This is a genomic window from Marinospirillum insulare DSM 21763, assembly GCF_000686905.1.
GTDB classification, from domain to species: Bacteria; Pseudomonadota; Gammaproteobacteria; order Pseudomonadales; family Halomonadaceae; genus Marinospirillum; species Marinospirillum insulare.
On the sequence record NZ_JMLW01000006.1, the window covers coordinates 57,672 to 115,342 of the forward strand.

The 57,671-nt window shown below is 43.6% G+C and carries 52 protein-coding genes (2 of these 52 cut by a window edge); 16 read left to right on the forward strand and 36 right to left on the reverse strand.

Annotated elements, in window-relative coordinates; translation table 11 throughout:
• Window positions 1-80, forward strand: the end of a protein-coding gene (yfaE, locus tag BP27_RS0103415) for a class I ribonucleotide reductase maintenance protein YfaE (protein WP_036239282.1). It extends 205 nt beyond the left edge of the window; 80 of the gene's 285 nt are visible here — the last part of the coding sequence; its start codon lies beyond the left edge, outside the window; the stop codon is at window positions 78-80.
• Here yfaE and BP27_RS0103420 read toward each other — a convergent pair.
• From BP27_RS0103420 to BP27_RS16660, 8 genes are read right to left on the reverse strand one after another with little or no spacing between them, the layout of a single operon-like run.
• Window positions 77-949 (reverse strand): DUF7281 domain-containing protein, encoded by an 873-nt coding sequence (locus tag BP27_RS0103420; RefSeq protein ID WP_027850353.1) that lies wholly within the window; start codon window positions 947-949, stop codon window positions 77-79. The two genes, yfaE and BP27_RS0103420, sit on opposite strands and share 4 nt — an antisense overlap.
• Window positions 949-2,193 carry a hypothetical protein gene (locus BP27_RS0103425; RefSeq protein WP_027850354.1) on the reverse strand — a complete coding sequence of 415 codons (1,245 nt, stop codon included), beginning with the start codon at window positions 2,191-2,193 and terminating at the stop codon, window positions 949-951. The genes BP27_RS0103420 and BP27_RS0103425 overlap by 1 nt, the downstream gene beginning before the upstream one ends.
• A complete protein-coding gene (locus tag BP27_RS0103430; RefSeq protein WP_027850355.1) occupies window positions 2,193-2,813 on the reverse strand; it encodes a hypothetical protein in 621 nt (206 codons plus the stop codon). The genes BP27_RS0103425 and BP27_RS0103430 overlap by 1 nt, the downstream gene beginning before the upstream one ends.
• Window positions 2,813-6,457 (reverse strand): ATP-binding protein, encoded by a 3,645-nt coding sequence (locus tag BP27_RS0103435; RefSeq protein ID WP_027850356.1) that lies wholly within the window; start codon window positions 6,455-6,457, stop codon window positions 2,813-2,815. Before BP27_RS0103435 ends, BP27_RS0103430 begins: the two co-directional genes overlap by 1 nt.
• Window positions 6,458-6,481: 24 nt before the next feature.
• Complete coding sequence (gene nudC / locus BP27_RS0103440; RefSeq protein WP_027850357.1) at window positions 6,482-7,333, reverse strand: NAD(+) diphosphatase; 852 nt, start codon at window positions 7,331-7,333, stop codon at window positions 6,482-6,484.
• Window positions 7,311-8,081: a DNA polymerase III subunit epsilon gene (gene dnaQ / locus BP27_RS0103445; RefSeq protein WP_027850358.1), complete on the reverse strand. Its 771-nt coding sequence runs from the start codon at window positions 8,079-8,081 to the stop codon at window positions 7,311-7,313. The genes nudC and dnaQ overlap by 23 nt, the downstream gene beginning before the upstream one ends.
• Before the next feature lie 17 nt (window positions 8,082-8,098).
• The gene (rnhA, locus tag BP27_RS0103450; protein ID WP_051610232.1) at window positions 8,099-8,569 is read right to left on the reverse strand and encodes a ribonuclease HI; all 471 of its coding nucleotides are present in this window, start codon (window positions 8,567-8,569) and stop codon (window positions 8,099-8,101) included.
• Window position 8,570: 1 nt separating this feature from the next.
• On the reverse strand, window positions 8,571-9,422 hold the full coding sequence (locus BP27_RS16660) for a class I SAM-dependent methyltransferase (RefSeq protein ID WP_160169813.1): 852 nt from the start codon (window positions 9,420-9,422) through the stop codon (window positions 8,571-8,573).
• Between the two features lie 28 nt (window positions 9,423-9,450).
• On the opposite strand from BP27_RS16660, the gene gloB reads away from it, so the two are divergent.
• From gloB to BP27_RS15070, 7 genes are all read left to right on the forward strand, one after another.
• The gene (gene gloB, locus BP27_RS0103460) at window positions 9,451-10,233 is read left to right on the forward strand and encodes a hydroxyacylglutathione hydrolase (RefSeq protein WP_027850360.1); all 783 of its coding nucleotides are present in this window, start codon (window positions 9,451-9,453) and stop codon (window positions 10,231-10,233) included.
• A 105-nt stretch (window positions 10,234-10,338) separates the two neighbouring features.
• Window positions 10,339-12,024 carry a lytic transglycosylase gene (locus BP27_RS0103465; RefSeq protein ID WP_084324495.1) on the forward strand — a complete coding sequence of 562 codons (1,686 nt, stop codon included), beginning with the start codon at window positions 10,339-10,341 and terminating at the stop codon, window positions 12,022-12,024.
• A 70-nt stretch (window positions 12,025-12,094) separates the two neighbouring features.
• The gene (locus BP27_RS0103470) at window positions 12,095-13,915 is read left to right on the forward strand and encodes an extracellular solute-binding protein (RefSeq protein ID WP_027850362.1); all 1,821 of its coding nucleotides are present in this window, start codon (window positions 12,095-12,097) and stop codon (window positions 13,913-13,915) included.
• Between the two features lie 3 nt (window positions 13,916-13,918).
• Window positions 13,919-15,013: a microcin C ABC transporter permease YejB gene (locus BP27_RS0103475; RefSeq protein WP_027850363.1), complete on the forward strand. Its 1,095-nt coding sequence runs from the start codon at window positions 13,919-13,921 to the stop codon at window positions 15,011-15,013.
• Window positions 15,013-16,062: an ABC transporter permease gene (locus BP27_RS0103480; RefSeq protein WP_027850364.1), complete on the forward strand. Its 1,050-nt coding sequence runs from the start codon at window positions 15,013-15,015 to the stop codon at window positions 16,060-16,062. The genes BP27_RS0103475 and BP27_RS0103480 overlap by 1 nt, the downstream gene beginning before the upstream one ends.
• Window positions 16,055-17,671, forward strand: a complete 1,617-nt coding sequence (locus BP27_RS0103485; protein WP_027850365.1) for an ABC transporter ATP-binding protein — start codon at window positions 16,055-16,057, stop codon at window positions 17,669-17,671. The genes BP27_RS0103480 and BP27_RS0103485 overlap by 8 nt, the downstream gene beginning before the upstream one ends.
• Window positions 17,672-17,684: 13 nt before the next feature.
• Window positions 17,685-18,233, forward strand: coding sequence for a metal-dependent hydrolase (locus BP27_RS15070; RefSeq protein WP_051610235.1), 549 nt, complete (start codon window positions 17,685-17,687; stop codon window positions 18,231-18,233).
• Window positions 18,234-18,245: 12 nt separating this feature from the next.
• Here BP27_RS15070 and BP27_RS17485 read toward each other — a convergent pair whose 3' ends face one another.
• Window positions 18,246-18,365, reverse strand: a complete 120-nt coding sequence (locus tag BP27_RS17485) for a c-type cytochrome (protein ID WP_150112017.1) — start codon at window positions 18,363-18,365, stop codon at window positions 18,246-18,248.
• A 71-nt stretch (window positions 18,366-18,436) separates the two neighbouring features.
• Between BP27_RS17485 and BP27_RS0103500 the strand changes: the two genes are divergently transcribed.
• Entirely contained in the window at window positions 18,437-18,877 is a 441-nt protein-coding gene (locus tag BP27_RS0103500) for a YqaA family protein (protein ID WP_027847578.1), read from the forward strand.
• A gap of 18 nt (window positions 18,878-18,895) precedes the next feature.
• Here BP27_RS0103500 and BP27_RS0103505 read toward each other — a convergent pair whose 3' ends face one another.
• A complete protein-coding gene (locus tag BP27_RS0103505; protein WP_027850366.1) occupies window positions 18,896-20,851 on the reverse strand; it encodes a methyl-accepting chemotaxis protein in 1,956 nt (651 codons plus the stop codon).
• A gap of 35 nt (window positions 20,852-20,886) precedes the next feature.
• Window positions 20,887-22,695, reverse strand: a complete 1,809-nt coding sequence (locus tag BP27_RS15075) for a GGDEF domain-containing protein (protein WP_051610238.1) — start codon at window positions 22,693-22,695, stop codon at window positions 20,887-20,889.
• 210 nt (window positions 22,696-22,905) lie between these two features.
• Between BP27_RS15075 and ectB the strand changes: the two genes are divergently transcribed.
• The gene (gene ectB, locus BP27_RS0103515) at window positions 22,906-24,144 is read left to right on the forward strand and encodes a diaminobutyrate--2-oxoglutarate transaminase (protein ID WP_027850367.1); all 1,239 of its coding nucleotides are present in this window, start codon (window positions 22,906-22,908) and stop codon (window positions 24,142-24,144) included.
• Window positions 24,145-24,201: 57 nt separating this feature from the next.
• Complete coding sequence (gene doeA / locus BP27_RS15080; RefSeq protein ID WP_036239319.1) at window positions 24,202-25,368, forward strand: ectoine hydrolase; 1,167 nt, start codon at window positions 24,202-24,204, stop codon at window positions 25,366-25,368.
• Between the two features lie 44 nt (window positions 25,369-25,412).
• Here doeA and BP27_RS0103525 read toward each other — a convergent pair whose 3' ends face one another.
• The 6 genes from BP27_RS0103525 to galU all read right to left on the reverse strand — a co-directional run bounded on the left by BP27_RS0103525 (window position 25,413) and on the right by galU (window position 32,709).
• Window positions 25,413-26,774: an NAD-dependent succinate-semialdehyde dehydrogenase gene (locus tag BP27_RS0103525; RefSeq protein ID WP_027850368.1), complete on the reverse strand. Its 1,362-nt coding sequence runs from the start codon at window positions 26,772-26,774 to the stop codon at window positions 25,413-25,415.
• Window positions 26,775-26,820: 46 nt separating this feature from the next.
• The gene (locus BP27_RS0103530) at window positions 26,821-28,071 is read right to left on the reverse strand and encodes a metal-dependent hydrolase family protein (protein ID WP_211251274.1); all 1,251 of its coding nucleotides are present in this window, start codon (window positions 28,069-28,071) and stop codon (window positions 26,821-26,823) included.
• 86 nt (window positions 28,072-28,157) lie between these two features.
• Window positions 28,158-28,472, reverse strand: a complete 315-nt coding sequence (locus BP27_RS0103535) for a monooxygenase (protein WP_027850370.1) — start codon at window positions 28,470-28,472, stop codon at window positions 28,158-28,160.
• A 32-nt stretch (window positions 28,473-28,504) separates the two neighbouring features.
• A complete protein-coding gene (gene uvrB, locus BP27_RS0103540) occupies window positions 28,505-30,529 on the reverse strand; it encodes an excinuclease ABC subunit UvrB (protein WP_027850371.1) in 2,025 nt (674 codons plus the stop codon).
• A gap of 2 nt (window positions 30,530-30,531) precedes the next feature.
• A complete protein-coding gene (locus BP27_RS0103545) occupies window positions 30,532-31,818 on the reverse strand; it encodes a UDP-glucose dehydrogenase family protein (RefSeq protein ID WP_027850372.1) in 1,287 nt (428 codons plus the stop codon).
• A gap of 3 nt (window positions 31,819-31,821) precedes the next feature.
• Window positions 31,822-32,709: a UTP--glucose-1-phosphate uridylyltransferase GalU gene (gene galU / locus BP27_RS0103550; protein WP_027850373.1), complete on the reverse strand. Its 888-nt coding sequence runs from the start codon at window positions 32,707-32,709 to the stop codon at window positions 31,822-31,824.
• 177 nt (window positions 32,710-32,886) lie between these two features.
• Between galU and BP27_RS0103555 the strand changes: the two genes are divergently transcribed.
• The gene (locus BP27_RS0103555) at window positions 32,887-33,999 is read left to right on the forward strand and encodes a cyclic di-GMP phosphodiesterase (RefSeq protein WP_027850374.1); all 1,113 of its coding nucleotides are present in this window, start codon (window positions 32,887-32,889) and stop codon (window positions 33,997-33,999) included.
• A 4-nt stretch (window positions 34,000-34,003) separates the two neighbouring features.
• Here the strand turns inward: BP27_RS0103555 and BP27_RS0103560 are convergent, their stop codons facing one another.
• From BP27_RS0103560 to aspS, 14 genes are all read right to left on the reverse strand, one after another.
• A complete protein-coding gene (locus BP27_RS0103560) occupies window positions 34,004-34,762 on the reverse strand; it encodes a YciK family oxidoreductase (protein WP_027850375.1) in 759 nt (252 codons plus the stop codon).
• A gap of 15 nt (window positions 34,763-34,777) precedes the next feature.
• Window positions 34,778-35,548 (reverse strand): tol-pal system protein YbgF, encoded by a 771-nt coding sequence (gene ybgF / locus BP27_RS16665; protein WP_027850376.1) that lies wholly within the window; start codon window positions 35,546-35,548, stop codon window positions 34,778-34,780.
• A 21-nt stretch (window positions 35,549-35,569) separates the two neighbouring features.
• On the reverse strand, window positions 35,570-36,109 hold the full coding sequence (gene pal / locus BP27_RS0103570) for a peptidoglycan-associated lipoprotein Pal (protein ID WP_027850377.1): 540 nt from the start codon (window positions 36,107-36,109) through the stop codon (window positions 35,570-35,572).
• Window positions 36,110-36,200: 91 nt separating this feature from the next.
• Window positions 36,201-37,517 (reverse strand): Tol-Pal system beta propeller repeat protein TolB, encoded by a 1,317-nt coding sequence (gene tolB / locus BP27_RS0103575; RefSeq protein ID WP_342665786.1) that lies wholly within the window; start codon window positions 37,515-37,517, stop codon window positions 36,201-36,203.
• Window positions 37,514-38,419 (reverse strand): cell envelope integrity protein TolA, encoded by a 906-nt coding sequence (tolA, locus tag BP27_RS0103580; protein WP_150112018.1) that lies wholly within the window; start codon window positions 38,417-38,419, stop codon window positions 37,514-37,516. The genes tolB and tolA overlap by 4 nt, the downstream gene beginning before the upstream one ends.
• 9 nt (window positions 38,420-38,428) lie before the next feature.
• Window positions 38,429-38,872, reverse strand: coding sequence for a protein TolR (gene tolR, locus BP27_RS0103585; protein ID WP_027850380.1), 444 nt, complete (start codon window positions 38,870-38,872; stop codon window positions 38,429-38,431).
• A gap of 9 nt (window positions 38,873-38,881) precedes the next feature.
• The gene (gene tolQ / locus BP27_RS0103590) at window positions 38,882-39,556 is read right to left on the reverse strand and encodes a protein TolQ (protein ID WP_245597806.1); all 675 of its coding nucleotides are present in this window, start codon (window positions 39,554-39,556) and stop codon (window positions 38,882-38,884) included.
• A gap of 58 nt (window positions 39,557-39,614) precedes the next feature.
• Window positions 39,615-40,010: a tol-pal system-associated acyl-CoA thioesterase gene (gene ybgC / locus BP27_RS0103595; RefSeq protein WP_027850382.1), complete on the reverse strand. Its 396-nt coding sequence runs from the start codon at window positions 40,008-40,010 to the stop codon at window positions 39,615-39,617.
• Window positions 40,007-41,008: a Holliday junction branch migration DNA helicase RuvB gene (ruvB, locus tag BP27_RS0103600; RefSeq protein ID WP_027850383.1), complete on the reverse strand. Its 1,002-nt coding sequence runs from the start codon at window positions 41,006-41,008 to the stop codon at window positions 40,007-40,009. The genes ybgC and ruvB overlap by 4 nt, the downstream gene beginning before the upstream one ends.
• Window positions 41,005-41,619 carry a Holliday junction branch migration protein RuvA gene (gene ruvA / locus BP27_RS0103605; protein ID WP_342665787.1) on the reverse strand — a complete coding sequence of 205 codons (615 nt, stop codon included), beginning with the start codon at window positions 41,617-41,619 and terminating at the stop codon, window positions 41,005-41,007. Before ruvA ends, ruvB begins: the two co-directional genes overlap by 4 nt.
• A complete protein-coding gene (locus tag BP27_RS0103610; protein ID WP_027850385.1) occupies window positions 41,616-42,284 on the reverse strand; it encodes a trimeric intracellular cation channel family protein in 669 nt (222 codons plus the stop codon). Before BP27_RS0103610 ends, ruvA begins: the two co-directional genes overlap by 4 nt.
• Window positions 42,284-42,838, reverse strand: a complete 555-nt coding sequence (gene ruvC, locus BP27_RS0103615) for a crossover junction endodeoxyribonuclease RuvC (protein ID WP_027850386.1) — start codon at window positions 42,836-42,838, stop codon at window positions 42,284-42,286. The genes BP27_RS0103610 and ruvC overlap by 1 nt, the downstream gene beginning before the upstream one ends.
• 1 nt (window position 42,839) lies before the next feature.
• Complete coding sequence (locus tag BP27_RS0103620) at window positions 42,840-43,589, reverse strand: YebC/PmpR family DNA-binding transcriptional regulator (RefSeq protein ID WP_027850387.1); 750 nt, start codon at window positions 43,587-43,589, stop codon at window positions 42,840-42,842.
• A 54-nt stretch (window positions 43,590-43,643) separates the two neighbouring features.
• Entirely contained in the window at window positions 43,644-45,416 is a 1,773-nt protein-coding gene (gene aspS / locus BP27_RS0103625; RefSeq protein WP_027850388.1) for an aspartate--tRNA ligase, read from the reverse strand.
• A gap of 121 nt (window positions 45,417-45,537) precedes the next feature.
• On the opposite strand from aspS, the gene BP27_RS15090 reads away from it, so the two are divergent.
• Window positions 45,538-45,987, forward strand: a complete 450-nt coding sequence (locus BP27_RS15090) for an HIT family protein (RefSeq protein WP_051610240.1) — start codon at window positions 45,538-45,540, stop codon at window positions 45,985-45,987.
• 12 nt (window positions 45,988-45,999) lie between these two features.
• Here BP27_RS15090 and BP27_RS0103635 read toward each other — a convergent pair whose 3' ends face one another.
• A complete protein-coding gene (locus tag BP27_RS0103635) occupies window positions 46,000-46,929 on the reverse strand; it encodes a LysR substrate-binding domain-containing protein (protein WP_027850389.1) in 930 nt (309 codons plus the stop codon).
• A gap of 231 nt (window positions 46,930-47,160) precedes the next feature.
• Between BP27_RS0103635 and BP27_RS15095 the strand changes: the two genes are divergently transcribed.
• Both BP27_RS15095 and BP27_RS0103645 read left to right on the forward strand, forming a co-directional pair.
• Entirely contained in the window at window positions 47,161-48,468 is a 1,308-nt protein-coding gene (locus tag BP27_RS15095; protein WP_051610242.1) for a peptidoglycan DD-metalloendopeptidase family protein, read from the forward strand.
• Between the two features lie 130 nt (window positions 48,469-48,598).
• A complete protein-coding gene (locus BP27_RS0103645; protein ID WP_027850390.1) occupies window positions 48,599-50,314 on the forward strand; it encodes a proline--tRNA ligase in 1,716 nt (571 codons plus the stop codon).
• Window positions 50,315-50,337: 23 nt separating this feature from the next.
• Here the strand turns inward: BP27_RS0103645 and BP27_RS0103650 are convergent, their stop codons facing one another.
• Entirely contained in the window at window positions 50,338-50,748 is a 411-nt protein-coding gene (locus BP27_RS0103650) for a hypothetical protein (protein WP_027850391.1), read from the reverse strand.
• A 190-nt stretch (window positions 50,749-50,938) separates the two neighbouring features.
• Between BP27_RS0103650 and BP27_RS0103655 the strand changes: the two genes are divergently transcribed.
• Complete coding sequence (locus BP27_RS0103655; protein WP_051610244.1) at window positions 50,939-52,807, forward strand: diguanylate cyclase; 1,869 nt, start codon at window positions 50,939-50,941, stop codon at window positions 52,805-52,807.
• Here the strand turns inward: BP27_RS0103655 and BP27_RS15100 are convergent.
• The 3 genes in view from BP27_RS15100 to BP27_RS0103670 are tightly spaced (at most 18 nt apart) and all read right to left on the reverse strand, a layout consistent with a single transcriptional unit that may run on beyond the window.
• Window positions 52,804-54,588 (reverse strand): protein kinase domain-containing protein, encoded by a 1,785-nt coding sequence (locus BP27_RS15100; protein ID WP_051610246.1) that lies wholly within the window; start codon window positions 54,586-54,588, stop codon window positions 52,804-52,806. The genes BP27_RS0103655 and BP27_RS15100 overlap by 4 nt on opposite strands.
• A gap of 4 nt (window positions 54,589-54,592) precedes the next feature.
• Window positions 54,593-56,323: a thiamine pyrophosphate-binding protein gene (locus BP27_RS0103665; protein ID WP_027850393.1), complete on the reverse strand. Its 1,731-nt coding sequence runs from the start codon at window positions 56,321-56,323 to the stop codon at window positions 54,593-54,595.
• A gap of 18 nt (window positions 56,324-56,341) precedes the next feature.
• Window positions 56,342-57,671: the 3' portion of an FAD-binding dehydrogenase gene (locus tag BP27_RS0103670; RefSeq protein WP_027850394.1), read on the reverse strand. 278 nt of this gene lie beyond the right edge of the window; only the last 1,330 of its 1,608 coding nucleotides appear in the window; the start codon falls outside the window, past its right edge; its stop codon occupies window positions 56,342-56,344.

Sequence of the window (57,671 nt, forward strand, 5' to 3'; positions counted from 1 at the left end):
TTCTGCCCTGCTGCTGCCGACCACTAGAACCAATTGAAGTGAGTATTGGTTTAAAAGTTAAAGCTAAAAAAAGCGCCTAAGGCTTAAATATATCCACTGCCACTAAATCCATTCCCTGCATAGCTTGTTGCCTTAGCGCTTTGAGCTCGTGCAGGGTTTGGCAGTAGTTTTGAAATTCTGGCGTTAAATTGGTTTGTTTAGCTAGGTTGGGTAAATACTTAAGCTGCTCATTCGGTAGTATGGCTGCTGAAGCCATTTTTTGAAGCACATCAAGCTTAGGCAGTAACATGCTTTGGTAAGTCTTCCCTGCTAGGGCTATTTTCACTCCTGCTGGATCAAAGTCACCAAAGTAGTAAGCGGGTTTGTTAGCCGCTAACCAAGCTTTGCGCAGTGCTTTAGAGCCTTGGCTAGAAGTCTTATCACCACGGTAAACCACTAGCTGTTCTGGCGTTTCTGTAACAGCAAACTTTTCTAGTTCATAAAAACAATCTAGGTTTTCAACGACCAGCAATCTAGTAAATTTGCTTAAATCTAACTCCTCTAATCTTAAATCTAAAAACTGCGCAGAAACATTAAAACCTGTAGGTAAGGGTTGAGCTAAACGTATTAAAAGGCGGTTATGCCTAGGTGTGTGCCCTAATCTTTTTTGTTCTTGGTTGCTTAACACCGCTTGCTCTAAACGGGTTTTGTTACTTAAATCTTCTCTAAAACTGGTTTGCTCTAGCTCTTGTTGGGTTTCTGCAATACGGTTTAACAAGGGTTTATCTAGTTTAACTTCTACTAGTTGTAAGCTATTAGCAGCGATCAAATCCTGTTCTTGGCACCAGCTTAAAACTTCTTGCGCCGCTTGCTGTTTGGTTTTAATCCGCTTACTTCCCAAAGCCTTAAGGTCAGCTTCTTGCTTGCGTAACCAAGCCTGAGCGCGAGCTGAAAGCGGCTGGTTAAGCATTAGCTTAAACTCTCTAGGTGAAGGTCACTTATCAGTCTAAGCTGATTATATGCTGACACCTCTGCTTCTTTTTTAGTTAATCGTAATAGGCTTTGCACTGTTTTGGGTAAAGACTCATAGTCGGCAATAACTTGATAAAGCCAGATTTCACTATCCCAAGCTAGTTGTTTTGTCTCTAGGTAGTGGTAAGCACTCACTGGTTTGTTTTGTTCTACAACATAGAGATAAAAGTCTTCTACATCTTGCTTTAGTGCTATTTGCCGAGCGGCTACTTCTTGGTCTTCTTGCAGCTGATCATCAATAAAACTAGCTGCTTGCTGATCTTCTTGCGGCTGCCTGCTTGTTTTTGCTAACTGGTGAACCAAATAGCTAAGTTGCTGGCGATCACTGGCTTTGTCTAAGGCTATACCCGCTGCAGGAATAATAGCCGCAGCTTGGTTAAATAGCTTAGGTACTTGGGTTCGTTGGGGGTAATTAGCAGGCTTATAACCAGGGTGCTGGCGTAAATAAGCAACCATATTGTTAATTAGTAAAGACTTAGCTTGCTGCTGTCTAAACTTAGCGAGTAGAGCAACTAGGCGCTTTTGTACTTCTAGTAAGCTGCTGTGATGGGCGCTAGTTTGTTGCTGTAACTGGCTAACCAGTAGTTTTCTTAATTGGCTATTGCCCTCAGCAAGTTCAATTAACTGGCTAAAGTCGATCAATTCTAAACCATCTAGCAAGCGTCTAAGTTGTTGCTGGGCTCTTTGATTTTCACGAATTTTATCTTTTAGGCTGCTCACAAAGCCAAAGTCACCGTTTAACCTATTCCATAAGCTATCTATGGCTTCTTCAAACTGGCCGCTTAGGTCGTGCACTTGTTCTGTTAAGCGTTGCAACTGGGCTTCTGCAATTAGGTAATCGCCACGGTGCTGAGCTTCTTTATAGGCTTCTACTCGGTTATGAATTTGCTCTAGCTTTTCTGCCACATCGGCATTTACTTGGCGGCGACTTTCATCGGCTACCATGCTGGCTATTAGTTCGCTCACTAATGGCCGTAAAATAAGTGGATGTTGCTCATCGGGTCGCCATAAAATTCTTGCCGCCATTAAGCTTTTTAGGGCGTTATCCTTCACTGCTGTTTCATCAATAAAACCATCTAAATAGGCTTGCATCAGCACTTTATGGTGTTTGCCTAAAAGTGCTAGGCGTTCTGAGCCTAAAGCAAAGAGGTTAGAGGTTAGGGTTGCATTCACCTCGCTCATTAAATGAGCTCCTCTTGCGTTGGTTCATCGGTCAGGGGTAGCTGTTCTTCGTCACGAATAAACCGAATGATGTCCATCAGGTAATCTATTTTGCCAGTAATTTTGTAGTACTGACGATCACTGTGCGGCTGAAGAAGGTAGCCATGTTCTTTTAAACGGTTAAATACTAGCTTTACCTGTAGGTCTAGGGCTTCACTTTTACTGTTAAAAAAACGGTCGGTGGCTAGTTGGTTAAAGCGCTGCCTTAATCCGTGGTTATCTTCTGTTTTTAAAATAAACTCTTGAAGCTGCAGAGTGTCTCCAGCAGTTAATGCTGTATCCCTTCCTAGGGTTTCTTGAATAAGCTGCATCCACTCTAAAATGGGCAACAAAGATTGAATGGTTAAAGCAAATTGGCTGGCTAGCTGCTCTCTTGCGGGCTGGGTAAGCTCTTGATAAGCAAGGAAGTAAACACTTTGATCATCATTACTTGCTAAACGACGGTTTAAAGGACGTAAATAATGATTCAGCTTTTCTTGTAGTTGCTCATCACTTAAACGGCGGTGAGCATCGCTATCATTAACTTCGCAAATAAAGTCGCCTGCTAATAGGCGTTCAATAAGTGGACCTTGTTCTAGCATTAGCTTTCCTCCTTGCGTTTACTGGCCAGTAATTCTGCCAAGCGGTTAACGGGGGGCTGAATGCGTTTTAGCTGACTGTTTTCAATTAAATAACGGTGTTGAAAAAGCATTAAAACATCAGATTCTGCATTAGGAAAGGCGCCCATTATCACTATTCGATTTTTGCTACAGGCTTGAAAGAGCTTTTCAACATTGTGATAGGCCAGAGTACCAATTTCATCTATCGGCCAATGAAGGGTTACTTCTGCCTTACCTCTAAGCAAACGAGTAAAGGCTAGTAGGTACTTACACAAAATTAAATAGGCCATGCCATGACTCGACGATTCAAGTAGTTGGCGATCATTTTTAATGACTAGGTCAGAACCACCTTCACTTAGGTGTAGTTCTAGTCTTAACAGGGACTCTATTGAATACTGCTCATCTGAGCGAATCAGCTCTACCACATCTGCAAGGGCATTAAGGTAGTCATCGGTGGGTAGTTCTTTGCCTGAGCGTTGCCAGTCATCGTAGCGTTTAGCAAAGCGTTTGAGTGGCTGCCAAAAACCTAGTTCATCAATGGTTGAAAGTATTTTAACTTCAGATTTGCTAATACCGCTTAATTCTAGATCGTCAGTAACGGCTTCACTTAAACGACGACTTTGTTGGGCTATACGGCGGTTAATATCATTAAATACGGTAAAGAATTTTTTTAGATCACCGCCTATGTTTTCGCCCATATCTAAAAGCTGCTGTTGCTGGTCTTTTAAAATGTGCAGCAGGTTAACCAGAATGGGGAGTTGTTGGCGTTTAGTAGCATCCCTAGCTAGGTTATTTTTTTCTTCTTCAAAGCGGTTTAAAAAGTCTGCGCCAGCATCTTGGCTTAGTAGTCGCTCAAAATCTTCAAAGCGTTTGTTTAACACTTGGTCTTGTTGGCTTAGGTCTTTTAATGCCTCTGCTGTGCGTGCAAGGCGTTCTTCTATGCCTGAGGTTTCTGCTAGTTGCGCTGGCACCACTTGCATTAGGTTTAAATCTGCTAGGCTAGCTAATAAAGGCCTTAGCTGACTCATTAGGTTGTCTGCTTCTTGTATTTTTTGCTTTAAAGCTTGCTGCTCTGCTGCTAAGTTTTTGCGCTGACTTGTGTAGGTGCTTTTCAGTTGTTCTAGCTGTTGGTTTAACGCTCTTAACTGATGCTTTTGCTGGGTTTCTTGCTCTAAGAGTTCTGGTCGTCTTTTTTGCCAGTCGAGCTGCATAAACTCTAGCCAGTTATTGAGTTCGTCTTGGCGACCTTCAACCTGTTTAATTGCCTTGTGCAATTGGTTTTGGCGTTCTTTTAATTGATTAAATTGATTGGTGTCTATGCCCTTAGCACTCAGTTCGTCGGCAAAGGCTTGCTCTAATTCTTTTAGCTGAGTTTTGTTTGCTTGACGTTTAGCTTCTAATTGTGCTTCTTGCTGGGCTAGTTGTTCATCTAGGTTGTTTAGCTCGGTTTGCCAGTCTGACTTGAGTTCTAAGCGTTGCGCTTGATGATCTTGATTCATGGCTTGCAAGTCTTGTTGCTGCTGCTCACTTAAAGCTGCTAGCTGTGCTTCTTGTGTGTTAATTTCTTGACGAATTTTATCTTGTCGCTGGCTGGTTAGCTTGGCTTGTTGAGCTTTTAATCTATCTCTAGCATCTCGCGCATAGTCAATGTTTTGGTTGGCTTCACGGTATTTCCATTCTGCTTGGTCAACCCAGGCGCTGATCTTTTCAAAGGCTTCATGGCTGGTTTGAAGGTGCTTTTCTGCTAGTGTTTTTTGCTGTTTGACTTCTTCTAGCTTTTCTTCTGCGGTTTTAATTCGCAGTTTAATGGCTGTTTCATCTTGTGCGTAGTCAGGTAGGTCCAGTGCATTTAAGTCTAGGTTAAGGCCATAGAGGTTAGTCGTTAACTCGGTTAAACTGGGCTGTAAGTCTTGTCTGTCTAAAAGGCTTTCATCTAGCACTTTGCCTAGGCTGTATTCCCAGCCTGAATAATGCAGGCGTAAGAAATGACGCAAGCTACCCTGCTCTGGGGTTAGCTGTTTATGTAGGTGTTGGAGGTCTAGTTCAGCTAATTGGTGAGCTTTTCTCTGTTTAACCAGTTGTTGGTCTGCCTGGTTACGTTCTTCTAGAGCTAGGCGTTTTTGATCTTGTAAATTTTGTAGTTGCTGACTTAGTTGCTGAGCTTGGATTTGCGCTTGCTCTAGGCGCATTTCTGCCTGATCTAGCTCATCTACTTCTTCTTGAGTAAGGCTAGAGCGGTTAAGCTCATTTTTTAATACTGCTAGTTCACTTTTACTGGCTGCTAGCTGTTCAGCAAAAAGGTTTTGTTGGGTTTGATAACGGTTTTGAAAGTTCTGGTCTAGGCTAGCCAGCTTGGTGTCTTGTGCTTCTCTTACTTGTTCTTTTTGAGCTAATAGCTGCTTAGCTTTAGCGTTTTGCTGCTGACTTAAACGCTCTAGGTCTTCTGCTAGCTTAAGTTTATGTTGCTCAAGTTGGCGTTCTAAATCGTCGTGCTGCTCAGCTATTAACTGGTAATGTTCTTCTAATCTAGCCAGGTCTTCTCGCCATAAAGGCAGGGCTTCTGTGTCTATTTTTAACTGAGGCATATCCTGCGCTTCGTAGTTTTCATAAAGGCTTTGAATACGATTTAAGCGCAGGGAGATTTCTTCTAAATCTTGGTTATTTTTACTCAGCTGGCTGTTCAGTTCTGTTTCTTGTTCTTCAAATGCATTTTTAAGCTGATTAAGCTGCCCAGCTAGCTGATTAGATTTTTCTTCGTTATCGGCTCGTTCTAGCTTTTGGGTAGCTTGGTCTTCTCTTAATAGCGGCTCTAGTGCAGCTAGCTGTGCTTCGATATAGGTTAGTGCTTGAGCTAGTTTTGTTAACTGGTCAAAGTCTTTTTCTAATTGAGCCAACTTCATGGATTGGCGCATGTCTTGTATCCATTCACGCGCTTTGGTGTTTCTAACCCGTGTTGTAGGCAGGGTGACTCCGTCTTCTTCAAATATGGCTGCCAGCATAGACTTTAAGGTGTCCATTTTGCCTTCTTTAGCATGCACCGCACTGACTAGCTTTTCTATATGGCGCAGCTTATGGCTACCACTTACCAAGCTAAAGCTGGCTGCTAAGCGTCTTAACTTTAGGCTTTCGCTATTACTGCCCTTAATTGCAGCGGCATCGTTTTGAATAATGCTGCGGTATTCGCTAGTAGCGCTAATTTTAGGCGATAGTTTGCCTGGCAGGGTTTGGCGCATTTTACTTGCCCAATCTGCATAGCTATAAGCTTTTATGCCGTCTTGGGTTTCTTCTAGGTAGCTTTCACTGGTGTAGGGAGCGCCGACAAAGCGGTAATCTAAGCCACCTTCACTTTTACGCGTAAGCACCACTTGGCAAATTTCGCCAGCTTCACGCTGATATTCATAAACTAAGTAACTATTACTAAAAGGCAGATAAAACTCATCAAACTTTTTACGTGTTTTGGGCACAACTCGGTTGGGTAGCTCACCAAAAAATACTGGCACTAGCCTTTGTAGGGTAGTTTTGCCCGAAGCGTTAGTACCACAAATGTTGGTGTGTTGATCCATTTGAATTTCAACCACCCCAGGTAGGTGGGTATGAATCAAGATAATGCGTAAAAGTTGTGACATGAGGTTTCCTATTCGCAAGGTTTCCTAGCTATTAACGCCCTTCCACCTTAAAAAAGAGTCGATTAAATAGCGTGAAATAGAGGCTTTTGCAGGGAGTTCGGGCAGCTGATCAAAGGGATACCACTGGGCATCTTCTATTTCAATACCATCAAAAGCAATATCACCGCCTTGGTATTCTGCCCAATAACCTAACATTAAAGAATTAGGGAAAGGCCAAGATTGGCTGCCTAAATATTTGAAGTTACCAATTTTTACACTCACCTCTTCTTCAACTTCACGGTGTAAGGCCTGTTCAGCTGATTCTCCTGCTTCAATAAAGCCTGCTAGGGTGCTGTAAACACCTGGTGCAAAGCGTGGGCTACGCGCTAGAAGTAAAGCGTCTTCTCGCCAAACGAGGGTAATAATGCAAGGTGAAACTCGGGGGTATTGGCGTAGATGACAGCGTGGGCATTGATGAGCATACTCGTCATTTCTTGGCTGGGTTTTACAGCCACAACGCCCACAATAACGGTGCTGTTCTTGCCAGTTAGCTAGGCTTGCTGCCGTGGCTAGTAAATCGAAGCTTTCAGGATCGCTTTCTAATAGCCAGCTACGCAAATTAGGCCAATCTTCTGCTTTGGCTTGACCAGGTTTAGCCAGGCGCAATAAAAGAGGCATACCATCTTTACGCCCCATAACCACGAGTTTAGCGTGCTTGTTTGGGTCATAAAAGGTTGTTTCTAACCAACCGTTGGCTGAATCTTTAACTGGACGAATACGACTCGAGCCGCAAGTGACTATACCGACAGCTTCGCCCGTATGTATTTCACTGGGGCCGCGTAAAAAACCTGCTAGCGGTTGTTGCTGAGGAAATTCAGCTTGTAGGGGGTGCCACATCCTGCTGCTCCATCTGCTGCCAAAGGCTGGTTTGTCCGGCTTTTTTGCTTACAAATTCTAGCTTAGCCTGGTGGGCTGCTAGCTCTTCTTCAGTGGCTAACTGCACTCTTAAATTCTGCTGATCTTCAAAAGCTACACGGCGGATTGTTGAGTTTAAATCTCTAACCACACCGCTCATTTCATCGTCTTCGTCACCACCTAAAAGTAGTCGGGTTTGACCACCCGTCATGGTGAGGTAAAGGTCGGCTAATATTTCTGAGTCTAATAATGCGCCGTGAAGGGTTCGTGCAGTGTTATCTATGTTGTAACGCTTACACAAAGCATCTAGGCTGTTGCGCTGCCCTGGGTGGCGACGACGTGCAAACGCTAGGGTGTCGAATACTTTGCAGTAATCTTCAATTTTGCCATAGCGTGCCTCTCCTAGTTGCTGGTTGAGCATTTCTAGTTCGTTATCTAAAAAGCCCACATCAAAAGGCGCGTTATGAATGATGAGTTCTGTCCCTTGAATGTACTCTACAAACGAGTCAGCTAGCTGCGCAAACAAGGGTTTATCTTTTAAGTCTTCCCAAGTAAAACCATGCACCTGAGCAGCTTCCTCATCTACTTCGCGCTCGGGGTTCATGTATTCATGGAAATTCTTGCCGGTTAGGTTGCGGCTTACCATTTCCACACAACCTATTTCTATTAGTCGGTGCCCCTCTTTAGGGTCTATACCGGTGGTTTCTGTATCGAGTACAACTTGCCTCATGCTGACTGCCTTACTTTTTAATCGGTTAAAGTTGGGTTAGGGTCAGTTACACCCCGGTTAGCTAGGTCATCGGCAGCTTCATTACCTGGATCACCCGCATGGCCTTTTACCCAGTGCCATTCTACTTGATGACGCTTGGCTTGTTCATCTAGTTGCTGCCAGAGGTCTTTATTTTTGACTGCTGAGCCGGAAGAAGTTTTCCAGTTTTTTTTCTTCCAGTTGTGCATCCAGCTGGTAATGCCTTGGCGCACATATTGAGAGTCGGTATGTAAATCGACAGGGCAGCTGCGCTTTAAAGTTTCTAAGGCTTTAATGGCCGCCATCAGCTCCATACGGTTATTGGTGGTATCGCTTTCGCCACCCCAGAGTTCACGCTCAACTTCGCCATAGCGTAATAAAGCACCCCAGCCTCCACGGCCAGGATTACCTTTGCAAGCACCATCAGTATAAATAACAACTCGGGTTGGGTTTTCTTTTATTTCTGACAAATCATTTCTCGGTTTTTAAACTGGTTCGGGTTGGGGAAGCCACGGGTTGATTGGTTAGCCAGTGGGTACTTTTTTGTACGTTTTGCGGCCTTAAAGGGCTGCCCACTCGTTTTTTTACTCTTAATAAATAAATGCCTGCTAAGGGCCAATTTTTTTTATCTAGGCGCTGATCTAGGTCTGCTAAACGCACAAGTAGTTTTTTACTGTTACAAACAGGACGGTGGAATAGCTGTTGTGCTGCCTCTTGTTTTAAATCTAAAAACTCAAACCAGTCTTGAAGTTTATTTTGACTAATAAAAGCAGCAGACTTTAAAGCAACCAGTGGCTCTGCTTGTAAGCTTTTAGGTAGCATTTTTGCCAATCCCCAAAGACTGTAGGGATTAAAGCCTAATATTAACATTTCCCCTTTTGGTAAAGTAACTCTCGCCGCCTCTTTTAAAAGTGCATGAGGTCGATCAAAAATCTCTAAGGAATGATGCAGTAAAACTACGTCCATAGAATCGTTAGGCAAGGGTAATTTAGATGGGTCAGCAATTAAGCAGCTAGGATGTTCAGCCAAAGCAAAACTGGGTCGCCATTCTATTTTATGCTTAATAGTACAGCTTGCTAGCAGGTGTTTAGAAGAGCAAGAGCCAAGACTTAGCACATGGTAACCACAGAGGCTTTCCATTATAGGTGCTAAAAGCTCAGCCTCTACTCGTAAAACTTCTTTACCTAGGTGCGAAGCCCAAAATTTTTGCCAAGCTTGCCAAGTTAAGCTGTTTGCTTGATTCTTTAAAGCTTGGGTGTCTGAATTTTGCAGATGCATAGCCGATGCCGTAAAGTTAAGTGAGTCTTCATACAAGATTAGCACAGCAACCCTTTGATAACAGGAAAACACCATGCTTGAAGTTCAGCCTATTCATGCTTTTAACGATAACTATATTTGGCTAATTAAAGCGCCTAACCAAAAGTCTTGCTGGGTGGTAGACCCAGGTGATGCCACGCCTGTTTTAAATTATTTACAAGCGGAAAACCTAACCTTAGAAGGTATTTTGCTAACTCACCATCATTATGACCATATCGATGGTGTAGCAGACTTAGCCAAACCAGGTGTTGAGGTGGTTGGCTTTGCTAAAGACGCTCAGCGCTTGCCCGCTTTAACCCAGCCCTTGGTAGCAGGTGATACTTTTGAACTGTTAGGTGAAAGGGTTAAAGTCATGGAAGTGCCAGGTCATACTCTGGGGCATATCGTTTATTTCATTGAAAACGAGCAGCAAGCCTTATTATTTAGTGGCGACACTTTGTTTGCGGCTGGCTGTGGACGTATGTTTGAAGGCACACCTGAACAAATGCAAGCTTCCTTACAAAGCTTAGCCAGTTTACCTGCAAGCACCCAGGTTTTTGCAGCCCATGAATACACCCTAAGTAACTTGAAGTTTGCTTTGTTGGTTGAGCCAAACAACCCTGCCTTACAAACTCGCATGACTGATTGCACCAAGCTAAGAGAAGCACAAAAGCCCACTTTGCCATCCAACCTAGGTATTGAATTAGCGACTAACCCCTTCTTGCGTTTAGACCAACCAGAAGTCTTAGCGTCACTAGAAAAACGTCATCCAGAAGTAGCTATTGATGGTGCAGCTCAAGCCTTCAAGCTGTTAAGAGCATGGAAGGATACCGCTTAGTTACCTTTAGATAACTAGTGTTTACTTGTATAGGTTGCAGCTAATGCTTAAAATGCGTCAAATTAGCTATTTCACTAAGACACCTACTAGATACCCCTATACCCTATGCGCCTTACTATTCATCGTTTATTTCGCCCCTTGTCGTCTTTACTTTTGCCACTGGCGACCGGCAGCCTGCTTGTTTTACAAGGTTGTCAAAGTCTGCCATCTAATCTTTCAACCCAAAGTAGCCCTAAACCAGCCGAACCTGCGCAGGTTTGGAACCAGCTTTCCTCAACTCAAAGCTTGACCAGCTATCGTCATTACGATGAAAAACTAGGTTTTGCAGGGCTATTAAAAGAAGCAAACGCTGCTGATTGGCGATCTTGGCAAGAGCCGAGCCTGCCTGAATATGATTTGTGGGATAGACTACGCGAAAACTTTGCCATAGATATTTCTAGCAATGACCCACGCGTTATTGCACAAATGAACTGGTATCGTCGCCACCCACAATATATGGACAGAGTTGCCAAGCGTGCCAGCCGCTATATGTTCCATGTGATTGAAGAAATAGAGCGCCGCGGTTTACCCGGTGAGCTTGCCCTGCTTCCTATCGTTGAAAGTGCTTATGATCCCTTTGCTTATTCGCATGGTCGGGCTTCGGGTATGTGGCAATTTATTCCTGGTACGGCACGGCATTTTGGCTTAGAAAACAACTGGTGGTACGACGGCCGCCGTGACTTGGTCGCTTCTACCGATGCTGCCCTCACCTATTTAACTCAGTTAAACCGCCGCTTTGATGACTGGCACCTAGCCTTAGCTTCTTATAATACGGGTGGTGGTAATGTTAACCGTGCTTTACGTCATAACCGTAATGCCGGTGGTAATGGCACTTTTTGGGAGTTAAAGCTCCATGCTGAAACCCGTGCCTATGTACCTAAAATGATAGCTTTGGCACGTTTGATAGCCGACCCTGAAGAATATGGCATGAACCTAACTTCCATTCCTAACCGACCTTACTTTGCGGCTGTAGATACCCAAGGACAGGTTGATTTAGCCATGGCTGCTGAGTTAGCTGATATCAGCATGAATGAGCTTTACCTGCTGAACCCTGGCTTTAGCCAGTGGGCAACCAGCCCTGATGGGCCGCACCGCTTGCTAGTGCCGGTAGCCAATGCTGAAATTTTTGCCGAAAACCTAAAAAGCCTACCACCTCAGCAACGCATGAGCTGGCAGCGCTACCGGGTTAATTCGGGTGATAGCCTGCTAACTATTTCACGTCGTTTTAATACCACACCCAGTATGATTCGTGATGCTAACCAATTGCGTGGCGATATTATTCGTGCCGGGCATGAGTTGTTAATTCCTATTCCTAGCCAAGATGCGCGTCAATATGCTTTAAGCGAAGACCAGCGCCAGCAACGCCGCCAAAACGTAACGCGTAAAGGACAAAAAATAGATCATACGGTTCGTTCGGGTGATAGTTTCTGGATTTTAGCGCGTCGCCACGGTGTGTCGGTACGTGAACTCGCTAGCTGGAATAGCATGGCACCCGGTGACCCATTAATAGCAGGGCAACACTTGGTTATTTGGTCGCGTGCCAGCAATGCTAAAACCCTTGCTAAAGCCAATAATCGCAGTGTGATGCGTAAGGTGAATTACACGGTTCGTAATGGCGATAACCTAGCCAATATAGCCAACCGCTTTAGAGTCAGCGTGGGTGATATTGCCCGCTGGAATAGCTTAAATACCAGCCGCTATTTACAGCCAGGCCAAAGCTTAACCCTGCACGTTGATGTAACACGCAACTAAAAATACTCAATACTTAAGTAGCTAACCAATAATTAAAAAGTTCATTTATGCTTTAGCTAAGGAGCAGCAGATGTCGGGAAAAATCACCTTGTGCAAACCTTTTAGCAAGTTGGTCTGTTTAGTCTTATTACCCGGTCTGCTGTTTGTTGCTAGCCCTTTATTAGCCTCAAGCAAGCCACCTGTTTGCAGCCATGCGTTAAGTTTGCATGGTGAAGCCAAGTACCCGGCTAATTTCGCTCACCTAGATTACGTTAACCCTCAAGCACCCAAAGGCGGTAGTCTACGCCAAGCGGCACAGGGCACTTTCGATAGTTTTAATCCTTTTATAGTGCAAGGCACAGCAGCAGTAGGTTTGGGCAATATTTATGACTCCCTTACCTACCACACAGCGGATGAACCTTTTACTGAATACGGCTTACTTGCCAGTTGCATGCAGCTAGACCCAGCTGGTCATTGGATAGAATTTGAACTGCGCCCTGAAGCACGCTTCCATGATGGCAAACCTGTCACCACTGAAGACGTTGCTTTTACTTTTAAATTATTGCGTGAAGAAGGCCAGCCTTTTTACCGTGCCTACTATGCTGATATTACAGAAATAAAAGTACTTAACCCGCAGCGCATTCGCTTTGAACTAGCCAGTCACCAAAACCGTGAACTGCCGCTGATTATTGGGCAAATTCCTATTCTGCCCAAGCATTACTGGCAAGACCGTGATTTTAAACAGCCTTCTTTAGACAAGCCGTTAGGCAGTGGCCCATATAAAATTGCAGACGTTGATTCTGGCCGGCGCATTGTTTACCAAAAAGTTGCTGACTATTGGGGTGAAAATTTACCGATTAATCTAGGCCGTAATAATATTGAAAATATGATTTACGACTATTACCGTGATGCCACGGTTGCCTTGGAAGCCTTTAAAGCCGGACGATTAGATTTCAGACTTGAAAACATTGCCCGTAACTGGGCCACCGGCTACAACAGCCCCGCTTTAAACAGCGGTGATTTAGTCTTAGAAAGCATTCCCCATAAAAACTCAGCCGGTATGCAAGGTTTTTTCTTTAATACCCGCCGTGAAGTGTTTAAAGACCCCAAAGTTCGTCTAGCACTAACCCAAATGTTTGATTTTGAATGGTCGAATCAGCAGCTATTTCATGGTGCATATACCCGTACGCAAAGCTATTTTAGTAATTCCGAATTAGCGAGCAGTGGTTTACCTCAAGGCAAAGAACTAGCACTTTTAAAGCCTTTTGCTAAACAACTGCCTGAAGAAGTTTTTGCTACTGAATACAGCCTGCCAGTGACCGATGGCAGCGGTAATATTCGTAACCAAACGCGTAAAGCTTTAGGTTTATTGCGTGAAGCAGGTTGGAAGATTGATGGTCGCCGCCTAGTCAATGCAGAGGGTGAGCAATTGCGTTTTGAAATACTTTTGCACGACTCTTCCTTTGAGCGAGTGGTTTTACCTTGGCGACAAAACCTAGAAAGAATCGGTATTCGTATGGATGTGCGTGTGGTTGATGTGACCCAATACCTAAATCGCCTCCGCAGCTTTGATTACGACATGGTGGTTTCTTCGATTGGTCAAAGCTTGTCACCGGGTAACGAGCAGCGAGAGTTTTTTCATTCTGAATTTGCCCACTCACCCGATGGTCGTAATATTTCTGGTGTGAAAGACTCAGTGGTCGATGCCCTTATTGAACAGCTAATAAATGCTAAAGACAGAGACAGCTTAGTTACTGCTACCCGTGCTTTAGACCGAGTGCTGTTATGGGGACATTATGTAATTCCTCACTTTCATTTAAGTGAATATCGGGTTGCCCGCCACAAACATATTAAAATTCCTGAAGTGCGCCCTGATTATGGTCTACCTATAGATACTTGGTGGGTTGAATAATCAATGGCGCCTTACCTGCTAAGACGTTTGTTATTAATTCCACCCACTTTACTGGGTATTTTGCTGCTGAATTTTTTGATTATTCAAGCTGCCCCCGGCGGCCCGATTGAGCAAGTGATGGCACAAATGGGCGGCATGGATGGCTTAAGCAGCACCCGTATTGATTCTTCAGGCGGTGGTGAAGCCGTTGCTAGCCGCTCTGATGATAACAGTTCTTCTTACCGTGGCTCTCGCGGTGTTGATGCCCGTTTTATTGCTGAACTAGAGCAGCAATTTGGCTTTGATAAACCTGCCCATCAACGTTTTTTGCAAATGGTAGGGCAATATTTGCGCTTTGATTTAGGCGAAAGTTTTTTTCGGGGTCGCAGTGTTACCGAGCTGATTATTGAAAAAATGCCGGTCTCTATTTCATTGGGGCTTTGGTCGACCTTGCTTATTTATTTAATATCTATTCCTTTAGGTATTCATAAAGCACTTAAACACGGCAGCCGTTTTGATGTTTGGACTTCTTCGGTAGTGATTGTTGGCTATGCCATTCCCGGTTTTTTGTTTGCGATTCTTTTAATCGTGTTGTTTGCTGGCGGCAGTTATTTAGACTGGTTTCCGCTGCGGGGTTTAACGTCTGAAAACTTCAGTGAACTCAGCACGCTAGGCAAAATAACCGATTACTTTTGGCACCTAGCCTTGCCTGTTTTAGCCATGACCATTTCTGGTTTTGCTACCCTTACCCTATTAACTAAAAACTCCTTTTTAGATGAAATCCATAAACAGTATGTGCTAACTGCCCGTGCCAAAGGTGCCAGTGAACAGCAGGTGCTTTATGGGCACGTTTTTCGTAATGCCATGCTGATTATTATTGCGGGAATGCCAGCCGCTTTGGTGAGTATTTTCTTTACTGGCTCGTTATTAATTGAGGTAATTTTCTCTTTAGACGGTTTAGGCTTATTAGGTTTTGAAGCCATAGTACAAAGGGATTACCCAGTGGTGTTTGGTACTTTATATTTATTCACCCTAATAGGTCTGCTGCTAAAAATTATTAGCGATATTACCTATATGTTGATTGACCCACGCATTGATTTTTCGTCGAGGGAAAATTAATGGCATTCTTCTCTATAAACAAAATATCACCGCTTAACCAACGCCGCTGGCAGTTATTTAAAGCCAACCGCCGGGCTTGGTGGGCGCTCTGGGCTTTTTTATTCATGTTTGGTATTAGCCTAGTGGCTGAACTGGTCGCTAACGATAAGCCTTTGTTAGTTAGCTATGCTGGCGAGCTGTATTTCCCACTGGTTAAAGATTACCCAGAAACCACTTTTGGTGGTGATTTACCCCTAGCCGCTGATTTTAGAGACAGCTATTTATTAGAACAAATTAACCAAGCTGGCTGGGTGTTATGGCCGTTAATTCCTTTTAGCCATGAAACCATTAACTACAATTTAACCCAACCAGCGCCAGCACCACCTTCAACTGAAAACTGGTTAGGTACCGATGACCAAGGGCGCGATGTATTAGCTAGAGTGATTTACAGCTTAAGGTTGTCGATTATTTTTGCTTTGCTATTAACGCTAGGCAGCAGTTTAGTGGGCGTATTTGTGGGTGCCATTCAAGGTTATTATGGCGGAAAACTCGACCTATGGGGACAGCGTTTTATCGAGATTTGGTCAGGGCTACCCACGCTTTTTGTTTTAATAATTCTGGCCAGTATGATTGCCCCCAGCTTTTGGTGGCTACTGTTAATTATGCTGTTGTTTAGCTGGACGGCTTTGGTCGATTTAGTACGTGCAGAATGCCTAAGAGCGCGTAACTTAGAATATGTACGGGCAGCAAGGGCTTTAGGCCTGCCTAACCACTTTATTTTATTTAGGCATGTGTTGCCCAATGCCATGGTTGCCACCCTCACTTTTTTGCCGTTTTTATTTACTGGCGCAGTCACTACCCTAACCGCCTTAGACTTTTTAGGTTTTGGAATGCCACCGGGAACACCGTCTTTAGGTGAATTAGTCGCCCAAGGCAAGGCTAACTTACAAGCACCTTGGTTGGGCTTAACCGCTTTTGCAACCTTGGCTTTGCTGTTAACCCTGTTGGTATTTATTGGCGAAGGGGTGCGAGATGCCTTTGACCCACGCAAGGCTATGCAAAATGACTAATGCATCTTTAGCTAACCAGCCTCTACTTAGCATTAATAATTTAACTGTGCAGTTTGATCAAAACCCAGCTGCCCTTAAAGGGGTTAACCTGACTCTTAATGCCGGTGAAACCCTGGCACTGGTGGGTGAAAGTGGTTCAGGAAAATCAGTTACTGCACTGGCTACGCTAGGTTTATTGCCCGCCAATGCCAAGGTTCAAGGCAGTGTATTGTTACATTCTTCCGAAAAAAACCAAGAACTGATCGGTTTAAACGAAGAGGGGTTGCGTCGTCTACGTGGCAAACGTATAGCAATGATTTTTCAAGAACCTATGACCTCGCTAAACCCCTTACACCGAGTGGCTAAGCAAATTAATGAAACCCTACGCTTACACCAAGGTTTAACCGGTTCATCTGCTCAACAACGCTGTTTAGAGTTATTAGCTGCGGTACAACTGCCTAACCCTGAAAGAATAGCTCAAGCTTGGCCGCATCAATTATCAGGCGGTCAGCGTCAGCGAGTAATGATCGCCATAGCGCTGGCGAATAATCCGGATATTTTATTGGCCGATGAGCCCACCACGGCGCTAGACGTTACCGTACAGCAAGAAGTTTTACATTTATTAAAAGACTTACAAAAGCAGTTTGGCATGGCGATTTTGCTGATTACCCATGACCTAAACCTAGTGCGTAAACACAGCGACCGTGTTGCGGTGATGCACCAAGGCCTAGTGGTAGAAACTCAAGCCACAGCCGAGCTATTTGCGAATCCGCAGGCTGATTATACTCAGCAGCTATTAGCAAGCGAGCCTAGTGGCCTAGCGCCAGCAATTGACCCTAACAGCCAAGTTTTATTAGAAGTTAATAACCTTAGGGTTGAATTTTCTCGCCCAGCTACCAGTATATTACCTTGGAAAAAGCCCGCTCCTTTTGTCGCCGTTGCAAACCAATCGCTGATTTTAAAACAAGGTGAAACACTGGGTATAGTCGGTGAAAGTGGTTCAGGTAAAACCACCCTAGCTTTGGCGTTATTAAGGCTACTACCTAATGCTGGTGGCATAATTAGAATGGACGGCACCGAACTACAAAGCCTGCCACAAAAGCAGTTATTACCTTGGCGGCGTAAAATGCAGCTGGTGTTTCAAGACCCCTATGGCAGCCTTAGCCCGCGCATGAGTGTAGCGGAAATTATTGCTGAAGGACTTAAACTTCACCAACCTAAACTCAGCAAACAAGCCATAGAAGCAAGCGTCTGCGAAGTATTAACCGAAGTGGGTATGGAAACCTCCACCCGTCACCGTTACCCGCATGAGTTTTCAGGTGGGCAACGCCAACGCATAGCCATTGCCAGAGCCTTAATTCTTAAACCGCGTTTATTAGTGTTAGATGAACCCACTTCCGCCCTAGACCGTAGTGTGCAAGCCCAAGTCATTGAACTGCTGCGCGAACTGCAATTAAAACACCAACTAACCTACCTGTTTATTAGCCACGATTTACAAGTGATTAAAGCTTTAAGCCATCGCATTCTAGTGTTAAAAGATGGCAAGCAAATTGAAACTGCCAGCAGAGAACAACTGTTCAAATATCCAGTTAGCGAGTATACTCAGCAGCTTTTAAAAGCCTCTGAATAAGGAATTTTAATCCATGATGGGAAATGCCCACCTTGCTTTTGGCACAGGTAGCTTTTTAATTGCTACAAGCTTAGCTGGTCACACTCCTGGAATCATTGAATTAGCCGCCGTTGCACTGGGTTCTTTAATACCCGATGCCGACCACCCCCGCTCTAAAATTGGCCGTTGGTTACCAGGTATTAGCCACTTCTTTTATTATATTGCCGGTGGGCACAGAGGGGTTACTCACTCAGCCCTGCTAGTGATACCTATGCTTATTTTTGCCGGCTGGCTGATGCAAGAGCACAACAGCCAGTTAGGTTGGTTTTCATCTGGCGCATTGCAAGACTCTATTTACGGCGTGGGTTATCTAGCTGTGTTGGCTTTTAGCTTTGGGTTTTTAAGCCATTTATTAGGCGACCTAATGACCACCGAAGGATTAAGGCTCTTTTGGCCTTTGTCTCTAAGGTTTCAACCCTCGCCACTTAGGTCAGAATCAGCACTTTTAAACCTTTTTGCTTGGTCAATTCTACTGACAGGCATAACTCTGCAATTCCACAACTTTACCTCAAGCTTTGCGTAAAACTATGAAAAACTACTGTCGCTTGGTGATGGCTTTCTGTCTAGCTAAGGCCTGCTGTGGCCAGTGGCTTTTTATATAGGCAAGAGTAGCGCGTATTTCATCGTCACTCAGCAGGTTTTTATAGGCTGGCATATCGCTTGTATAACCTGGCGGTGCTGTGAGCCTGGCACTTTGCTCACTTGAGAGGTAGAGGAGGTTTGTCTGTGGTTAGCTGGGTCAGTTATTTGGGATTAGCCTTATCCGCTTTAATTGCAGCGACTTTACTGCCTATGCAATCTGAAGCGGCACTGGTCACTTTAATTACGTTAAGTCCTAGTGCTGTTTATTCATTAGTGGCTGTTGCAGCCTTGGGGAATATACTCGGTTCACAAGTAAACTGGTGGCTAGGTGGGCAGGTACATCGCTGGCAAAACAGGCGTTGGTTTCCTTTTACAGCAACGCAGCTTGAAAGTGCAGAGCGTTGGTATCAGCGTTATGGTCGCTGGAGCTTGCTATTAAGCTGGATGCCGATTATTGGTGACCCTTTAACCTTGGTGGCAGGTATTCTGGGTGAACCCCTTTGGCGCTTTACACTTTTGGTTAGTCTTGCTAAAACAGGACGCTATGCCGTTTTAGCTTATATCACCCTCTATGTTTTAGAATAGCTTGAACGCTGAATTGAACTATAAACCCAAACTGGTACGCAGCCCATCTATCTTATCGCTAACATTAGCGTGGAGTTGCTTAACTTTTGTACCAGCCTCATTCGCACCCCTTTCCATTTCATGCATTTGAAAATTAAACTCACCCACACTTTCATATTGCTGTTTTGTAAGATCTGAGCCTTCTTGCGCTGTTGCTGCCGCATGAAAAGAACGCTCACGCACTTCTTGAGAGGTTGTTTGTAGATTTTTAGCTAAACTGCATTGAAAAGCAGTCGACTCAGCAACTTCTTGAATATGCTGCTTAAGCCGGTCTGTTACACTATTTAATGCGCCCAGCAAAGTCGTTGATTGACCAACAGCACCCTGAGTTTTTTGCGATAACTGCCTTACTTCATCTGCAACCACTGCAAAAGCTCGCCCATGTGCGCCAGCATGAGCAGCTTCAATGGTGGCATTTAAGGCTAAAAGGTTGGTTTGATCGGATATGTGGTTTACCTGGTCTAAAATACCCATGACTTCTTCCACAGCATGAATTAAATCTACTAGCGCTAGCTGGCCTAAATCTATTTTTTGAATGGCCTGTTCACCGGCTTGAACAACTTCACCGGCACTTTGTTCGCTACTATCCATTAAATTAGCCGTTTCTTCAGCAAAGCTTTTAACCTTGGCAGAGCTTAGGCTAACTTGCTCAGCTAAATAGTTAAGCTCCTCGCTAGATTTACCTGCCTTTTTAAGCTGTTTACGCGTTTTAATGGTGTTGTTCGCAATACTCTCAAAGCTTTCTAATAATTCTTCAAGGGTTATACCCACTTCCTGTAGCTGTAGGTTTTTTTGTTCTTGTTGCTTTTTCATGCCTGAAATAAGCTGATTAAAGCGCTTAGCTAATTGACCTAGCTCAGTTTTGTCTGCTTCCATATCAACAAAGTTCAAGCTGCCTTTTTTAACCAGAACAGTGAGTGCTTTTTCTAATTTAGCTAGGTTATCGACCACAAAGCGTTTTTGAAAGAAGTAAAGCATGCCAGCCATGAGCAGCAAACCTAGCACAAAGGCAAAAAACAGGCTTTTAACCCAAGACTCAACCTTGGTTTTGTTTAGATTAATAGCTGCTTGACCTTGAATAATCGCTGTTTCAAAATCATCAACTAGCTTATTTACTAGTGCAAAACTAGCTAAACGGTCTTGCTGCCACTGCACAGACCTGTCTATTTCAGCAGGGTAGCGTTTATGCAAGCTAGTTAAATTGCGTAAAATTTCATCACCCTGTTCTTCTTGCTTGCTTGTTCTAGCTTTAGTCTCCCAGCCCATTAAGCTTGCCATAGGGTCTGACTTTTTTTCTGGGTAAATACCTAGGCGTGGCAATGTATTTAATGCTAGCAGCTGCTCTTCAAATTTTTTTAGGGTGAGGTTTAATGTTTGTAAATGCGCTTGATTACCACTGGCCCAAAACTGTTCACGGTAGGTTTTAATCGCTGATAAAAAACCTGTTAATTGCATAACACCTTGTAGATAGCTAATACCCAGCTTAGGTTGTTCTTCTAAGGCTTGAAGCGCATAGTTTTCAAGGCGCTTTAATTCATTAGTGGTTTCTCTCTCGTTTTGATAGAGCAAACCCTGTGCATCTCCCGCTAGCTTACCAGCTCCCAATAGCTCATTCGTTAGCCCTGAATAAAGTGAATTAGCCACAGGATCTAACTCAGCGACTAAAGAGTTAGGTAAACTAGGCATTACCTTTTGTTGTAAGTGCTCTAAATCACTAACAGCAGCAGCCTGTTGATTCGCATCGCCTGTTTCTAGGTAATGACTAATTTTGCCTCTTATATCAACGGCAAGTTGCTTGTGTAGTTCAGAGTAATTCAGTGTACTAACAAACGACTGGTCTAGTTTACCTAAGCCCCAATACAAAATAACGGCCAGTGATATTGCTAAAAAAGTAAGCAGGCTAGTTGCTAGCCTAGCGATAGTAACAATACGCATAATAACCCTCTAATTATAAAAGTTAACTTTATAACCTAAGCAACTGTTGACTTTTTGTTACTTAAACTAGGGGTGTTTTCTAGGTCTGTAATTAAGCTAATAACAGACCCAGACAACTCTGCAACTAAACTATTACCTTTAACTTGCTTAGCTTCTTGTTTAATTAAGCTAAGGCGGCTAGCTATCTCTTTAGATGAACCAAGGTTAACTGAGCTTGAATCTATGGCTGCCACTGAAATACTCATTAAACTAAAGAAACGTTTTTCACCAAAACGGTCTTCAGCCCAAATACCTTGGTTATCTAGGTGGTCTGGGCTATAGAAGGTTTCTCTAAATTGAATAAACTCTTGTAATAAGTTGGTCACACTTTGCTGCCAATTAGCACTTCTAAACACAATCACATAATCATCGCCACCTACGTGTCCTACAAAGTCCACTTCTGGATGGCTGTGTTTCTTAAGCAGCTTGGCAAGGTGAATTAATATTTCATCGCCTTTAGCATAACCATATTGATCGTTATAAGGTTTGAAATTATCTAAATCAAAATAGCAGGCAACAAACTCTTTTTTATTATTAATAAGATAGTCTATCTGCTCTTGAATTAATAAGTTGCCAGGTAAGCCTGTTAAAGGGTTAGAGTTTTGTGCACTTTTAAGCTGTAGTTCGGTAATCATTTTTAGTAGATCTATGACTTGACCAATACCAAAATAGTAACCATTTTCGGTAATAATAAAATCTTCTTCTAAATTGCTTCGATTCCTTTGCGTTACCCTTTGGCTTACTTTTTCAAGTCGGGTATGGCGCTCTACCAAAATAAAGTCTTCATTCAAAATTTGGCTGACAGGTTTTTTTACATATAAGTCACGACCAAAAGGCTTGCTTAGTTTTTGTAATAATCTTGAGCGATTAATGATGCCCACTGGCACACCACCTGAAACAACAGGTACTGAAAACCAGTGTTCGTTTTCATCAAAAATTGCTGCCACCTCTTCTACCAGCATGTCTGGTGTTACCGGCGGTATATCAAGCTTTAACTGACCAATTTGACCTGGTTCCTTATACACATCACGGCCCTCCTTAATTTGCTTCCAGATATTTTTTGCTGTTTTGCTAAGCTGTTGCATTGGCTCTGGGTTAGGTCGTGCAAAATAATAGCCTTGCAAGTAGTCCACACCAATTTCTGAAAGGGTTTCAAACTCTTGGCGAGTTTCTATTCCCTCAGCAATGACTTGGCTTTTTACCGCCCTAGCTATTGCCACGATGGAACGAACAAAGTCTCTTTTAATCTTGTCTTTATCTATTCCTGCAATAAAATGCCGATCAATTTTTACGTATTCTGGCTGCACTTCAGACCAAAGCCTTAGGCTAGAATAGCCAGCACCTAAATCATCCAGAGCAATAGAAAACCCTTCACCTTGATAATGTTTAACGGCATGGCACATTAAAGCGTAATCATCTGTGGGTGAGTGTTCGGTTATTTCAATAACCACCTGCTCAGGCCTTAAACCAAAGTTATTGATTAAATCCAGTGTCAATCCTTTGTAATGATCTGGCTGTAGAAGTGTTTCAGGTGTGATATTGATAAATAACTTACCCGGTAGCTGCTGCTGGGTAAATTGTTCGATTGCTTTTCTGCGGCAAATACTTTCTAGAGCAAATAGCTGTTGTTGTCGCTTGGCTTCTTCAAAAAGCTGAATAGGACTACATAAGGCACTGTCGGCTGGCCCTCTACTTAACGCCTCGTAGGCAAAGATAGCTTGCCCATTAGCGGTAATAATAGGCTGAAAATGGGTGTTGATTTTTTGTGCTGCAAGGATGCTTTGTAACTCTTGTGCTTTTACCATTCTGTGTAATCTCCAATTAGTTTGCCTAGGGTTAACTAGGCTATGGAAGCATTACACCAGCCAAAAATGACAAAATGACGACAAACCAAAAATTAGCTTGCTAGCTTGTGTTTGCAATTATCTTTTGCTCAGTCCACTCTGTAGTTATAGGGAAATAGGTTAATTAATAGACAAGACTTGGAAGGTCTTGCTTACGCTTAGGAGACTGTCATGACAGTATTTGAACGTTATGAATCCAATGTGCGCGGCTATAGCCGTACTTGGCCTGTAGTGTTTGATAAAGCTCTCAATGCTAAACAGTGGGACGTAGACGGTAACGAGTATATCGACTTCTTTAGTGGTGCTGGGGTGCTTAACTTTGGGCATAACAACCCTAAGTTGCGTAAAGCAATGATTGACTATTTAGAAGCAGAAGGCGTAACTCACAGCCTAGATATGCATAGCCGCTCAAAAGAACAATTTATAGAGCGCTTTGTAAACACCATTCTTAAACCTCGCAAAATGGATTATAAGCTTCAATTTACTGGTCCAACGGGTACTAACGTCGTTGAAGCAGCCTTAAAACTGGCCAGAAAAGTAACCGGTCGTCGTGATGTGGTGGCTTTTACAGATGGCTTCCATGGTATGACTCTAGGTGCTTTAGCCTGTACGGGGAATCAAAAGTTTCATCAAGCGGCAGGGGTGGATTTAAACAACGTCATTCGAGTGCCTTTTGATGGTTATCTTGGTGAAGGCGTGGATACGCTAGAACCCTTAAGACGTGCTTTAGAAGACACTTCTAGTGGTATTAACCCTCCTGCGGCCTTTATTTTAGAAACCATTCAAGCTGAAGGTGGTATTAACTTAGCCACTAAAGAATGGTTACAAGCCGTTGCAAAACTCGCCAAAGATTATGGCAGCCTATTAATAGTCGATGATATTCAAGCTGCGGTAGGCCGTACTGGCTACTATTTTAGTTTTGAAAACTTAGGTATAGAGCCTGACCTTATTTGCCTAGCTAAAGGGATAGGTGGTTACGGTATTCCTATGGGGGTGCTCTTGATTAAACCTGAGCTAGACCAATGGGAGCCTGGTGAGCACACGGGTACTTTCCGTGGTCAAAACCTTTCGTTTGTTGCCGGTACTGCTGCTTTAGACTACTTTGAAAACGATGAGTTTTTATCTGAAGTCAGGCGCAAAGGTGAATTTACTGAAGAACGGCTCGTTAAAATCGTAGAAGCTGCCAAGGTCGATATTGAGCTACGAGGAACGGGTATGATTCACGGCCTAGACATGGGTACAGGTGAAAAAGCTGCAGCTGTTGTTGCTAAAGCTTTTGAACAGAATTTAATTATTCCTACCTGCGGCCCTAGTGGTCGAGTTGTAAAAGTAATGCCACCGTTAACCATAGAAGATGAACTACTCATTGAAGGTTTAGACAGATTGGAAAAAGTGATTATTAGTTTATGACCCCTGACCCTAGTTAAAAGCGAGCGCAAGCTCGCTTCCTTTTCAAGGAGCTTTGCCATGCGCGATAATCCAGCTCTCTGCTTTCCCCTAGCAGAATACCAACACCGCTTAAATCAATTGCGTGAACGTATGCAAGAACGCCTACTTGACGCAGTGGTTATTTCAGATCCAGAAAATCTTTTCTACCTGACCGGTTACCAAACAACGGGTTATTCTTACTTTCAGGCCTTAGTAGTACCGCTTGAAGGCGAGCCTATTTCCATTACTCGTGAACTTGAAGCCTCTAATATGGTGCATAGAACCTGGGTTGAAGAAGCTCGCTGCTACACAGATACAGGGGATGCCATACAAGAGCTATTCAACATCATTAAAGACTTAGGCCTAGAACACAAGTACGTGGGTTATGAGCGTAACAGCTACTTTTTTCCTGCCTATCAGCAAGACCGTTTTCATAACCACATGCAGGCGGGTGAAGGTAATTTGCTGGACTGTTATGGCATTGTTGAAGAAGGGCGAATTTGTAAGTCTGCAGCAGAAATTGAACTTATGCGCTCGGTAGCTAAGGTAACCGAAGCAGGAATGCAGGCGGCCATAGAGGCTACCGAGGTTGGCGTAACAGAAAATGAGATAGCTGCTGCGGCCTGTGCGGCCATGTTTAGTGCCGGTGGCGAATACCCTGCTGTTTTACCCTATATTACTTCTGGACCCAGAAGCATGATAGGCCATGCCACTTGGGAAGGTCGTACGGTTCAAGCTGGAGAGCATGTTTTTTTAGAAATGGCTGGCTGTATCAAACGCTATCACACCGCCATGATGCGAACCGTTTTACTCGGTGAGAAAAGCCCAGCCATGCAGAGTGCTGAAGCATCAATGTTAGAGGCCTTAGATGCAGCTCACAACCTAATTCGACCTGGGGTGATGGTGTCTGATGTTGATAAATGTGTAAGGGATATTATTTGCCGCAATGATGTGGGTGCTAATTTATTAACTCGAGCTGGTTACTCGATAGGTATAGCTTTTGCGCCTAGCTGGGACGAAGGCTACATTATGAGCTTAAAACAGGGGGATGAATCAGTACTCAAGCCAGGCATGACTTTTCATTTATTGCCTTGGATGTGGGGTATAGAAGGTGATAAAACCTGTGGTATTTCAGACACTATTTTAGTGACTGAGACAGGGTGTAAGTCCTTTTTCACCCTGCCAAGAGAAATGTCTCTAGTCTAAGAGCCAATTAAAACACACTCGGGGGTAGCTAGGAGGGGAGTAACCTACTCCCCTTGCCAAATCTGCTGAGAGTTTACAAACTCGCGTATGCCGTGTGGCCCTAATTCTTTACCGTAACCCGAACGTTTAATACCACCTGAGGGTAAGCGTGGATCACTTTTTACTATGCCATTAACTGCCACTTGGCCGGCTTCAAATCTTGCCGCTAGCTTGGCACCTTTGTTTGTTTCTGTCCAAATACTTGCACCTAGTCCGTAAACTGTGGCATTGGCAATGCTAAAGGCTTCGTCTACATCTTTAACAGCACGCAGGGCAGCAATTGGCCCAAAGGTTTCTTCTGTAAAGGCTGCGGCATCTAAAGGCACATCCGTTAATAAGGTGACTGGGTAAAATGAACCAGGCCCTTCTGGAATTTTCCCGCCCATAATGCACTTAGCACCACGTTTAACAGAATCTTCTACCTGTTTATGCAACTCTTGGCGTAATCCATCTCGGGCTATTGGGCCTATTTCAGTGTCTGCTTGGGTTGGATCACCTACTCTAAGTGCAGCTAAACGCTGGGTCATTTTTTCAACAAATTCAGGGTAAACGCTCTCTTCAATTAATAGCCTTTTAGCAGCTATACAAGATTGACCTGCACAAATAAAACGCGACGTTGCCAATACATCTACTGCTTTATCTAGGTCGGCACCAGCTAAAACTATGGCAGGGTCTGAACCGCCTAATTCTAAGACAGCAGGTTTTATTTCCGACGCTGCAATTGCCGCTACCTGACTTCCTCCCCTAGTAGAGCCAGTAAAAGATACTGCGCTTATGCGTGGATCCCGAATCATTGCTTCTGCATGGCTATGGTCAGTAATCACAACCTGCAATACGCCACTAGGAACACCAGCATCTATAAAGGCCTGCTCAATGGCTTCGGCGCAGCCAGGCACATGCGAATCGTGCTTTAAAATAACCGTATTACCTGCCATTAAAGCCGGTGCAAAAACCCGGGTGGCTAACCAGTAGGGAGAGTTCCAGGGCAGAATCCCTAAAACTGTACCTAAAGGCTGAAATTGAACCCAACTTTTTTTGGCATCCGATGGAATTTCTTGTGGCGCTAAATAGTCTTCAGCTTTGTCTGCATAATGTTCACAACCCCCAGCAGATTTTTCCACTTCACCTAAAGCTTCGACCACTGGCTTACCCATTTCTTCGGTCATTAGGGCGCTGTGTTTTTTGCTTTGCTCACGCAGGGTATTAGCAACTTTACGTAAATATTCACCCCTTTCAGCAAAGCTTAAAGCTCGCCACTCTGGGTAGGCTTGAGCGGCCTTGGCTAATTTTTTTTCTATAATCTTTTGATTGGCCAAGGGAAATTGGCGAGCAACTTTGCCCGTGGTTGGGTTGATTACATCAAGCATAACGGCCTCCACAACTCAAAAATAAAAGCCAAAAAAAGCACAAAACTTAATTTGGCTGTTTAAGTAACTTGCCCATTTTCCATACGTGAGTAATTTTGTTGGTGTCCAGTAGCACGCTAATATCTGCAACTGGGTTTTCTGCTACAGCACATAGGTCTGCATCCCAGCCCACTTTAATTTGTCCTGCTTTAGGTGCTTGTGGCCCTAGGGTTAAAGGAGCGGTGGCGGTTGCAGCTTCAATGGCTTGCAAAGGTGTCATGCCGTCATCCACTAACAGTTTAAGTTCTAAAGCATGTTCACCCCAGCGTAGCGGTGTGTTTTCTCCAGAGGTGAGAGAGTCAGTTCCGGCTGCAATAGTAACGCCTTTTTGAATGGCTAAAGCTACCGCTTCTTGGTGCCTATCGGCGGTCATCAATAGCTTTTCCCAAGCATAATCAGGTAAACCATGCTTTTTTGCATAGTCCATATTCCGGATTTTAACTGATCGGGTGGTGACGAGTATGGCATCTGCTTCTAACATGGCATCGGCAGCTTCTTCATCTAAAAAAGTGCCATGCTCAATGGTTTTTACCCCATTACGCAAGGCAGCCATAATGCCAGCCTTACCATGACAATGAGCGGCAACAATTCGTTCAGCTCTGGCTGCTTCTTCAACCATAGTACGAATTTCAATGTCACTAAACTGCTGGTGCATTGGGTCATCGTATTCCGTTAAAGTACCACCCGAAGCGCAAATTTTGATGAGTTTGGCATTTTTGCGTAGCTGTAAACGAACCGCTCGCAATGCACCGGTTACGCCATCACAGGTATGTAGCCAGCCATCACGTTCAGCTAAATCGGCAACACAGCCTAAAGAATAGTTGTGTAAATCTGCATGGCCGCCTGTCGGTGAAATCAAATCACCCGCTGCGTAAACATGCGGACCTAGGGCATTGCCTTCATTAATAACCCTAGCAAGGTAAACGCCAAAGCCACCGACCTCTCTAATACTAGTAAAACCAGCATTAATGGCTCGTTCACCATCGGCTACAGAACGTGCAGCAGCGACAGGAACAGGAACGTCCATCGCTGCTGAAAGAGTGGGAGTTAGCATGCCAGTAAAGTGAGTGTGGCAATCCCACATACCTGGCATAAGTACAGGGACTTGTAGGTCATCACCTACGACTTGCGGTGCTTTATCTTGAGGACCGACCCATTCAATAAGCCCATCGGCAAGTACAACTGCCATTTTAGATTGCGGCTCACCTGCACCTGGAATGAGAAGATCTGCAAATATGCGTTGTTTATTTTTAGTCATAACCTCACCCTAGCTAGAATAAATACTAGAAGCAAGGTTAGTGCTTTAAGTTCAATCTTACTCAGGTGAATAAGAATAGGTATCACTTAAAAATTAGTTAAATCTTTAGCATTCGTCACCTTAGATAAATCTGCATTTACATCATAAATACGACTTCTAACCTCAGCCACACCTAGCTCTTTTAATCGTGCGCTATGCATTTCAAGATAAGCCTTGGCGGTTGCTTCATTTTCAAAAAGATAAATACCACCTGCTTCTTTTTCAGCAGCGTTTTCTGTCCAAATCTTCCAGATAAAGCCTGGCTCTTTAGTAATCGACTCAGCTAAGTCAGCAAGTGCTTTAGTCATTTCTGCACCGAAAGGGCCTGAGAAGGGAAAATCAACCTGTAGTAGTTTGGGCATAATTGCTCCTAGTAAGTTTTAGTGAAGGCTATTTAAACCAACATTCTTTGGTTTTGTAACTCTTGCAGCCTATCCCTTATGCTAGCTGCTTTTTCATATTCTAGCTCTTTGGCTGCGGTAAACATTTCATCTTCTAGTTTAATAATGAGTTTATCAAACTCTGCGGGTGTTCTGGGTTGTTCGCTAGCATAGTCTCCGGCAGTTTCAGCTACTTTTCTACGTTCACTTTTTCGATCCGTTTTGCCTGCGCCTGGGGCATGTGCGCCTTCTAAAATATCTTCTACAGATTTAAAAATACTCGCTGGAGTAATGCCTAGTTTTATATTGTGGGCTATTTGCATGGTGCGGCGGCGTTCGGTTTCATCCATGGCTTTTTGCATAGAGCCAGTGACTCTATCGGCATATAAAATCGCTCGCCCATCTGCATTACGCGCTGCTCGACCGAGGGTTTGAATTAATGCCCTTTCTGAACGTAAAAAGCCTTCTTTGTCAGCATCTAAAATGGCCACTAAAGATACTTCAGGCATATCTAAGCCTTCACGTAAAAGGTTAATGCCCACTAGCACATCGTAAACACCCAAGCGTAGGTCGCGAATAATTTCGACTCTTTCTACCGTGTCTATATCTGAATGCAAATAACGCACTTTTACACCGTGTTCAGCTAGGTATTCACTTAAATCTTCTGACATACGCTTGGTTAGCGTAGTCACCAATACACGATCACCCTTGGCAACCACCTTGTTAATTTCTTCTAACAAATCATCAACTTGGTTGGTGGCAGGTCGTAGTTCAATGGTTGGGTCTAACAAACCTGTGGGGCGAACTACTTGTTCAACAATTTGCCCAGTATGTTCTTCTTCATAGGTTGAAGGCGTGGCTGATACAAAAATCATTTGTGGTGCTAGGGCTTCCCATTCTTCAAAGCGTAATGGGCGGTTATCTAAGGCAGATGGCAGACGAAATCCGTATTCAACTAAGGTTTCTTTCCGCGAACGGTCGCCTTTATACATGGCTCCTATTTGCGGTACGGTCATATGAGATTCATCCAGCATTAACATAGCATTGGCTGGCAGGTAATCAAAAAAAGTAGGGGGTGCTAAGCCGGGTTCACGCCCTGAAAGATAACGGGAATAGTTTTCAATGCCGTTGCAGTAACCTAGCTCGACCATCATTTCAATATCGTACAAGCAGCGTTGCTCAATGCGCTGGGCTTCTACTAGCCGGTCATTATTACGTAGGAATTCTAAACGCTGGCGTAACTCTTCTTTAATAGAATCCACTGCCTGTAAAATGGTTTCTCTGGGCGTAACATAGTGGCTTTTAGGATAAATGGTATAGCGGGGCACTTTTTTAAGCACTTCGCCAGTCAGTGGATCAAAAATGCTAATACGCTCTATTTCATCGTCAAATAATTCAACTCTAACCGCTTCAAACTCAGATTCAGCTGGATAAATATCAATCACATCACCACGCACACGGAAGGTAGCACGACGTAATTCCATATCATTGCGAGTGTATTGCAATTCGGCCATACGGCGCAGCAGTTGCCGCTGGTTCATGGGTTCGCCTACATCTAGGTGAACAACCATTTTTAAGTAGGCAGAAGGATCACCTAAGCCGTAAATAGCTGAAACAGTGGCAACGATAATGGTGTCGTCTCTTTCTAGCAGTGCTTTGGTTGCCGACAGGCGCATTTGTTCTATGTGTTCGTTAATCGCTGCGTCTTTTTCAATAAAGGTATCGCTAGAAGGCACATAGGCTTCGGGCTGGTAATAATCGTAGTAGGAAACAAAATATTCTACTGCGTTGTTAGGAAAAAACTGCTTAAACTCACCATATAGCTGGGCTGCTAGGGTTTTGTTATGCACCATCACCAAGGTTGGACGCTGCACACTTTCTATCACTTTGGCCATAGTAAAAGTTTTACCCGAGCCAGTTACCCCTAATAAGGTTTGGTGGGCTAGGCCTTGCTCTAAACCATCCACTAGCTGTTCAATGGCTTTAGGCTGATCGCCCGCAGGTTCGTAATTGGAATGCACTACAAAGGGTTTACTCATTTTTAACGCCCTACTCCAAAGTAAGTAAAACCTTGTGAACGTAAATAATTTGGATCATAAATATTCCGGCCATCTAAAATAACTGGCTGTTTTAACGAGGCTTTGATTTGTGCAAAGTCAGGTGTCCAGTAGTTTTTCCATTCGGTGACTAATAACAAAGCATCTGCTTCTTTAAGTGCATCGTAGGGTGTATCGCAAAACTCTATATCATTACGCTGCCCTGCCCATTCACGTAAAGCTGGCATGGCTTTTGGGTCGTGAATTTTCACTTTTGCACCCTGTGCCCATAAGGCTTCTAATAAGCGTAATACGGGGGCATTGTCTATTCGGTCACTGCCTGGCTTAAAAGCTGCACCCCAAATGGCAAAGGTTTTGTCTTGAAGCTGGGTATTAAAATATTTCCATAATTTGCGGAATAACAATTCTTTTTGACGCTCATTAATGGCTAAAACTTCTTCTAATAAATCTGAACCTACCCCGCTGGATTCTAGTGAATGCGCTAGGCTCATTACATCGCGCGAAAAGCTTAAACCACCAAAACCACAACCTGGGTAAAGGTAATGCTCACCGATACGTTGATCAGCACCCACGCCCTGGCGTACCTGCTCTATATCCACTTGTAAAGAATCTGCTAGGTTGGCTAGGTCATTCATAAAGCTTAAACGTGTGGCCAACATGCCGGTAATCGCCAGTTTGGTAAATTCAGCTTCACGCGGGGTCATGACCATTAGGTTGTCACGGCGGCGATTAAAGGGTCGAAGAATTTCTCTAATTTCTTTTTCTGCCCAATCACTAGAACAACCAAGTAGCAGATGGTTAGGGCGAGTAAAGCCAATTAGAGCACTGCCTTCTTGAAGTAAGTCTGGCAGGCTAACAGCTACACGTTTAGCGCTAGCTTTTCCTGCTGTTTGTAATAAGGCTTCAAGGTATTCTGTCGTGCCTACTGGGAAAGTGCTTTGATTAATTAGCAAGACATCCGTTTCTGGAGTAGCGGCTAACTTTTTAATTAACTCAACTGCTTCATCTTGCTGATTGGGTGCCATGGCCAAAAAAACACGTTGTGTACTAGCCGTAGGTGTGTAGTTTAAAGAGATTTCTAAACGGCCTGAGTTTAGTTGTTCCGAAAAAAACTCATCTAAGCCTGGTTCACGCCATAAAGAACGTCCCTGCTCTAAAGAATGAAAGTGCTGAGGCTGATCAAGATAAAGTAAAACTTGATGGCCTGTCGAAGCTAAAGCAGCGGCGGTTACCTGCGCACTCAGACTAGAACCTGCAACAACCAAGTGCATGAATTAAGCCTCTGGTAAATTATTGATTAGTTCACGAAAACCTTGTTTAACTTCTGGGTGGCGCAAAGCATGCACTAGAGTGGCATGTAAATAACCTAGCTTGCTACCGCAGTCGTAGGTTTCGCCTTGCATGCGGTAGGCTTCTGCACCACTTTCTTGCAGTAAAGCATCGAGTGCATCCGTCAGTTGAATTTCATTGCCTGCACCGGGTTGAGTTTCTGCAAGCAATTCAAAAATACGTGCGGGCAATACGTAGCGACCAACAATGGCAAGGTTAGAAGGCGCTTGATCAATAGCTGGCTTTTCAACCATTGCCTGCATGGGCTTACTTTCACCTGCAGCTAGTTCTGTACCTGTGTTTAAAGCAACAATTCCGTACTGGTCAACTTTATCTTTAGGCACAGCATCTACCAAAATTTGCGCTAAGCCTATGTCTTCAAAACGCTTATTCATGCAGGCTAAGTCTGTTTGTGGCTGATGATAGTTATCGACTAAAACATCGGGTAATAACACCGCAAAAGGTTCGTCGCCTATTACTTCTCTCGCACACAAAATGGCATGACCTAAACCTAAAGCACGGCCTTGGCGAACACTCACTACCCGAATACCCTCAGGTAAAATGCTGCGCAGTTCATTTAAGAGTTCGGTTTTTCCACGCTTTTCCAGTTCATTTTCTAGCTCATAGTTCACATCAAAATGGTCTTCAATGGCTTTTTTAGCGCTGTGTGTGACCAATACAATTTCTGTAATACCGGCTGCTATGGCTTCTTCTACAACCTGCTGAATAACGGGTTTATCAACCAAAGTTAGCATTTCTTTAGGAATGGCTTTGCTTGCGGGTAAAAAACGCGTACCTAAACCAGCAACAGGTAAAACAGCTTTACGAATCATGGATCACTCCAGCGGTAAAAGAATTTTAAAGGCTATTGTAAATGTATTGGTAAACTATGCCATAAGCAGTTTTCTGTAACTTAGGTAATCGGGCAATTTGTAGCATTATGTTAAGATATATGTAAAATTAAACATATCAATAAATGCTAGCCTTAAACTCGAGTACTAAAGACACAGATGGAACAGAAACCTAACTACCAAAAAGTCGCCATCAATGATTTAACGAGTGGCATGTGGGTTTGTCGGCTTGATAGTGATTTAGAAGACCAGCCCTTTGAAACGCGTGGCTTTTATTTTTCTAGCCTTAAGCAACTCCATGCTTTAGTAGACGATTGCCGCTACGTTTATATAGACACCAACCGAAAAGATACTCGTAAGCTTTATATTAATATTCGCACGCAAATGGATCGTATTTTTGCTGACTTACGCATGGGCAAAGCCCTAGAGCATAGACGTATGCGACAGGTGCTTAAAGATTTAATGCAGGCGGTATTGCATGATAGTAAAAGTATGCTTTATTTAGCCATGCTGCGTGAACACCAGGATGACTTAGTAACAAAAGCAGTAACCGTTGCTGTTCTAAGTCTTGCTTTTGCTAAGCATCTAGCCCTTAAACAAACCGAGTTACTTCCCTTAGGTATGGGCGCTCTTTTGCATCCTATTGGGCTACTGCAAGTACCTAATCAAATTCTTAGTAAGTCTCAACCTTTAACTTCTGATGAGTTAGCTTTAGTAAGGCAATACCCTCAACAGGGATATAGTTATTTACAGGCACAAAAAGGCTTTGAAGCAGCCACATTAGATATCGTTTTACACCACCAAGAAAGGGTTAACGGTAGCGGCTACCCTAACCAACTTAAAGGTAAGGAAATTAGCTTTTTAGCTAGAATTGTAGCTATCACCTCTGTTTATGAAGCCTTAACTCGCAAGCGAAGTGATAGAGATGCTTTGTCCCCCTCTAAAGCACTAAGCCAACTTTACCGTTGGCGCTTTGAGGACTTTGATAACCGCTTAGTTGAGAAGTTTATTCAGAGCCTAGGTGTTTACCCACCTGGCTGTTTGGTAGAACTTAATACGGGTGCCCTTGCTGTTGTTTACGCAACTCACCCCGACCAACGGCTTAACCCTAAGATTAAACTCTTAACCTCTAAAGACTTAGTGCCTTTAGCTGAACAAGAACTGGTAGATTTAGCCGAAACAAAAGCAATGAATATTGTTAAGGCTCTGGATCCAAAAGAGCCTCGTTTTGAAAAGCTATTAAAAGAAGTGCTTAACGAAAAAAATACTTAATATCTTACCGATTGGGTTGGGCATTAAACTGTTGTCCTGTTATACCCTTGCTATCAGGCCCCATAAGGTAAAGGTAGGTTCCCATAATTTCTTCTGGTTTGCGCAGAGTATCAGGGTGCTCGGCTGGAAAGGCATCAGCACGCATTTGCGTGCGTGTTGCACCAGGGTTAAGACTATTCACACGTATATTGCTAATATTTTCTAGTTCTTGTGATAAAACTTGTACAAAGCCTTCGGTGGCAAATTTTGAACAAGCATAGGGTCCCCAGTAAGCTCGGCCCACTCGTCCTACCGAAGAAGAAGTGAAGATGATTGAAGCATCTTCTGATTGCTCTAACAGGGATAAGGTTGCCTGCTGCAACATAACTTGAGCATTAAAGTTAATATGCATAACTCTTTGCCACAATTCTGGATTATAAGACTGTACTGGGCTAAGTGTGCCTAAGATGCTGGCATTGTGTAAAACGCCATCTAAACGGCCAAAGGTTTCATATAGACGGTCAGCCATGGCTTGGTAATCTGGCCAGCTAGCACCTTCTAAGTTCAGCGGGTAAATAGCCGGCTCTGGCCCACCTGCTTCTAGAATTTCATCATAAACAGCTTCTAACTTACTAATGGTTCTACCTAGCAAAACCACACTGGCACCTAGTGCAGCGTAGGCTTTTGCTGCTGCTCGTCCAATACCTGCGCCTGCACCTGTCACTAGAATAACTTTATCTTTTAGTAAGTTTGCTGCTGGCTGGTAATCAAATTCACACAACATGGTTAAAATCCAAAATTATTTATTAAGGTAATTACGGGCAAGGTCTGCTGCAGGCTCACGTGGATGATTAGCTATTACTTGTTGCATCGTCTGTTTTGCTTTCTTGTCATTGCCATAACGCGCATAAATTAAGCCAAGTTTGTACTTAGAGTCTGCAATTTTAAAACTGCTAGGGTGGTTATTAACCACAGCATCAAACATTTTCTCTGCTTCTGCCGTGCGATTTTGCGCCATGTATATTTCACCTAACCAATAATAAGCATTACCTATGAGTCGGGAGTTAGGGTATTCACGAATAAAGGTTTGGAAACTTGCTATTGCTTCATCAAAGCGTTGCTCAGGTACATGGGCATAAGCTTGATTGTAAGCTTGTTGATCACCCAACGATGGCTTAGCTAACTCTTCAGTAGCTGTTGCATCAGCTGGTGGGAGGCTAGGCGGCTTGCTAATGGGGGTTTCTTCTAATGCTAAAATTCGTTTGGCATATTCTTGAGCACGTTGATCTAAATCTAGGTAGCGATTACGTTGCTCAGTCTGCATTTTTGAAAGGGTGTTTTCTTGTTGCTCAACCATGTTTCGCAGGGCTTTAATCTCTTGTTGCATTTGCTCTATTTGCATTAAGAGTTCTGCGTTAGCAACTGCAACAGCACGTGAATCGGCCTGTGAGCTAGCTGTAAAAGTGGCAAGGGTTAAAAAAGTTAGGAAAGAAAAAGTAGAAAGAAAACGGGGGGCTAAAATAGCCCCCACTTTCTCTCTGACCTTGGCAAGGAGTTGATTTGCTTTCACGTCAGAGGACTCCGCTTAATACTAGTAGTTAAACTCTACACGGCGGTTTTTGCTATAAGCTTCGCTAGATTGACCTCTAACCGCAGGACGCTCTTCACCGTAGCTAACTACTTCTAGCTGGCTAGCATCTACGCCTTGTAGTGATAAGTAACGCTGTACAGAGTTACCACGACGCTCACCTAGTGCAAGGTTGTACTCAGGAGTACCGCGCTCATCTGTGTGGCCTTCTAGTTTTACTGTTGCAGAAGGGTTAGCCATTAAATAAGCAGCATGTCCGTTTAACACATCATAAAACTCACTACGGATGTTTGACTTATCAAAGTCGAAATAAATAGTGTTAATAGCAGGTAAAACTGTATCAGTAACAGCATCTACTTGATCTTCGGCATCGCTCATACCTTCTGCTAATGCTTCATCACTTGAGTGGACTTCTTCTGCTACAACTTCTTCCGTTATTTCGTCTGCTACTTCTTCTTGAGTATTTGCATCACCACCACAACCTGCAACTAATGCAAAAACTGCTGCTAATGCAAAAACCTTGCTGTGTTTCATAAGTTCCATAATTTTCTCCAGTTACTATTTTTTTATTTCACTTTGACCATTAGCAGTTGTTGCTTAAGGCCACTACTTTAACCTAACAGTTAAAATTCTTTTAATTCAAATAAGGCGACCAAGCCGGCTCTCTTACGTTGCCACTAGCTGCTGGTAGTTCATATTGAATTCTACCATCTGTAGATACAACTCCAAGCACACCTTTTTCACCGATCATTAAAGCATAAATTATCATTGCACCGTTAGGGGCCACACTAGGTGACTCATCTAGCGGGGAGGTTGACAGTATGCGTGTACGACCCGTGCCCATATTAAGCGCAGCTATACTAAATAGTCCACCTCCTGACCCTCTATGTACCATAAAAACTTCTCTTCCATTAGGAGAGTAGCGTGGCCGAGCATTATAATTACCTTCAAAACTCAGCCTTTTTTCTTCTCCACTGGCTAAATCAATCTGATAAACCTGTGGTCCTCCACTACGTCCCGAGGTAAAGATAAGGCTTTTTCCATCGGGCGACCATGAAGGTTCGGTATCTATAGCGTAATGATGCGTGACTCTTGTTAACCGTCGGTCATCTAAATGATAAATATATACCTCTGCATTGCCGTCACGCGATAAGGTCATGGCAATTTTTTTACCATCAGGTGACCAGGCGGGTGACCCATTTAATCCTTTAAAATTAGTGAGTTGGTAGCGTTTACCGGTTGCCAGCTCTTGGACAAAAATGGCTTGACGGCCTGTTTCAAAGGATACATAAGCTAATTTTTTAGCATCTGGCGACCAGCTGGGCGATAACAAAGGTTGCTTAGATGTCAAAATAGTACGTGACTCTTGGCCATCAGCATCAGCAACATGCAACCTGTAGGTATAGTCCATCGTTTTGCCTTTTTGCTGTGTTGTGATGTATGCAATACGAGTAGAAAAAATACCTTTTTGCCCAGTTAATCTCTCATAAATTCTGTCACTAATAAAATGCGCTCTATTTCGTAAGTTGTCTTGGCTAGCAACAACACTTTCTGATAAAAGTGACTTTTGCTGATTAACTTCAAACAACTGGTACTTAATTCGAAGGTTTCCATCTTCTAGAGCTTCTATACTACCCACAACCAAATAATTCACTTTAAGCAAGCGCCAGTCTCGATAAACAACCTCTTCAGCTTTTGTAGGTAAACTGACTAAGTCTTCTCGAGGAAGGGCACGAAACAAGCCCGTTCGAGACAGGTTTGCAGAAATCAAACTAGCCACATCTTCACTTAGGCTACCCTTGCCCTGCCACATAAAAGGGACGATAGCTACAGGTATTGCTTGATCATTCCCTTTGGTGATTCTTATCGTTAAGTCTGCATTGACAAAAGAGCTTAACAATAACATCAACAGCATTAAACCTGTCGTAAAAAAGTGACGAGCATTAATCACAGTGCTAAGTCCTCTGGTGAAAACACAAAAATTAACTGCCTAAACTTATCTCGCTGACGTGGTTCTAAACGCAACAAAGGAAAAGGAGCAGCCTTTTCTACTGCCTGAACAGCTGAACGATCAAATGCACTGTTTCCGCTGCTCTTAACAATTTTTATTCCATTATTAGCTAACTCACCTGTCCCTAACAAGGCAACTTCTAAGGTGGTTTCTAACTCACTGCCTACGCCTGGTGGCCTTATCCATTGGCTAGAAATCATATCAAACATAACGCTTTCCATGCTGGCAATAGCTTCAGCATCAATTTCAGCTTGTTCAGCGGCTCGTTCTGCACGAATACGCTCTGACTCTTCCCACACTCTTAGCTCTTCAGCCCTTTGCTTGGCAGCTTCTTGATCTCGTCTAGCTTCTATTTGGCGTTTAATAGCTTCTTCTTCTGCTCGCTGCTTTTCAGCAGCAGTTTTCTTTCTTTGTTCGGCTTCTTTCTCGCGCTTTAATTGTAGTTGCTTTTGCTGTTCAGCCTGTTGTTTTTCAGCGGCTTTCTTCTTGGCTGCAGCTTCACGCTCTGCTTGTTTTTTTCTACGCTCTGCAGCTAAGCGTTTTTGTTCTGCTGCCTGCTCTTTTTTCTGCGCATCTGCTAGGCGTTTTTGTTCTGCTGCTTTTTGTTCTGCTTCACGTTTTTTAGCTTCTTCTTGCTGCTGACGTTTTTTTTGCTTTTGCTCTTTAGCCCGTTCATCCCTTTTTATCTTGGGATCTATTGCACCTATTCCTGCACTAATCGTAGGAGGAACTTCAAACTTAGGCTCAGTTATTATTGACCCCTGCCAAACTAAAAGCGTCAAAATAATCACATGCATAAGCAAGGCTAAAGTGACGGACATGGGCAAATTAACGGACTTCACCAAGCTTCCCTAATTATCTTCTGGCGGTGTAGTAATTAATTCAACTTGAGTTACTCCCGCTCCCTTAAGCTTATCCATTAAACTCATAATTTCACCATAAGTAACTCGACGATCACCCCGAATATAAACAGGTAGCTGGGGGTTGTGTTTTTTTATGGCTTGAACTTGATTAATTATTACAGCTAATTCTAGTGGGTCTTCTGAATCCTTCCCTTGTTCTAGGTAGTAGCGACCATTGGCTTTTAATGAAATAACTAGTGGCTCCTCTTCTGGATCGCTATCAATAGGTGCAGCAACAACTTCTGGTAGATCAACTTCAACACCTTGAATTAACATGGGCGCAGTAATCATAAAAATAACGAGCAGCACCAGCATTACATCTATGTAAGGCAGAACATTAACTTCTGAAATAGGTAGCTTAGGGGCGCTGCGGCGAAATCTTGGCTTAGGCATGGTTATCTCTTAGTCTGCTTTTCGGGCAACTAGGCTACGATGCAAAATACCCGAAAACTCATCAGCAAAGTTTTCATAGTGATTAAGTAATAGTTCACTAGAAGACAAGTAGCGGTTGTAGGCAACTACAGCAGGAATAGCTACAAATAAACCTAAAGCTGTGGTTATCAGAGCTTCAGCCATACCTGGAGCTACAACAGCAAAGGTAGCCTGCTTAACCACAGCAAGACTACGAAAAGCCTCAATAATTCCCCACACAGTTCCAAACAGTCCTATATGCGGACTAACAGAACCTATAGTTGCCAAAAGAGGTAAGCCATCATGTAAATGGTCTTGCTCTTCAGCAATAGCAATACGCATAGAGCGTTCAACGGCTTCTAAAATTGTGGCTGGATCTGTGGTTTGTTTATGAATGCGATTGAAGGTTTTATAGCCAGAAAAAACGATGCGTTCAGCGCCTTCAGCTTCATGAGGGTCGGTAGTACGAAAAAGCTCACTTAGCTCCATGCCTGACCAAAAACGCTCACGAAATTCTTGGTGTGCTGTACGTGCTTGTTTAAAGAGCTGCCAGCGTTGAAAGATACTTACCCAAGAAATAATTGAACCAAGTAGTAGGCAAAGCATTAAAAACTGTATAAATAGGCTGGACCCTAACATCATGTCCACAAAGGTTAACTCTTGCACTTGAACTCCTTGCACCTTGGTAAATTAAAATAAGGGACTCTAGTTAGCTTTCTAGCTGCTAATTATCTAGCTGTGGCAATTGATGTAACAGCGTCTCAGGCAGGCGACAGGGTCGCAAACTTTCACGGTCGACACAAGCAACTTCTATGCTTCCAGAACATAAAGTAGCCGCATTACGAGTTATTTGTTGCTGAAAGAAAAGTCTGGCACCTCGGTAGCTCTCTAAGTTTAAAGAGACTTCTAGCTGGTCATCAAGCAAAGCAGGCTGTTGGTAACTTAGCTTTACATCCCTCACCACAAAAAGAACTGGCAGGTTAGTTTGGTTAAAACCTAAAGTTCTTAGCCACTCAGTACGCGCCCTTTCCATAAACTTTAGGTAATTCACATAATAAACAATGCCACCGGCATCGGTATCTTCGTAATAAACCCGCACGGGTAAACTAAAATTATTCATGGCTGCTTTAAACCAAAGTGCTGCCAAGCTAGGTCTGTTACTTGCCTACCCCGAGCTGTACGCATCATAAAACCTTGTTGAATTAAGTAGGGTTCTAACACTTCTTCTATTGTGTCGCGCGCTTCTGAAATTGCAGCAGAAAGACTATCCACCCCCACTGGACCACCAGCAAACTTTTCCATCATAGCTAAAAGCATGCGCCTGTCCATAGAGTCGAGTCCGTGAGTGTCTACATTCAATAAGTTAAGTGCCAGGTCTGCGATTTCTTTGTTAATGCAACCATTAGATTTCACTTCTGCAAAATCCCTTACACGGCGTAATAAGCGGTTGGCAATGCGCGGTGTGCCTCGAGAGCGTCGAGCAATTTCTTCTGCGCCACCTTCTTCTACTGTTAAGCCTAGAAGCTTGGCTGAACGGGTAACTATATAAGTAAGGTCTTCTACTGAATAAAACTCTAAACGCTGCACTATGCCAAAGCGATCCCTTAAAGGCGCGGTTAGCATTCCTGCTCGGGTAGTTGCACCCACAAGGGTGAAAGGAGGTAAGTCGAGTTTAATAGAACGGGCAGCTGGCCCTTCACCAATCATTATATCTAGTTGGTAATCTTCCATAGCTGGGTAGAGCACTTCCTCTACTACAGGGCTTAACCGATGAATTTCATCAATGAATAGCACATCACCTTCACTCAGATTAGTAAGCATGGCTGCTAAATCGCCAGCCTTTTCCATCACTGGTCCGGAGGTGCTTTTGATTGATACATCCATTTCGCTAGCAATGATATTGGCTAGGGTGGTTTTACCTAGGCCGGGGGGACCAAAAATAAGCGTATGATCTAAGGCTTCTTTACGACCTCTGGCTGCCTCAATAAAAATCTCCATCTGCTCACAGACTTGCGGCTGACCACGATAGTCTGCCAAAGTTTTAGGGCGTATGGCATGATCTTGACTGTAATCTTGGGGCTGTTCAGTAGCAGCTATCAGGCGGTCATCTTCTATCACTTGGCCATACCTTTAAGGGCAGCACGAATTAAATCTTGAGTATCCATGCCTTCACTGGCTATGGCTGCAATGGCTTTACTGGCTTCGGTTAGCTTATAACCTAAAGCAACTAGCGCAGACTCAGCTTCTGCTCGTGGATTAACAGCGGGTAACTCGGCCTCTACACCAGCTTCTAATTCTAACTTTGCCATTTGTTGTGGCTGCCAAGCTTTCAAACGGTCTCTTAAATCAATCAGTAAGCGTTCAGCTGTTTTTTTTCCTATGCCTGGAATACGGGTTAAGGCTTGCAAGTCTTCATTTTGAATTGCTTGCAATAAACTGGTGCTTTCCATAGCCGACATAATTGCAATACCAACTTTAGGGCCGATTCCGGTCACTTTAATCAGTTCACGAAATAGCTGCCGGTCTTCTAGGCGGGCAAAGCCATATAAAAGATTGGCATCTTCTCGAATAACTTGGTGTATCCACAAAACCAGCGTTTCATCTAAAGCTGGCAAAACAGCAAATACCGACAGAGGCAGAGTTACTTCATAACCTACGCCTTGAATATCCAAAATAATCCAAGAGGGTTGTTTTTCAACCAACTTGCCTTCTAATCGCCCGATCATCATGAATTGTCTTTTTCCTCTGAATGCTGAGTGTCCTCAATCGACAAAAACACGGGTAGGTGTAAATGCCAATGAATAGCCGCTAGACGCATACTTAAAACGACCGACATGGCCATTAAGGTATTAAAGGTTTCCCAACTAGCGGGTAAAAACCAATTAAGATTGACATAAACAATGGCGCCAGCCATCACCGCTGTGGCATAGATTTCTTTTTCAAAAATCATCGGTTTAACTGCGGTTAGTACATCACGCAAAATGCCACCAAATACGCCTGTCATAACCCCAGTCACTACAGATATTAAGGGTGAATGACCTAGTGAAATAGCTACTTTAGCACCGATCACTGTAAAAACAGCCAACCCAATTGCATCTGCTACTTGCACTGCATAGTGTGGAAAACGAATTTTTCTAGCCAGAGCAAAAACAATTAACGAAGTGAAAATGGTTAGCCAGATATACATATTGTTTTGTACCCAAAACACCGGCAAACGACCTAGAATTAAATCACGTAAAGTTCCACCACCTATAGCTGTTACTGTTCCAACAATGATCACACCAAATAAATCTAGGCGGCGTTCAGCTGCTGCTAATACGCCAGCCAAAGCAAAAACTACCGTACCAAAAAGGTCTAGGGAGAATATAAATAGGGGAAGATCAAAATCTATCATCAAGTGCGCCGCACCAAGGTTTTAGGATCGAAATTACGCCAACTACTGCCACGTTTAGCAGCTAGCTGACCCGATAATGCCAATAAGCCGCTAGAAGTATAAGCATGGCACATGGCTATAGCCAAAGCATCGGCAGCGTCTTCTTGGGGGGTGGCAGAAAGCTTTAGAAGGGATTTAACCATGTGTTGAACTTGAGTTTTGTCTGCCGCACCTGTTCCGGTAACGGCCAACTTAACTTCTTTAGCTGAATACTCGCTCATTTCTAAGCCATGATTAGCTACACAAACAACGGCAGACCCTCTTGCCTGCCCTAACTTAAGTGCTGAATCTGCATTTTTAGCCATAAATACTCTTTCTATGGCTACCTGCTCTGGTTGATAGCGAGCAATAATTTCTGCAAGACTGGCATAAATCTGTGCCAATTTTTGAGGTAAGTCCTCGGCCTTGACCCTAATACAACCACTAGCTAGGTAACTAAAGTGACTACCCGATGTATTTATAAGCCCGTAGCCAGTAATGCGCGAACCAGGATCAATGCCGAGAATAAGGGCCATATCAGCCCAGTTTTTCCATAACTTCTGCAGAAAAATCGACGTTAGAATAAACTTCTTGTACATCGTCTAAGTCTTCTAACATATCAACCATCTTGATAATTTTTTCTGCCAGCTCTAAGTCAGTAACATCAGCGTTGACATCTGGCAGCATAGCTACCGACGCTTGCTCTGCTTCAAAACCAGCCGCAACCAAGGCTTCTTTTACTTCTAAGAAGTTTTGCTGTTCGGTAAAAACTTCGTAGCTGCCATCATCTTGAGTGACAACATCCTCAGCACCTGCTTCTAAGGCTGCTTCCATTAGCTGGTCTTCGTCAGTCTCTGCTGAAAAAACCAAATAACCGCGCTTTTGGAATAAGTAGGCCACTGAACCCGAGGTACCTAGGTTGCCATCATTTCGAGTGAAAGCATGACGCACTTCACCTACAGTACGGTTACGGTTATCGGTTAAACATTCAACCAACACAGCAACACCACCTGGACCATAGCCTTCATAGACAACTTCTTCCATGTTGTCGGCTTCGTTGGTGCCTGCACCGCGTGCTACAGCACGATCAATGGTGTCGCGAGTCATGTTATTTGATAAAGCTTTATCAACAGCTGCGCGTAATCTTGGGTTGTCAGCAACCTCTGGGCCACCTTCTTTAGCAGCCACAGTGAGTTCACGAATTAATTTAGTAAATACTTTACCGCGCTTAGCATCTTGTGCTGCTTTACGGTGTTTGATATTCGCCCATTTACTATGACCTGCCATTTTAACTCCTTAAATTACTAGCCGATGTCTTTGGCTACGCAATTTCAAAATATACTATTCTTCAGTTTGAGCTTTTGCACGCAAACGTAGATTAAGTTCTTTTAATTGCTCTTGGCTTACATCACCCGGTGCGTCAGTCATAACACAAGCAGCAGACTGAGTTTTTGGGAAGGCAATCACTTCACGAATGGATTTAGCACCGGTCATTAGCATCATTAAACGATCTAATCCAAAGGCTAAGCCGCCATGCGGTGGCGCACCAAATTTTAATGCATCTAATAAGAAACCAAATTTCTCTTGCTGTTCTTCGGCACTAATACCTAGCACACGGAAAACAGCTTGCTGCATGGCTTGGTTGTGAATACGGATTGAGCCACCACCTAATTCTGTACCGTTAAGCACCATATCATAAGCGCGTGATAGCTGACCTGCAGGCTTAGCTTCTAGCTCTTCTGCTGTGCACTTAGGTGCAGTAAAAGGGTGATGAAGCGCACTTAGGCTGCCATCGCTGTTTTCTTCAAACATAGGGAAGTCAACCACCCAAAGTGGTGCCCAATCAGTCGTGTAAAGGTTTAGGTCTTCACCTAATTTACAGCGCAATGCGCCTAAAGCTTCATTAACAATTTTGGTTTTGTCTGCACCAAAGAAAACAATATCACCATCTTCTGCACCCACACGGTCTAATAGCTGCTCAACCACGCCTTCCATAAACTTAACAATGGGTGACTGCAAACCTTCTAAGCCATCGGCGCGCTTGTTCACTTTAATCCAAGCCAAACCACGTGCGCCGTAGATACTCACGTATTTAGTGTAGTCATCAATTTGCTTGCGTGATAGCTCAGCACCGCCTTTAACTTTAAGTGCGGCAACGCGTCCTTTAGGATCAGTCGCAGGGCCGGAGAAAACTTTAAAATCAACGCCTGCCATTAGATCACTAACATCAACCAGCTCTAAAGGAATACGTAAGTCTGGCTTATCAGAGCCGTAACGCTCCATGGCTTCGGCATAAGGCATGTGCGGGAAGTCACCTAGCTCAACATCTAACGACCCCTTAAAAATTTTGCGAATCATGCCTTCAGCTGCACCCATAATGTCTGCTTCTTCTATAAAAGAAGCTTCAATATCTATTTGGGTAAATTCTGGCTGGCGATCCGCACGTAAATCTTCGTCACGGAAGCATTTAGCAATTTGGTAGTAGCGATCAAAGCCCGCCACCATCAATAGCTGCTTGAATAGCTGTGGCGACTGAGGCAGAGCAAAGAACTGGCCTTCATGTGTACGGCTAGGTACTAGGTAATCACGCGCACCTTCAGGCGTGGCACGGGTAAGAATAGGAGTCTCTATATCTAAAAAGCCCTGCTCTTCTAAAAAGTTACGAATTTGATGGGTAACCCGTGAGCGAAAACGTAGCTTTTCAGCCATCTCTGTACGGCGCAAATCAACATAGCGGTATTTTAGACGAACCTCCTCACCCACTTTACCGTGTTCATCCAGCATAAAAGGAGGTGTTTCAGAAGTGTTTAAAACCTCAACATCGCTAGCAACCACTTCTATTTCACCTGTGGCCATATTGGGGTTTACTGTTCCTTCTGGGCGATGATTTACTTTGCCCTTTACCTTTAAAACGTATTCGTTGCGTGAACGATCTGCGCTAGCAAAGGCTGCTTCGGTATCTGGGTTTACAACCACCTGAGCAATACCGTTACGGTCTCTTAAATCAAGAAAAATAACGCCACCGTGGTCACGACGACGATGAACCCAGCCGCATAAAACGACTTCTTGATCTAGGTGACTTGTATTTAAGTCGCCACAGTAATGGCTGCGCATAAGTAGTTCCCGTTAATAAATGTGTTAAAAAATAAAAAAATGAAATTTGCGAGGCCGTATTATAGCCTAGACTGATGACCTTACGCCAAATTATGAATAAACCTACTAGAGAGTGCCCAATATGACTTTTGAATTACACTCCCAGCTAGCTAAAGACAGCTTTCACTTAGCTGACCTTAAACTTTGCCAGCTACGTTTAATTAATGACCAGCGTTTTTACTGGCTGCTCTTAGTGCCTAAGGTGGCTAACGCTAAGGAACTAACCGACTTAACCCCAACCGACCACCAACAGCTTTGGCAAGAAGTTTATTCTTTAAGCCAAGTAATAAAGCCTTTAAAACAAGCAGTTAAGCTGAACATTGCCACTTTAGGCAACCTAGTGCCGCAATTGCATTTACACTTAATTGCTCGCTTTACTGAAGATGCTGCTTGGCCTAATCCTGTCTGGGGTTTGGGCACTGCTGAGCCTTATAATCTTGCGACTGTAAAAGCAATTGCTAAGGAGTTACGCTCGGCCTGTACCGCTAACAACTTTCAACCGCCTATTAACTGGCAAACTTTGGCAGATTAACTCAGCGCAACTTCAAACCTTCACTTCAACCTGAGCGGCATCACTCACTAACCTTTGCCATAGCCGCTCTACTGAGGGTTTATGAACCAGAGTGCAGCGGTAAAGGCGAATTTCTAAAGGAATAACCCAGCGCTCACCACCACAAACCACTAATTTATTTTCTTCCAACTCCCGCTCAATACTTAGTTTAGGTATCCAGGCCACTCCCTGCCCTTCTAAAGCCATGCCTTTTAAACCTTCTGCCATGGCTGTTTCGTAAGTTGTTCTCAGGCGCAAACTAACGGGTTTTTGTCTGAGTAGAATTTGTAACGATCTTTCTAAAAAAGCGCCTTGAGTGTAGGTAAGAAGCGGAATTTCTTGCTCTGCTGACGTATCTAAAAAATAAAGCGGCTGCCCTTGCTCATCCGTTGCACACACAGGCAACATTTCTGTAGCACCCATGCGTAAAGATGGAAAGTGTTGGTTATCTAGCTGCAAACTGCCTAAAGGGTCGTGGTAGGCCAGCATTAAATCGCAACGCCCTTCGCGTAGTGCGTGAGTAGCTTCACCTACATTCATTGCCGTCATACGGCTATTAATTTCACCAATTACTGCCTGTAAACGCTTTAACCATTGTGGAAAAAAGTTAAAAGCTAAAGAGTGTGCAACTGCAAACTCTAATAGCTGAATGGAAGTAGCGTCTAAGCCACGCAGGTTTTGTAAAGCATCACTCAACTGTTCAACTACATTACGAGCAGTGATTAAAAACAACTGCCCATCAGGGGTTAATTCTAAAGGTGACTTACCTCTTTCAACCAAAGTAACACCCACAACACGCTCTAAAGATTGAATGCGGCGACTAAAGGCAGGTTGAGTGACAAAACGTCGCGCTGCTGCATGAGAGAAGTTACGTGTTGCAGCAAGGGCCAAAAAGTCTTCTAGCCATTTCACTTCAAGGTTCACTTATACTCTATCCTTATAATTCGAGAGTTATTCGTTAGATATACAGCAGCTTTTTAAGCTTAAGCTAGTGCAGATTTTTAGTTATTACCTTACAATTAGTTTTGCTTGTAAAAAGCATTTTGTTATAGCATCACTATTTTAGTGCTTATTTTATTCCATTTAGCACATCGACAACTAAGCCTTAGCTGGCCGGATTTTATACTTGTTACCGGCTCGATACTTGAGAATACAATGCTAGACCGTATTACTGCTCGCCCAAGACACTGGGCTATTTTATTTTTTGGCAGCCTTTTATTAGTCACCAGTTTAGCAATCTATTTAAGCAGCAATAAACAACCCATTGAAGAGTTGCCACCTAACATGAGCGAAGTGCTTGAAGCTTTGGAGGCAACTGACTTTCACAATGCACTTATTCCCCCTTTGTCACCACCCCCAGACTGGGAACAATATACCTTACAAAAGGGTGATCGTTTATCTTTACTTTGGGCCGATAAATGGCACCTACCCTTAGCTACGCTTTACACTCTACTAGATAATAAAGAAGGCAAACGCTACCTAAATAGAGTTCAACCTGGTCAGCATATTGAGTGGTTAGCCAGTAGAGATGGGCAGCTTTTAGCCTTACGCCTATGGCAAAGCCGCGCTGAAGGCAGCGAATGGTTAAGAGAAAGCCAAGGGTTTAGTTTTCGCAACCTTACCTCACAACGTGAAGTTAAGCTGATACGCCTAGAAGGTACTTTGAACGGCATGCTAGTCAATAGCTTGCAAAACATGCCTGAAATTTCTGGTCAAGAAGGCACTATAGCCACCGCCCTAGACCGTCATCTGCCTCTTCGCCGTGATGCGCGTGATGGTGATACTTTTAGTTTACTAATAGAACAAGAGTGGCTGAGTAATGATCCAACACCCTACTCCACACGCCTCATTGCTTTTGACTATACAGGCAAGCGCATGCAAATACGTGCCGCTCGCCATCAAGATGGCCGTTTTTACACCCCAGATGGCGTTAGCTTAATTCCTCCCTTTGACCGAATTCCACTTGCTCAGCGTTATCGAATCAGCTCTCGCTTCAATTTATATCGTCGCCACCCAATTACTGGTCGTGTACAGCCCCATTACGGAACTGACTTTGCAACCCCCACAGGCACACACGTTAGAGCACCCGCAGACGGTCGAGTGGTACGCAGTCAGTGGCACCCCTTTGGTGGTAACTACATCGTTATAGATCACGGACAAGGCTTTAAAACCCGCTATTTGCACTTATTACGCTCACAAGTAAAGCCAGGACAAGATGTCAAACGTGGGCAGCTCATTGGTCAAACTGGCAACACCGGACGTAGCACTGGTCCTCACCTTCATTATGAGTTACACATCAATGGTCGACCTGTAGATTCAATGCGAGCCGAACTGCCTAGTGTTGAAAAGCTAAAAGGCTCTAGTCTAAAAGAGTTTTTGACACAAAGTCAGCAGCTTTTCTCTGGTTTAGATGGCCATATCAGGCTAGAGGACCTTGCTTTATTGCTTCCTGAGCCGAATTAACATAGCTGTTACCCCTAACTGCTTGGCAACAGAGCAGCTAGGGGCAAGTGACACCTAGTCTAAAATGCGGTAAATTCTCTGTTCTCGCCTTCCTTTTTATTTCTAATTTACTTCAAGGTCAGCTGATTCCATGCGTGCTTCACAACTACTCATTGCCACTTTAAAAGAAACCCCAAACGATGCTCAAGTTATTAGCCATCAGCTAATGCTGCGCGCTGGTATGGTTCGCAGCCTTGGTTCTGGTCTTTACACTTGGTTGCCCTTGGGTTTAAGAGTACTTCGCAAAGTCGAGCGTATTGTACGGGAAGAAATGGATAAAGCAGGCGCACAAGAAGTGCTTATGCCTGCCATTCAGCCAGCAGAATTGTGGCAAGAGTCTGGCCGCTGGGAAAAATATGGCAAAGAACTATTACGCTTAAGTGACCGCCATAGCCGTGAGTTTTGTGTTGGTCCTACGCATGAAGAAGTCATCACCGATATGGTGCGTAAAGAGTTGCGCTCTTACAAACAGCTACCGGTTAACTTCTACCAAATTCAAACCAAATTCCGTGATGAAATTCGTCCACGCTTTGGTGTCATGCGCTCGCGTGAATTTATTATGAAAGATGCCTACTCTTTTCATTTAACCCAAGAATCGCTACAGCAAACCTACGATGTTATGCACCAAACCTATACCAAAATATTTAATCGTATTGGGCTTAAATTCCGTTCGGTGATTGCAGATAACGGCTCGATTGGTGGCAGTGGTTCGCATGAATTTCATGTTTTAGCTGACTCTGGTGAAGATGATATTGTTTTTTCTGATACCTCAGACTATGCAGCCAATATCGAAAAGGCAGTGGCACTCATTAGCGATACCAAACACCCAGCAGCTACCCAAGAACTAGCCTTAGTTGACACCCCTGAAGTAAAAACCATTGCCCAATTAGTTGAGCAGTTTGACCTACCCATAGAAAAGACCATTAAAACCCTGGTAGTGAAAGCTACCGAAGAAGAAGGTTTAATTGCACTCCTTGTGCGTGGCGACCATGAGCTCAATGAAATTAAAGCCGCTAATCTACCTCAAGTAGCTAGCCCGTTAGAAATGGCCAGTGATGCAGAAATTATCGCAGCGGTAGGTGCTGCACCTGGTTCTTTAGGTCCAATTAAACTCGCTATCCCCTGCATTATAGATCACTCAGTTGCTCAACTAAGTGATTTTGCTGCTGGTGCCAACCAGGATAATAAACACTATTTTGGTATTAATTGGGAAAGAGATTTACCTCTGCCAGAAATTGCTGACTTACGTAAAGTGGTCGAAGGTGACCCTAGCCCAGACGGTAAAGGCAGCTTACAAATTAAACGCGGCATAGAGGTAGGGCATATCTTCCAGCTAGGTGATCAATATTCAGAAGCCATGAACGCCACAGTTTTGGATGAAAATGGCAAAGCTGCCACTATGCTTATGGGTTGTTATGGTATAGGGGTAACTCGCGTAGTAGCTTCTGCAATAGAGCAAAACCACGATTCAGCGGGTATTATTTGGCCCACCAGCATTGCCCCTTTTGAAGTGGCGCTAGTACCCATGAATGCACATAAATCTGAACTAGTAAAAACAACCAGTGAGCAGCTTTATAAAGACTTACAAGCGGCTGGCATAGATGTGCTTCTTGATGATCGTGAAGGTCGACCTGGCTTTAAGTTTGCTGACCTAGAACTGATTGGTATTCCTCACCGTATAGTTATAGGTGAACGCAGCTTAAAAGAAGGTGAGCTAGAGTACAAAGGTCGTCGTGATACTGATGCAACCAATATAAAAGTAGATGAACTGCTTGGTTTTTTACAAGAAAAAATAGCTGCTAGCTAAAGTCTATAAAACGCTGGGGTGAATCACCCTAGCGTTTTATACTTCATTAAATAATGAATACTGCCTGCCAAAGCCATTAAAAAAACTAAAACTAAGTTAACTCGCCAAGAGTCAGTTTTACGCCGCCTCCTGAACGAGTTAAGTAGGAGTCCTGAGCAGGCTAACAACATCACTGACAACATTAAGAAAAAAGCAGAACGGTATAAGTCTAAGTCCCAACCTTGTTGGGTTGATAAGTTCATCCAACGATCAAAAAAGGTTTCTGGATCTGGTTTAGCTTTTTCAACCAGGATAATAATGACCAGCATCAAAACCCAAGTAATTAAACTTAACCCTCGAATTGCCTTAATAAGTAAGTCTGGGCCTTTACGCTTTTCTGGGATTTTTTCATTCCGCTGGTCCGCTTCAGCTGCCAGCTTTCGCCAGTCTTCCATACTAACTTCCTCGCTAATCTGTTTAAAGTTAAGCATAATCTAGTTACTGGTTAAATAATATGGCCAGTAACTATTTACTAAAACCTTGTCCTAGGACAACACCTTACTAACGAATATTGTTACAAAATAAGTACTTAAAGTTTCCTGCACTAGTTTAAAAATAAAAATAGTTCTCTAAGGAAAGCGACTTATGATGTTAAAGCTTCAAACCAAAACCCTGCTTGCTCTTGCCTCGGTTATGCTAGTGCTTATCTTAGTGATAACGCTCGCAAGCCTAGCTTCTTTCCGTGACTTCTCAATTCGTGCCGCAACCGAACAAACACGCACAGCCGCAGAAATGATTCGTGTTGCTTTAACTGAATCCATGTTAAATGGCACTATTCATGAACGAGACTCCTTACTGAATAGAATTGCACAAATAGATGGACTAGATGAAGCCAGAGTTATTCGAGGACCATTGGTACAGCAGCAGTTTGGTGACGGCCTAACCATTGAAGGAACAACCGACACAACCGACTACCAAGTATTAAATACTGGTAAAGCAATTTACACTCTAATGGGCGGCTACCTAAGCGCTGAGTTTCGCGCTACCGTTCCTTATATTGCTAGCAGCCAAGGTGATGTTAACTGTCTCAACTGCCATGCGGTTCCTGAAGGCTCAGTTTTAGGAGCTGTAACCCTCACCGCGTCTGTTAAACACATGCGTACCGCTGCATTATTAACCATAGTGGTACTCGTAGGAGCTACGGCTCTTTTCTCGGTTATCTCTTTATTATTTTTGCGTCGCTTATTACAGCCATTAGTCACTACCGCTAATGAAATAGAGCAAGCAGTACGCCAAGCTAAAACGGGTGACTTTAGTGTGCGTGTAGAGCAACGTAGTAATGATGAAATTGGTGCTATAGCCAGGCACTTTAATAGTTTATCTGAAGGCATCACCACTAAGTTAAGTGAAATTCGCCACAATGTTGCCCATTTAATTCAATCACAGCCTATGGCCAATGGAGACCTTTTAGCAGATACAGCCAACACCGTTTCAGGCTTAGTAAAAGTTTCACAGTTTAAGCAGGCTATTGAAGAAGACGAAACCAGTGAAGAGGTTTATCAGCGAATTTGTGAAGTCATTCAGCATGAGTTTAACTTTACTAGCAACTCTATTTATGAAGTAGATGAAACCAAAAAACAGCTAAATGTCATTAGTGTTAACAATATAGCTCAAGCCCCCTTAGAGTGGTGCAATAGAGATATTACAGAAAAGTGCACTGCTTGCCGTGCAGTACGCACTGGTCACTGTATTAATGGAACTGAAAACACTCTCATTTGCCGCTCTTTTTCTAACGAAGCTCGCCAGAATGGAAAATTCTACCTCTGCTTACCCGTTATTCAGTCAGGTGGTGTAGGTAGTGTAATTCAGTTAGTTTTAGAGGCTAAAGATTTAAAACGAGCCATGGATGCCAAGCCTTTAATTGAGTCTTACCTGCGTGAAGCTGCGCCTGTTTTACAAGCTAAAAGTTTAATGGCTAGCTTAAGGGAGTCCACCTTAAACGATGCTATGACAGGGCTGCGTAATCGCCGCTTCCTTGAGGAATACTCAGACACACTGGTCAATCAGTGTAAGCGTCGCGGAACGTCCATGACACTTATTATGATGGACTTAGACTATTTCAAAAAAGTTAACGACACTTACGGGCATGATGTGGGTGATAGTATACTGATTGATCTAGCCAATATCCTTAAAGCGCATGTGCGTGAATCTGACTTAGTGATTCGTTACGGTGGTGAAGAGTTTTTAATTATCTTGCCCGATACTAATAGCGAAGATGGCTTCTTAGTCGCTGAAAAAATTCGTAAAGCAGTTGAAGAGCACCAGTTTCAGGCAGGCAGTGTGCTAATCAACAAAACCATTTCTGCAGGTGTGGCTGATTACCCTAGTGATGGTCAAGCTTTTTGGCAGGTACTTAAGTATGCCGATGTTTCTTTATACGCAGCTAAAGATGCTGGAAGAAATCAAGTGGTACGCTTTACACCCGAGCTATGGATTTCTGAAGAAAAGTATTAAAACCGTCCAAAAGTACGGGTATTTTTATAAGGCAGCTTCATATAGCCAGCTACACCTAGGTTGTCTATTTGTGGAATAGCTGCCTTGATAGCTGCTAAGCAGGCCACAAACTCCTTTTCTTGATTTGGGTCTAAAAGCACATAGTAACTATGTACTTTTAGATGGGTTGGCAAAGCTTCAAATATAATTAATCCCGTATGTCTTAACTGATTCATTCTTGCTATGGCACTAAGGATCGCTTCGGGTAAACGCAACAGCTCGTCCGGGTCTTCACCATCTTCAAAATAAGAATGGCTATAGCTTTGATCATCCGTTGCTGGAGTAGGTAAAACTTCATAAGGCAAGTGCCAGTCTTTGGGTGGCAAAAAAGGTTGGTTTTCGTTGTTTCTTTCTAGGTGGCGTGTTGCCCTAGCATCGAACATGCAGGCTTTAAATACACCTTCTTGACGATCAATACTTCGAGCTAAAGTAACTAGATTATTGACTGAATCTATAAACGATTTTCTTAAAGCTGGATCATGCAGTTTAAGGCTAGAGTCGACCAAAAGCTGTTGGTCTTTCCACTGAAGAGATAAACCACCTAATAAAGGATAGCGACCTAAACGGCTGACTGCCGCTAAAAAAGCTTTTTCGGTTGGCCCCATACCCTGCAAAAAGTTTTTATAGTATTTTTCTAGCTCGATATCTTTGATACCCACCAGTAAGCTAGGGTCTGGCTGTTCAGCTCTTAAGAAACTACGCCGAGAGCTATATACCACCGTTTCCAAATCTTCCTTTTGCTCAGTTACCCACACAGGTAAATTTGCAGTGACTCTAGATTCGAGAGTATCTTCCAGAACCCAGCGTTTTAAATGGTGGGCTTGTGCTAGCATTTTATCACCTGCGGCAGCACAGGTTGCTTCGTCACCAGTTAGCATCTCTTGTAAATTAGTAGCAATGACAGGCGGTAAATCTAAGCTGGTGGCGGGAATGGCTTGAATGCCATGACGGCAAGATTGTGCTGAGGCTAAGGCATAAAGGGTTCCTGCTAAACCCTGCTCATCAAAACGTGGTGAACTTAAACCACCATTAAGCTGCTCATCACCTATAAAAAACACATCACCTAAACGAGCATTGGTTTGAGTGCTAGCTGCAAAACCTAGCATACTGGCATTAACAGGTTGGCCTAGTGCGTCTAGCTGAGCAAATACACTCGAACCCCAGTCAACCAGTTGAATGGTTTCACTTTTAGGGTCAAAAACTATATTAGATGGCTTAATATCACCATGAACTAATGGGGCTTCTTCACCTCGTGCATTTTTGTAGCTACGCATAGCATTTAGAACTTCAACCAGTTGCCAAGCGATACGAACTATCAGTCTGGCTGGTAAACGACCCACCTGTAAAGAATAAGCCTCTAAGTCAATTCCCTTGGCTCTTTCCATCACCAAAACTGACTGACGTGCCAGCTTAGTGTACTCATAAAACTTAGGTACATAACGATGCACAATCAGGCTTTGCATCCAAGCTTCTTCTTCTAAACGGTCTTGCACTACTTGAGGCAGGTTAATTCTTGAGAATTTAAAAACTAAATCTTCACCCTGGGGCGAGCGTCCACCAAACACAAAGCCAAAGGCACCCTTGCCCACCAGCTCTATTGCTGTAAAACCCAACTGAGCTAGCTGCTGCTGACAAAGATTTAACCAGTCTCTTACCTTACGCGCATCTTCATGGCTCATTAGGTAAATAGACTGTTCTTCATTAATATAAAACTGTTCTAGCAGCTGAGTTTTATCAGTCATTCTACTAGCCTGTTAGTTTACGTATTAAAGCTCGACTCACTACCCTTATTTTGTCTTGCGGAGCAAAGCGTTTTAAGGTGGCCTTTATTACACCTTGGGTAAAGCGAGTTGGCTTAGAATAATCGACTCTAACATCGACATAAACTGCCTTATTTTGTTTAGCTAGGTCTAACGCTTTTTTAATGGCAGGTTGTATATCCTTGGCTTGGTGTAAAGCAAGGTATTCTGCACCAACAGTGTTAGCTAAAGCTTGAATATCTATCGGCGCTAGCTGAGTGCAGGTTTTACGGTTATAGGGTAAGGCTTGTGCCTGAGCAATTTGTGAAAGCTCGCCATCATTAAAAACAAAAACCACCAAACCCAACTGGTTACTAACCCCCGTCAGCATTTCCATACCGGTCATTAGCAAAGCACCGTCACCCACAATACCCACTACCGGCAAATCTGGGTTAGCTAATTTAGCACCAATAACTGCCGGTACACAGTAACCCATGGCATTAAAATCGGTGGGTGAAATAAATTTTCTAGGCCCGAGTAGGGGAAATAATTCTGCAACCAAGTAAGTATGGTTGCCATCATCAGCCACAACTAAAGCTTCTTCAGGCAGCTCTTTACGCAGTGTCTGTAAAAATTCTGCTGGATTTACCCTGCCATCTTGAGAGTGAGCCTGCCATTCTTGAAGGTAAGCAGCTTTAGCCTGAGCTATAGTTTCGGCATGAGGTAACTTATTAGCCTGAGGCTTTAAGTCTTTCACCGCTTTTAACAAAGCTGGCACTATTAAGCGCGCATCACCTTCTAAAGCAATTTTAGCTGGGTAATTGGCATTAAATACTTGAGGGTTAATATCTAAATGCACTAGGTTTTCTGGTACTTGCATACTAAAACTACCCGTAGGTATTTCAGCAAAACGAGTCGCTATAGCTAATAGTGCATCACAAGCTTCAAAAGCTGTTTGCCCAGCTGGTACGGAATAATCACCAAAACCCATACCTGTATGCAGCGGGTGATTGGCAGGAAAGGCGCTTAAACCTTGCAGGGTGGTAGCTACCGGCGCATTTAGCAATTCAGCCAGTTCTATTAAATCTGCCTGGCAATCTACAGCACCCCAACCAACAAATATTCCAGGCTGCTTAGCAGCAACCAATAGTTCTGCAGCTTGGTTTACTAGGGTTGAATCAAACTGACTAGGTGGCTCTAAGCCAGTAAATTCTGGCATAGCGTTTACTTCACCTAAGAAATTACCAATATTGTAAGGCAGCTCAACAAAAACCGGACCAGGCTCACCACGCATGGCTAACTGGTAAGCTGCGTAGAAGGTGGGAATAACCTCAGCATGTGATTCAATTAAAAAGCTTCCTTTAGTAATGGGTGCCAACAAACTGTGCTGATCCATTTCATGGAGCTGAAAGCTAAAATCACTTTGACTATGAATACCACCAGTAATAATCAGCATGGGGATACCAGCTAAGTAAGCTTCACCTATACCGCTAGCGGCATGCGTTATACCAGCAGCAGGAACAATCAGCAAAGTACCAATAGACTGGCTAGTGCGACTAACAGCATCAGCCATAAAGGCTGCACCACCTTCGTGAGTTACCAATATTGGCTGAATGCTCTTAGAGTTATTTAACTCATCATACAGCTCGGTATTGTGCACACCAGGAATGCCAAAAGTATGCGTCACACCTAACTGTTCTAAAGCAAAACGAGCTAAAGCAGCTCCTGATTTTTTCATTGTTATTATCTCCAAGAGTTAACCTGCATTAATGGCTTGAGCGACACGCCGCCCATTAAAAATACAGTTGGATAAAAAAGTGCCTTCTAAGGAGCGAATACCTGCTATTCCTCCTCCACCAAAACCTGCCGCCTCTCCTGCAGCATATAAACCTATTAAGGGTCGTTCTTGACTATTTAAAACTCGGCCTTGTAGATCGGTCAGCAAGCCACCCATACTTTTGCGGCTAATTAACCTTAAGCGCAAAGCAATTAACGGTAGGTGTTTAGCATCTACAATGGGCTGCAATTTACAGGTACGCAGCCTATCACCACGCCACTGACGTATCTCATTTAAACGCCTAATTTGGTCATCATTGTGCAAAGCTTTAGGGCCTTTTAACATGGCATCGTAGCTAGCTATATCTCTAGTCATGCCCTCTAAATCTATAGGCACCTGGGGTTGTAACTCTTGCATTTTAGCTGCTAGTTCACCCAGGTTTTGCCCACTAACCACATCCACGCACTGGTTCATTAATTCAAGGGTTTGTGCAGAGTTGCCTTTAAGTGCCTGCCAAATCACTTTAAGCAGCTTTTTGTCTCGAAAATTCGGATTAGTGTCACTACCTGAAATGGCTAGCTCTTTATCAGCAATGCGTTTATTCATCACTTGCCAAGTGTACTGCTGAGGTAGGTGTCCAATTTGCTTACACAAATCATGGGTGTCATAACCGGTTATTAGAGGTTCTGGGCCTAAGCGTCGCCCATAGCAATCTAACCAAAGTGCTGATCTAGGTGGAATTAAACTTAAACCCTGATTGGGATAAGCAGGTTTAGGGTGAGCGACACCAGCCGCATAATTCCACATATAATTTAGGTTACGAACTTCACCACCTAACTGCTCGACTTGATCGTGTAAAGCACCATTAGCACTAGGGTGGGCACCGCTAAGCAGGTTTTTAGGAGGAGGACCATAAATAGGGTCCCAATGTTGGCGTACTTTATCTAAATTGCCATTAATACCGCCGCTACAAATCACGGTATGCTCAGCTTGAACAGAAAAACTGCCGTTAGTAGAATTTCCGAAACACCCAGTAACTCGCCCTTGAGTAAAGCTAAAGCCAATCACTTGATGAGAAAAAACAGTGGTTAAAGCTCGGTAGTTGGGGTGTTCGTTAAGTCGCTGCAAAAGAGCTTTAACTAACCCTTGACCACAGCCCCATGCCAAGTGATAACGAGGTACTGAGTTGCCATCACCGTACTTACCTCTTTCTACCCACTGCACTACAGGAAAAAAGCTAATGCCTCGTTTTTTTAACCAGTCATAAACTTGGCTAGAGTTGTACTCAACATAAGCTTTTGCCCAGCGT

Coding starts and splice junctions, on each gene's coding strand:
- BP27_RS17485 (WP_150112017.1), bottom strand. CDS start 18,365: ATGCCAGCCTATAAAAACCTGCTGAGTGACGATGAAATACGCGCTACT.
- BP27_RS0103610 (WP_027850385.1), bottom strand. CDS start 42,284: ATGATAGATTTTGATCTTCCCCTATTTATATTCTCCCTAGACCTTTTT.
- nudC (WP_027850357.1), bottom strand. CDS start 7,333: ATGTGGCACCCCCTACAAGCTGAATTTCCTCAGCAACAACCGCTAGCA.
- BP27_RS0103525 (WP_027850368.1), bottom strand. CDS start 26,774: ATGCTTGATGTAATCAACCCAACCACGGGCAAAGTTGCTCGCCAATTT.
- BP27_RS15100 (WP_051610246.1), bottom strand. CDS start 54,588: ATGACTGATAAAACTCAGCTGCTAGAACAGTTTTATATTAATGAAGAA.
- gloB (WP_027850360.1), top strand. CDS start 9,451: ATGCTTGAAGTTCAGCCTATTCATGCTTTTAACGATAACTATATTTGG.
- uvrB (WP_027850371.1), bottom strand. CDS start 30,529: ATGAGTAAACCCTTTGTAGTGCATTCCAATTACGAACCTGCGGGCGAT.
- BP27_RS0103655 (WP_051610244.1), top strand. CDS start 50,939: ATGATGTTAAAGCTTCAAACCAAAACCCTGCTTGCTCTTGCCTCGGTT.
- dnaQ (WP_027850358.1), bottom strand. CDS start 8,081: ATGAGGCAAGTTGTACTCGATACAGAAACCACCGGTATAGACCCTAAA.
- BP27_RS15090 (WP_051610240.1), top strand. CDS start 45,538: ATGACTTTTGAATTACACTCCCAGCTAGCTAAAGACAGCTTTCACTTA.
- BP27_RS0103535 (WP_027850370.1), bottom strand. CDS start 28,472: ATGCCCAAACTACTACAGGTTGATTTTCCCTTCTCAGGCCCTTTCGGT.
- BP27_RS15095 (WP_051610242.1), top strand. CDS start 47,161: ATGCTAGACCGTATTACTGCTCGCCCAAGACACTGGGCTATTTTATTT.
- BP27_RS0103560 (WP_027850375.1), bottom strand. CDS start 34,762: ATGTTGTGTGAATTTGATTACCAGCCAGCAGCAAACTTACTAAAAGAT.
- BP27_RS0103465 (WP_084324495.1), top strand. CDS start 10,339: ATGCGCCTTACTATTCATCGTTTATTTCGCCCCTTGTCGTCTTTACTT.
- BP27_RS0103470 (WP_027850362.1), top strand. CDS start 12,095: ATGTCGGGAAAAATCACCTTGTGCAAACCTTTTAGCAAGTTGGTCTGT.
- pal (WP_027850377.1), bottom strand. CDS start 36,109: ATGGAACTTATGAAACACAGCAAGGTTTTTGCATTAGCAGCAGTTTTT.
- BP27_RS0103430 (WP_027850355.1), bottom strand. CDS start 2,813: ATGCTAGAACAAGGTCCACTTATTGAACGCCTATTAGCAGGCGACTTT.
- BP27_RS15075 (WP_051610238.1), bottom strand. CDS start 22,695: ATGGTAAAAGCACAAGAGTTACAAAGCATCCTTGCAGCACAAAAAATC.
- BP27_RS0103420 (WP_027850353.1), bottom strand. CDS start 949: ATGCTTAACCAGCCGCTTTCAGCTCGCGCTCAGGCTTGGTTACGCAAG.
- BP27_RS0103425 (WP_027850354.1), bottom strand. CDS start 2,193: ATGAGCGAGGTGAATGCAACCCTAACCTCTAACCTCTTTGCTTTAGGC.
- BP27_RS0103555 (WP_027850374.1), top strand. CDS start 32,887: ATGGAACAGAAACCTAACTACCAAAAAGTCGCCATCAATGATTTAACG.
- BP27_RS15070 (WP_051610235.1), top strand. CDS start 17,685: ATGATGGGAAATGCCCACCTTGCTTTTGGCACAGGTAGCTTTTTAATT.
- aspS (WP_027850388.1), bottom strand. CDS start 45,416: ATGCGCAGCCATTACTGTGGCGACTTAAATACAAGTCACCTAGATCAA.
- doeA (WP_036239319.1), top strand. CDS start 24,202: ATGCGCGATAATCCAGCTCTCTGCTTTCCCCTAGCAGAATACCAACAC.
- galU (WP_027850373.1), bottom strand. CDS start 32,709: ATGATTCGTAAAGCTGTTTTACCTGTTGCTGGTTTAGGTACGCGTTTT.
- ectB (WP_027850367.1), top strand. CDS start 22,906: ATGACAGTATTTGAACGTTATGAATCCAATGTGCGCGGCTATAGCCGT.
- BP27_RS0103665 (WP_027850393.1), bottom strand. CDS start 56,323: ATGAAAAAATCAGGAGCTGCTTTAGCTCGTTTTGCTTTAGAACAGTTA.
- BP27_RS0103475 (WP_027850363.1), top strand. CDS start 13,919: ATGGCGCCTTACCTGCTAAGACGTTTGTTATTAATTCCACCCACTTTA.
- BP27_RS0103650 (WP_027850391.1), bottom strand. CDS start 50,748: ATGGAAGACTGGCGAAAGCTGGCAGCTGAAGCGGACCAGCGGAATGAA.
- ruvA (WP_342665787.1), bottom strand. CDS start 41,619: ATGATGATCGGGCGATTAGAAGGCAAGTTGGTTGAAAAACAACCCTCT.
- BP27_RS0103620 (WP_027850387.1), bottom strand. CDS start 43,589: ATGGCAGGTCATAGTAAATGGGCGAATATCAAACACCGTAAAGCAGCA.
- BP27_RS0103435 (WP_027850356.1), bottom strand. CDS start 6,457: ATGTCACAACTTTTACGCATTATCTTGATTCATACCCACCTACCTGGG.
- BP27_RS0103645 (WP_027850390.1), top strand. CDS start 48,599: ATGCGTGCTTCACAACTACTCATTGCCACTTTAAAAGAAACCCCAAAC.
- BP27_RS0103545 (WP_027850372.1), bottom strand. CDS start 31,818: ATGCACTTGGTTGTTGCAGGTTCTAGTCTGAGTGCGCAGGTAACCGCC.
- ruvC (WP_027850386.1), bottom strand. CDS start 42,838: ATGGCCCTTATTCTCGGCATTGATCCTGGTTCGCGCATTACTGGCTAC.
- BP27_RS0103530 (WP_211251274.1), bottom strand. CDS start 28,071: ATGACTAAAAATAAACAACGCATATTTGCAGATCTTCTCATTCCAGGT.
- BP27_RS0103505 (WP_027850366.1), bottom strand. CDS start 20,851: ATGCGTATTGTTACTATCGCTAGGCTAGCAACTAGCCTGCTTACTTTT.
- BP27_RS0103480 (WP_027850364.1), top strand. CDS start 15,013: ATGGCATTCTTCTCTATAAACAAAATATCACCGCTTAACCAACGCCGC.
- BP27_RS0103485 (WP_027850365.1), top strand. CDS start 16,055: ATGACTAATGCATCTTTAGCTAACCAGCCTCTACTTAGCATTAATAAT.
- ybgC (WP_027850382.1), bottom strand. CDS start 40,010: ATGAATAATTTTAGTTTACCCGTGCGGGTTTATTACGAAGATACCGAT.
- tolR (WP_027850380.1), bottom strand. CDS start 38,872: ATGCCTAAGCCAAGATTTCGCCGCAGCGCCCCTAAGCTACCTATTTCA.